This is a genomic window from Methylocaldum sp. (assembly GCF_035627495.1).
GTDB lineage: Bacteria > Pseudomonadota > Gammaproteobacteria > Methylococcales > Methylococcaceae > Methylocaldum.
The window spans coordinates 1-46,025 of sequence record NZ_DASPLO010000221.1 but is presented as its reverse complement, the minus strand read 5'-3'; the positions used below and the strand labels follow the sequence as shown (position 1 = coordinate 46,025).

Below are 46,025 nucleotides of genomic sequence, written 5' to 3'. Positions count from 1 at the left end.
TGCGCAGTTGGAGTTCAAACACATCGAGAGCGAATACATCCTGACAGCGAGCACACGCCAAGACGAGGTGTATGACGCCCCCCTCTTCACCCAACCACTCACCGCTGACGCCATCTTTAATCAAGGGATAGAGGAAAGCGTGAATCGAGCAGCCGCCTTCGTCGCAAACAATGAGTGTGAGATTGACTTGGCTGGACTTGCGCAAGAAATACGTAATGGAAAGCGCCCCACTGATATGGTGACGATAAGCAGGACAAAGTTGGAGGAAGCCTTCTCGGATGATGGTGTAAATCTGACTAAGTTGGTAGAGGTTGTCTCCCGCGAACTGGAGGGGAAGTGATGAGCATGCATCGTAAGCCATTGACGGACTTGGAACGTGAAGGGCTAATAGCGCATGGGTTTGAGCGGGACATAGGAAAGCCAAGCATGCTCGCGGATGTATTTAGGCACGGCGTGGCATGGGCGCTCGCAGCGACAGAGAAGGATGCGGAGCTGTTAAAAGGCCTTCGTCGCCTATGCGGTTACGTGCAGGACGGAAGTGCGGAAACGGTATCAATCTATCAAGACGACGCTACGCGAGACTGGGGCGTACGAGTCGGGACAGCCTTTACAGGGCGCGACCGCAACTATCACGGGATTTCCTTCGAGGAAGCTCTTGAGGCCGCCTTCAAAAAGGAGCTCCCTCCCGATGCCTAACATCCGCAACCGCAAGCGCTACCTCCCCATCGCGCAAGAACTCCGCAAGCGCCTTGAGGCCTACGGCATCAAGACAGAAATAAAAACCATCGCCGCGTGGGGGAGCATTTACATTACCTGCGAGGACTCGCGGATGGGCCAAATCCGCATAGGTGACCACGACGAGCGCGACCGCTACGGCTACCGCTGGCAGGTGCGCACGGACCTTGAGGAGATTGCCATTGACACCTCAAAAGGTCACCGGCGCTTCTTCTACCCACCCTCGGAACTTGCCGCCATGGCCAAGCGCATGAAACAATACCACATCCGCATTCTGGAGAATGCTCAAAGGGAAGAAATATATGATAAACTCCAAGCCCAAGGGTAAGCGGGGCTTCGCCTCGATGGACCCCGAGAAGCAGCGACAGATTGCCAGCAAAGGTGGGAAGTCGGCACACGCGCTTGGGCTTGCCCACCGCTTCACCAGCGAAGAGGCTCGCGCCGCCGGCAAGAAGGGCGGGATGAGTTCCGGCTCGCAGCACCGATGGACCCCGGAGGAAGCGCAAGCGGCCGGGCGCAAGGGCGCACTTACCCGTAAAAGAAAACTCAACCAACGAAAGGACTTAAAATGATAATCCAGAAGCCAGTATACATGCAGCGTTATCCTGACGGCCTGTGGCGAGAGCTACCAGAAGGGGAGTTTCAAGCCGACAACCCCAACCATTCGCTCTTCTATGAGATGCAGTTTGCCGCTGACGACACCTCCGACCAACTCAATTCCTTCATCGAGTCATGGTATGAGTTCTTCCGCCAAATCCCCCGCACCATCCACCACCTTAACTTGCGCTGGTGGACCGACAGCAATGGCCGCGACATCCGGCGCAACCCTTACTGCTTCAGCAATAAGCTGGCGCTAATTCACAGCGAAATATCCGAGGCGCTTGAAGGCGACCGCAAGAACCTCTATGATACGCACCTTCCACAGTTCCCCATGCGTGACGTCGAACTCGCTGACGCCCTTATCCGTATCCTCGACCTCGCCGAAGCTTACAACATCGACATCGCCAAGGCGACGATTGAAAAGCTTAAATACAACCGACGTCGTGAGGACCATACGGCTGAGCACCGGGCAACTGCCAACGGAAAGAAGTACTAACGTGGACAAGGGTGCAATTGCGTTTATAAAATTCATAGTAGTTATGATGCTGCTGATGTCTATTCTCGGGCCGATTTTCGTACTCGCTATGCGCTGGGTAACTTCCTTCCCTGTAACCGGAGGTTGTTAACATGCTCAGCCTCGGCACACAAATCAAGTCGCTTATGGGTTTGCTGGAACTCGATGACTTTACCTCATGGGAAACGGACTTTGTTTCCAGCGTAGCTCGGCAAACCCGCGAGGGGCAGGATACAACTCGGCTGACCGAAAAGCAAATTGAGGTTATCGAGCGGCTGCATAAAAAACATTTTGGAGGATAATATGAGCACACAACCTTTAACCTTGATGAACTGGAAGACCGACCCGGCCTTCGTGCAGTTTCTCCAGTTCGACTTCGACTTCAACTTCGCCTCCCCCGAGGCCAAGCGGCAGGTGATGACCCTGCTTCCCCTCGCCGTGGGCGACAACCGGATGCACGGAGCAATCGCCAATGCCGTGTTGAAAGAGGCACTTGACCTGTGGAACCGTCCGCGTGAACGGCACTTCTTCGTCCGCGAGAATATGCGCTGGCGGTACATCGGCATTGAGCGCTCCATGCATCTCATCCCTGTGAAAGCGCAGTATCGCGTTGGCCGACTCCGCCGCCGACTATCCCCTGGCTCATTCTGCCAACAGCCAAGCCACGAAGTTATTGCTTGACAAACTGGATACGGGCGCGTAATATTTTAATGGGACGATGATTAAATTAATGACCGTCCCAACTCTGAACCTCTACAACTTAAGGAGCTACACCATGAAAGCATCACACATACTCAGCCTCATGCAAAACGACTACACGACCGTTCAGGTTGCTTACTCCGAGGGCGGCAAACTTTACACCTTCAAGGCACTGAAAAGTGACAACCTCGCGAAGGATGATTTTGTTGTCATCCCAACCAGTTACAACGACTGGGGCTACACCCTCGGCAAGGTCATCTCCGTCGACGAGGAGGCTGACATCGACACCTCCGTCGCCTACACCTACAAGTGGATTGTTGGCAAGGTCGACCTCGTCCGCTACGCAGGTATCCTGGAAGTGGAAAAACGCTTTGAGCGCCACATTCTTAATATGCAAAAAGCCAACACGCGCCGGCAGCTGGTACAGTCCGTCCTCGAAAGCTTTCCTGAGGGTTCAAAGGAACGCGCCGATTTCGAGCTGCTGCTGAACTCCGGCCAAAGTCTTGAACAAATCGAAAGGATGTTAAACAATGGAACAAACCTCAACAACGACTCTAACGACGATGCCCCAGGCGCCGGTACTGGGGGTAGCGGAGCTTAACGACCTCCGCCGCCGCGTACTCGCCGGCGAGCAAGTCTCCACCGAGGAACTCGCCGCCGGGATTAAGGCTATTCGCCAAGGCCGCGCCAGTGCAATGGCGGCTAAGGCGAAGGCCCCCGCCAAACGCAAGAAGAAACTCAGCGAAGAAGAAGCAGAAGCTGAGCTCGACAATCTATTAGGAGGTATTGGCCTTGGACAATCCGAAAAGTAATCTTGAACTCGTTCTCGAGGGGGGCAAGGCCCCCTTCCCCGAGGTCATCGACAACACCTACCGCGAGGGCTTCACCCTCTGCCACCAAAAGCACTACTGGCAGGCCATCGTCCGCATAACCCCTGACGTGCCCAACATCCACCTTCATGCCGGGAAGAGTTTCGCCAAGGCTCTCGAAACTACCCGCCGGGAGTTTTATGAAAATGGAAAATCTTCCACCGAAGCAGTTGCCCTCGGCCATGCCGCCCTCATCCAAGCCTACGGCGACTTCGACGTTATCCACGGATACACTGACCACAACAAGTCCTGCGCCAATATGCTCCGAGCCTTCGAAGACTATTTCTTCGAGTATTCGCTTGACCATTCAAGCCTTGTACCGGTCACCACAGCAGACGGGAAGCGAGGTATCGAGTTTTCTTTTGCAATCCCCACTAACGTCTTGCATCCCACAACGGGCAATCCAATACTCTATGCGGGTCGATTCGATATGCTTGGGGAGGATGTGGACCTTCAGTGGGTCGTCGATGAGAAAACTTCCTCGCAGCTTGGCCAGTCTTGGAACAGTCAGTGGGACCTTAATTCCCAGTTTACGGGCTACTGTATGGCGGCAAGACAATACGGATACCCTGTGGCAGGTGCCATTATCCGTGGAGTTGGCCTTCTTAAGACGAAGATTTCTCATCAGCAAGCTGTCATCTATCGACCTGAATGGATGATTGAGCGCTGGTGGAACCAACTTCACCGCGACCTCAAAATGATGATTGCCCTTTGGGAAGCGGACGACGGCAAGGGCAGCGCCTACGACTTTGCCCTCGGCGGGGCCTGCACATCCTACGGCAACTGCACCTTCAAGAATATGTGCATGTCGAACACTCCCCATGACTGGGCGCGAGTTGGCTTCCGGGCGAACGAGTGGAGTCCGTTGGCCGGCTTCGACCACTAAGCCAATGTCGGGTCTTGTCAAAGTTGACGTGTTTTTCGGGGCCGAGTTTATCGGCTCCCTTACCCAATACCACTTCAACACCAACAGCGACCGGCCGGCAATACAGAACGGCAGCGTTCTCGGCCTCTGCCCGTTTTGCGGGGAAATCTGGCTTCGGGCCGTCCACGCCGAGGGCCTGCCGTACTGGCGGACCGTCGAGCTACCTTGTTTAACCCATGCCCACCTGTGGGGGGACCATGCATTCAGGTGGGGCACTTTTGAGCACCTTATCGGGGACATTACCGACGCCCCTCATGATGTGCTTTTACTCGAATTCCTCTGGTGGTGCAAGCGCCGGGGAAACAACCTTTTAGGAGATTAGAAAATGTTTTCAGCTAGAGACTTAGCAGACCCACAAATTTCAGCCGTACCAAGCGCTCGCGGCGAAGTCACCTCAAACATGACCGACATTCAAGAAACAATAAACGCACTGGAAAACCTTCTGGGAAATCTAGAAGACCGTCTTAAGCCAGTTACTGCGGAGTCCCCGCAAGCTGTCAGTGATGGCATAAAGCCGCCGTCTGGCGATACCCAACTCGGCTATGCTCTCAACGAAGTTCAGTTCCGCCTTGAAGGTATTCGCGTCCGTATGTTCACTCTGCTGAATTGCTGTCAGCTATAGAAAAGAGGCTTGACACCTGCATTTAATGGGGATATGATTTTTTTAATCATCACCCCATTACCAGCTACCACTAACCTCAGGAACCAGATACCATGCCAAATACCAAAACCCTTACCGCGTTTGTATATGCTCATAAATCCGCTTACTCCACCCCTGAAGAGTCGCACTTTATCATGCTCAGCGGCTACCCCATCGACGACCCAAGCTTCATTTTGCTCGAAACCCGCGACCTCGAGGTGAATGTACCCGAGGAATCCGAACTCATCCCGAAAACAGTTGCTGCCCTTGAGGCGAAAAAGCAAAAGATTCGGGCAGATGCTCATGTGGAAGTCGAAAAAATCGAAGACCGCATTCAGTCCCTTCTCTACCTAACCCACAAGGAATAAAACCTATGGACGCTTCAACCCAAGCGGCAGCCCCGACTCCGTCCGAAGACACCGCTATCTACATTCCCGGCCCCAAGACGCTTCTCGTCGGCGGCACCGGCACCGGCAAAACCCACAGCCTCCGGACGCTCGTCGCCCAAGGGCTCGAGGTCTTTGCCTTATTCACCGAACCCGGCATGGAGGTTGTTGCCGACATCCCGACCGACAAACTCAAGTGGCACTACATCCCCCCGGCCTCACCCGACTGGGCTGACATGCTGGACAGCGCCACGAAAATCAACTCGATGTCGCTGAAGATGATTTCTGGTATGGAGGACATTAATAAGCGTAAGTACCAGGGCTTTATGGATGTTGTTCGGGTACTCGGTAATTTCGTCGACGAGCGCACCGGCCAGTCCTTCGGTCCCGTCGACAAATTCGACGCCAAGCGTGTTCTCTGGATTGACTCGCTCTCCGGCCTCAACATCCTCGCCATGAACCTCGTTACCGGGAGCAAGCCGGTAAAGTCAATGGCGGACTGGGGTATGGCGATGGACAACCTCGAGCGGCTCCTCACCAAGCTCTGCGTCGACGTCCCCTGTCCAGTTGTCTTGGTCGCCCATGCTGAGCGCGAAACCGACGAGGTCACCGGCGGCACAACGCTGATGGCCAGCACCCTCGGTAAGAAGCTCGCCCCCCGCCTCCCCCGTTTCTTCTCCGACGTTATCAATGTCAAGCGGGATGGGGACAAGTTCACTTGGTCTACGATGACGCACAACATGGACCTTAAGGCTCGCAACATTCCCCTTGCCGACAACCTCGCCCCGACCTTCGAGCCCATCATCAAGGCTTGGAAGGCCCGGAATGAAGAAGCTCGTAAGGCTCGCAATGGAGGCTAACAATGCAACGCGAAATTGAAGCTACCGTAAGGTTAGTCTATACATGGATTAATCTCCGACGTCCTGACCTTTGGGTTCGTATACAAGATACAAATCTGGAGCAAGACCGGATTCTGCTTAACCAAGTTACAGGTTGCAATGTCCAGGCGGAAGACCCCATAATCTTCGGTATGCTTTCGCATTTACACCGACTTGAGGAGATTTTCGAAAATCGGGTTGATTAGTATTCCAGCGCAGGGTAGAGGCTGTGCTGTGAACCGGCAGGAAAGTCTGTCACGAGCTTTCGCTGTCCCCGCATCCGGTAAGCGGGATATAACTATAACTTTACTTTTGACGTACCTTAACCATTAACAAGGAACCATTTACCATGGCAAATGAAGATACCACTTTCAATGTTGACGCTTTTCAGAACGCTCAATTTAGTGATGCAAACTCCACTGAATACGTTCCCGTCCCTGTCGGCGAGTTCCCTGCCGTCATCGATAAGCAAGCAATTCGTCAAGCCAAGCAGTCCATCATCCTCGATGTAACCTGGAAGATTGACAGCGAAGAAGTGGCTCGCGAAACCGGCATCGAAAACCCAACCGTTCGTCAGTCCATCTTCCTCGATGTGAACGAAAACGGCAACCTGGAATTCGGCAAGGGCAAGAACGTTCAGCTCGGCCGACTGCGCGAAGCTCTGGGTCAAAATGTCGCCGGTCAACCCTGGACCTTCTCCCACCTCGTGGGTCAAGTCGCCAAGGTTCGCATCGCTCATCGCGCTGATACGACCAGCACTCCTGGCAATACTATCATGCGTGCTGAAGTTGCCGGCGTGACAAAGCTGTAATTTCGATCAGTTTTTAATCTGTATCAAGAAGGGGTTTCGGCCCCTTCTTTTTTCGGAGCATCATATGTTTCCATCAGTAGTAGAACACCCCACCTACGGGCGGCTGACGGTTAAGTCTGCTGGACACTTTCCCGACACAGCCATCGTAACTGACGAATCCGGCAAGGAATTCGAAATCGAAATAAAACACCTGATAAAGGGGACCACAAATGACACCACTCCTCGCAAGTGAAATCATAGTAAGAGAAAATCGCCAACGTCAAACCTTCGACATTGACAAAATCACCGAGCTGTCAGAAAGCATTCAGCGCAACGGCTTGATGCATCCGATTGTGGTGCGCCGTACTGACGAGGGCTTCGTGCTGGTCGCCGGGGAGCGTCGACTCAAAGCTATGCAAATGCTGATTGACCTCGACATCCCTGTCCGCTGCGGAGACACTCTCTACACCGGCGGAACCGTACCGAACCTCCAGCTTGGCGAACTCTCTCCCGAGCAAGCCGAAGAAGCCGAACTCGAAGAAAACATCCGGCGAGTAGATTTAACGTGGCAGGAGAAAGCCGCCGCCACCGCCCGTCTTCACTTGCTGCGCAGCAAGCAAGCTGACGCCGCCGGCCAGTTCCGCCAAACCCTTGCTATGACCGCCGCCGAGCTTATCGGCGACCTCCCCACCAGCAACGATGTCTCGATTGTTAAGGAAAACCTTATCATCGCGCAGCATCTCGATGACCCTGACGTCGTCAAGGCGCCGACCCAGAAAGAGGCATTAAAGGTTATCGAGAAAAAAGCCAAGGCTCAGCATCGTGCTGAGCTTGCAAAAAAGTTCGACCTGACCAAATCCCCGCACCGGCTTATCCACGCTAACAGCCTCGAGTACATGGCTGACTCCCTTGGCGATGAGGTTTTCGACTGCCTTCTCACCGACCCCCCGTACGGAGTTGACGCCTCGAATTTCGGCAGCAACTTCAGCACCCTCCACGAATACGAAGACGGATGGGAGTATTTCCTCGGCATTTCCCGCACCCTCTCTATTGAGGCCTTCCGGGTACTGAAACCCAACACCCACGCCTACGTCTTCTGCTCTTTCGAGGGCTTTTCCATCCTTGCGCGGGACTTCACTAAGGCCGGCTTTAAGGTGTGGCCACAACCGCTTATCTGGGCGAAGGGTAACGGCAACGCCCCTTGGGTTTCCCAGGGCCACAAGCGCACCTACGAGTGCATCATGTTTGCAAGCAAGGGCACTCGTGAAATGAACGTCGTCAAGGCAGACGTTCTTGTCCACTCCCCGGTGAGTGACCGCGAGCACGGCGCCGAAAAACCCGTACCCCTGCTCGTCGACCTGCTCCAGCGCAGCGTCGTTCCGGGCGATAAAATCCTCGACCCATTCGCGGGGTCAGGTAGTATTTTCCCAGCGGCCAGCGCAGTCTCCTGCGTCGCCGTGGGGATTGAACGCGAAGAAGCTTCCTTCAACCTTGCCCTTACAAAATTGGAGAATTAACATGGCAAAAGGACTTAACCAAGCTGTTGACACACTCGACTTTTCCCCTCCCCGCACCCCGGAGTTTCTCGCCGCACCTCCTCCGTCGGTTTTCGAGGAAGCTGACACCATCGTGAACGGCGACCGGGAGCAAACCTACGGCCACCCGGCAAAGAACCTCCACGCCACCGCACTTATGTGGAAGGCTCACATCGAGGCCAAGTACGGTATCGTTGTTCCCCTCGACGCCTTCGACGTTGCCTGGATGATGGCGAACCTGAAACAGTGCCGCCAGATGCATATGCATAAGCGCGACAACCTTGTCGACGCCATCGGGTACATCGGGCTGGAGCAAAAAATCCGGGATTACAACGCCAGAACAGGGAGCGAGAAACAATGCAACGCAAATCAACAAGCCTCCTCGAGGCCTGCCTCGGGACAGCTGTCGGATTCGGGGTCAGCCTCATCCTCCAAATAGTCATACTGCCGAGAATCGGCTGTCACGTATCGCTGGCAGTCGACATCCTCGTCGTGTGCATATTTACAATCGCCTCCGTTATCCGCTCCTACTGGATGCGGAGGTTTTTTAATTGGCTTCACGTTAAGGGAATTTTAACATGAGCGATAAAATAAACGTACTTGACCACGGCTTTGTCCGGTTGGTCAGTTGTATGCAGCCCGTCGACCCGTCGGCTGAGGAAAATGACATGTGGTTTGGGGACCTCGAAATCGTCCGCAACGCGAGGGTGAGTTATGATGCCGACTGGCGGGAGGGTGATGAAAAGAAGGACCAAAAGCTTATTGACTACCTCTACAAGAATCGACACACTTCCCCTTTCGAGGCGATGGTTTTTACGTTCGAGGTCAAGGCACCCCTCTTCGTTCTCCGTCAGTGGCATCGTCACCGCACCTGGAGCTACAACGAAGTTTCTGCGCGGTATACGGAACTTCCCGAGGAATTCTATCTCCCCGCACTTTCTAGCGTCACCACGCAGCACCAAAGCAACAAGCAAATGCGCACTGACGACCAGCACCCAACGGCGCATAAGTTCGTGGAAGAGTTGAAAGAACACAGCGAGCGGGCGTTTGAACTCTACCAATGGATGCTGGCCGATGGATACCCCCGCGAACTCTGCCGCACCGTCCTCCCCCTTAATACCTACTCTCGCATGTTCGCTACAGTTGACCTGCACAACCTCTTCCACTTCTGCCGGCTACGTTTGCACCCACACGCTCAATACGAAATTCGCGTGTACGCGCAGGCCATGCTTGACCTCGTCAATACCATCTGCCCTTATGCAGTTAAGGCATTCAAGGAGGGCTTAGAATGATTGAACCGCAGGGGCGTCGGCCAGCTCGCATAATGATTATCGGGGACAGCCCAGGCCCCGATGACCAACTAAAAGGTCGGATGTGGCAGGGCACAGCGGGGGCAGAACTTCGGCGGATGCTGGCGCAGTCCGGCATCAACATGAACGACTGTTACTTGACGAATGTTTTTAAGCGGAGGACTTATGTCGAGGACCACTTTGACTTCAAGAACAAGCGCCCTATTGGCGGGGAGGTAGAAAATGCTCGTAAGCTTTTAGAGCGTGAAATTGAGGAATGCGACCCTACCCTCATCATACCTATGGGGGGGCTTCCCCTGTGGATGTTCAACGGGGATAGTGCTATCTCTACTTGGCGCGGGAGTCTGCTCGAGTGGCGGGGCCGGAAGGTCCTCCCCACTTACCATCCCTCGCAAATCATGCGCATGTGGGAGTGGCGAGCCTTTGCCCTCACCGACCTGCGCCGGGCGCAAGACGAGTCGCTAACCCGCGACTTCAACTGGCGAATTTACAACTTCACCGTTAGACCGCAATTTGGTCAAGTAATAGAGCAACTAAACAACCTACTTGACACGGCGGAACAGGGTCCGCTTAAGCTCTCTGTCGACCTCGAAACCCGCTCGCAATTCATGGCCTGTATCGGCATCGCCTGGTCGCAGACTGACGCAATCTGCATTCCTTTAATGTGTGTTGAAAAACCGGAGGGGTATTGGGATGAACACGAAGAACTGGAAATTGTTACAATGGTGCGTAGCTTGCTTACTCATCGTAATGTCAGGGTGGTCGGTCAGAATTTTCTATACGATGCACAGTACTTTGCAAAAGAGCACGGCTACGTCCCCAACCTTACCGACGATACCATGTTTATGCAGCACGTACTCTTCCCCGGCCTTCCCAAAGGGCTTGATTTTCTCGCTTCCATGTACTGCCAGAAATATGTCTATTGGAAAGGCGAGGGAAAGGACTGGGACCCAAGCGTACCCGAAGAGAAACTGTGGATTTATAACTGCAAAGATGCCTGTTACACGTATGAAATCAGTGATGTGTTGCCAGCGAGTTTAGCCCAAAACAACCTCACCGAACGGTACAACTTCCAAATGCGGATTTGGTGGAGAGCCCTCCGCATGATGCTTCGCGGCGTTCGCATAGACCTCAAATACCGCGACCAACTGGCAGGAGAATTACTCCATGAAATCATGCAGCGAGAGCAACGCATACTTCAGTTATGCGGCCATCCCCTCAATCCCCGGTCGCCCAAGCAGATGTCGACGTTCTTTTACGAGGACTGCAAACTCCCGGCCCAGCGTTCTCGCAAAGGCACTCGCGGAATCACGACGGACGATGAGGCGCTCACAAAAATCGCAACCCTCGAGCCCATCGTCGCTCCGCTCTGCAAAACCATCCGGGAAATGCGAAGCCTCGGCGTCTTCCTCTCCACTTTCGTACGGGCGTCTCTTAGCCACGACAAGCGCATCCGCTGCTCCTTCAATCCTGCGGGGACTGAATCGTTCCGGCTTTCTTCCTCGAAGGATGCTTTCGATTCAGGCACAAATCTCCAGAACATTCCGTCCGGTGATGAGGAGGAGGAACATGATGCAAATGCCTTGGTTCTTCCGAACATACGCAAGCTCTTCGTCCCGGACCCAGACTACATTATCTTTGACGTCGACCTTTCAGGTGCTGACGCTCAGGTGGTCGCATGGGAAGCTAACGATGATAACCTTAAAGAAATCTTCCGTTCCGGCCAGAAAGTTCACGCTGTCAATGCGAAGGATATTTACGGAGCGGATGCCGGCCCGGATGGCAAGCGGGAGCCGTATTACAAACGTGCTAAGATGGGGTGCCACCTTACGAATTACGGAGGTAAACCACGGACACTTTCAGTCGCCCTTGCTCTTACCATGCATGAGGCGGAGTTGTTCCAGCGCCGTTGGTTTGACATCCATCCTGGGATAAAGGACTGGCACAACCGCATCGAGGCGCAACTGCAGAGCACTCGTGAGGTGCGAAATAAATTCGGCAACCGCCGCTTTTACTTCGACCGCGTGGAGGACCTGTTGCCCGAGGCCCTTGCTTGGGTCCCGCAATCTACCGTCGCCCTCGTCACCAACACCCAGTGGGATAACATCGACACGCAAATTCCTGAAATCCAATTGCTCATTCAGGTCCACGACTCCCTCGTAGGCCAGTGCAAAATTCAGGATTGGCCACGCGTCAAGCCGCTTCTAAAAGAAGCGCTTAAGGTGCTGGTCCCCTACGATGACCCGCTTATTATCCCATCCGGGTTAAAGACCTCAACCCAAAGTTGGGGGCATTGCGTCGCTGAGAAGTGGTAAAACTTGGGGCGGTGATTAAATCAATTACCGTCCCATGTTCGTCTGTGGTCAACCGCACATACACGCTACCGGGGCATGTGATATGGACAAAAACGCATTTAAAACGCATTATACACGCATAACTCAAATCCGGGCGGTCACAGTACCGACCCCAGATTAAATCCGTATAAACGCATTTCTAATTGAGCCTCTATGCTAAAGAAAAAAGAAATACCTCCCCGCCCTTGCGGTTATTGTGAAGTGGAGTTTATACCGGCCCGAGAGTGGCAACGATTCTGTTGCACTAAGTGTCGGAATAACTACCACGCGGAACTTCGAGAGAAAGAAATCCAAGCACTGCTCGATGAGCTAGCACAACTAAAAGGGCAGGGGACGAAGGTATGAGGAATCACGAGAACTGGCTTAAAGCTTTTATCGAATACGCCAGCTTTGGCGAAGCCCCGCTAAAGATGCTCTTTTGGACCGGCGTTTCGACAGTGTGTGGGGCGCTGCGTCGTCGGGTTTGGCTGGATATGAAATACTTCCAGTGGGTACCGAATATGTACATTGTCATGGTGGCACCTCCCGGTATTGTCTCCAAGTCGACAACTGCGAATGTGGGGATGAACCTCCTCCGCCGTGTCGATGGCATTGTCTTCGGGCCAGACGTTGTAACGTGGCAGGCGCTAGTCGAAAGCATGGCGAAGAGCACTGAACTTGTGCTCGACAAGACGACGGGAGAATACCTCCCGATGTCCTGCATCACCATCGCTTCTGACGAGTTCGGCAACTTTCTCAACCCCGACGACCGGGAGATGGTGGATGTGCTTGTGAGTCTGTGGGATGGTAAGCGTGGCTCCTTCACCAAGACGACAAAGATGTCAGGCAATGACCTCATCGAGAATCCGTGGATTAACCTTATTGCCTGTACCACCCCCGCGTGGATAAGCGGCAATTTTCCCGAGTACATGATTGGGGGCGGTTTTACCTCCCGCTGTGTTTTCGTCTTTGCCGACTCGAAGCGGCAGGAAATCGCCTACCCTGACGAGAATGTCCCGCCAAATTTCCTGGCAATGCAGGGTTCGCTTATAGAGGACCTAAAGCAAATCGCTGAGCTTTTGGGAGAAATGAAACTTACCGACGACGCCCGTGAGTGGGGCAGGGTGTGGTACACGAATCACTGGCAGAATCCCCCGACCGGACTCAACCTCGAGCAGTTCGGCGGGTACCTCGCCCGGAAGCAAACTCTCATTCACAAACTTGCAATGGTCGTTTCAGCCGCCCAACGCAACACCCTCGAAATCACTGCCGCAGACCTCGAGTTCAGCGCCGAGAGCATCAGCGCCCTCGAGCAAGACATGCCGAAGGTATTCCTCCGCATCGGTCAGGACAAAATTACAAAAGGCACTACCGACATTACAGCCTACGTCCAGGCTCACGGTCGGGTGTCCAAAAACACCCTCTTCAAACACTTCGTCCGCACACTTAGCTTCAACGATTTCGAGGCTTCGTTGCGCGGGGCTGTACAAGCGGGCTTCGTACATTACCAACAACAGGGGAACGAGCAGTATGTCGTTAAAGGGGGTCTAGGTGGCGTACAAACCTGAGAGTGCATTTCGGTTCGTGGTTAACTGTCAGAAGGTTTGCTGTCCGTACGAGTATCTCCGACAAACCCGCAGGGAGACCTCACAGAATCTTGCCGACTTTCTTGGCTTCTCTGTGAGGACTATCCGGTACTGGCGACTGCGCTACCGCGAGGGGGTGGTGAAGTGCGAACGCCTGCACGATTGCCCCCACCGCCCCGACGCGCAGCCTATTACTCTTCCTCGTCAGCGAAAGACTCGGAAACTCCCGCCGCAAGGTTCCTAGCGTTTTTCGGCACAATACCGAGTTCCCGCTTGCGTTGGGCATCGAGGTGAGCTCGGTAGCTCTTGTGCAGTTGCCATTTCTGCAGCCGCATTTTCACATCCACCACCGAGTCGTTAAACTCCTCAATCCGCGACTCGACATCCGCCAGCGCTTCGCGGTCGTCGGCATCGCGGGCTTGACTCCACGCCGCCTGCAGGTTTTCCCGCTGTTTCGTCCAGTACATCACGGCTTCGGTTCGGGCCCAGTTTTCTTCTCGGGTCTTGTTCAGCCCGCTTGGAGTAAACCCAGCTATCTTCGCAGCCCCTTCCGCAACTGAGGGTTCGTAGATAGTTTCCCCAATCCGGCCCTTGACTTCGCCGCTATCAATCCACTCCATTCCGGAGCTAACTGAACCGACGATGCCGGGGAACCGCTGGATGTTCTGTTCGATGCTCTTCCCTTGCCCGAGGTTAATAGCCATTTCGCCGAGGTTTTTAATCAAACTTCCCGTCACCCCTGTCGAGGTTAGAAGCGCCCGGCCGGCAAGTTCCTCTGGCGTTTCCGGATGCGAGTTCACGATGTCAGTTCCGGGCACCGGATTACCGATACCCAAGCTTCCACTAACATCCACTCCCATCACATCGCCGCCCATACCCTTACTCCACCACCGGGGGTCATTCACCCAATGCCAGCCTTCGGGCGCCGGGATTTGTTTTATCCCCTCGCGTAGGTGTTGCCGGGCACTCTTCCCTGTCATCGACATCAGCACGGCGTCGAGGATATCAAGAAGATTCCCGGAGAACGGAAGGGCCTCATAACCACCGAGCAGCAACAGCACCAGCAAAACTCGCTGTGTGTGATTAATCGCGCCTTTGTCTCTCGCCGCTCCGAGCATTTCCACCCGACGCTGCTTACCCAGGTTATACCCCCCGGTCGAGTGCCAAGCAAGATGCACTGCGAACGAGAAGAAGATGGTGAACAGCGGCAACAGACCGCCAAGGCTCCCGCCCCCTCGCATAAACTTCGGGCGATTGGCGAGTGTGTAGCTATTCTGCAGCAAGTCCGTTTGCTTCACCGCCTCCTGATACAAACTCTCCAGATTCACCCCGGCGTTGTTTTTCTTCGCCTCCGCCATTGCCGCATTCAGGGTTGCAAGGAAGGTGATTCGCCGGGCGTATTGCTCGGTCATCGTAAACGGCGCCATCCCTGCATCCGCTACCCACTGCAGACCTCGGTGCGTGTCGGCAGCCCAGCGGCTCCGGTTGGTCATCCGGCGAGTTACTCCAGCCGTTGCCGCTGCCCCTAAATGCGCTGCGTAGTTCTGCACTAAAAAACCCTCAGTAATCGCACGCTCGTACATTTTCGCAATTTCCGGAGCAATCTTACCCTTCCCACTCACCAACACCCCGAGCTGCTTATTCGCCTTGAGCATCGCCGCATCACCTGCCAGCTCCCCGTACTTCGAGGTCAAAGCTCCCCACGTACTAACCATGCCGGTGAGGTTCAGCAGCGCTGTCTTTATTCCGCCCCACAGGTACACGATTGCTACAAAGCTCCGGGCCGCATACATCTCGTTCGGGGGCGCCATCATGTAATCCTTGGTAATGGCCATGTACTTCTGAGCGCGCTTGATGTCCTGCAGCAGTCTGCGGCGGGGACCTGCGCGCATCGGAGTTTTGTCCACCTCTGCAAGCATTTGCCGCGCCGACTGTTCGGCCTTGTTGAAGGATGCAAGAGCTTCCGTCCGGGCAATCAGCGTCGAGTTGTGCCAGATAAAGTCAGCAAAGTTCCGCATCCGGTCTTTGCTTCCTCCCGAAATCTTCTCAATCGCCTTGCTGTATGGTGCCAGAAGCTTGTCCTCTTTCACAGGGTGCAACAGGTCATACAGCGTATCCCGTTGTTCCTGCGTCATATCCAGCGCTTCCGCCGCTACATCCACGTACTCGCGGGGGAGTGCAAGTAAAGCCCGTTTTTCGTCGGTCAAGTTAGCGATGGTCCGAACCCTCTGCCCAGGCTTCAGATTCTTTTCCAACAGCTCCCGGGCTTTCTCCCATTCCCTGTTGCTTTCGAACATCTGGCGATACACAACCTTGCGCTCCAGCCCGTTTTGCTCATACACCACTAGCCCCCACTCGCCATAATCTCCCCGAGGCAAAAATGGTGTCTCCCGAATCGAGGCGAAAGCCTTCTTCAACTCGTTCAGTTTGACAAGGAATTCCGACTGTTCCTGTACCGCCACACCCAGCCGACGGGCCAGAACAATCTGCGCAGCTTCCGTATGCTGCAACAGCGCATTCTTACTCCGCAGATAAATTTCCGCTGCCTTTTTCCCCTGCCGCGTGTTGATGTCAATGCCAGCCTCTTTCAGCTTATCCACCGTTTCCGCTGTCATAACGTGCTTCCAGCCAGTTTCATCTCGTTGCAAAGCTGTCCAATGCACCCCTCCATCGGCTTCTTTTTCAAGCGCCCGATTCAACTTCGCATCGGCCTCCTTCCCCAGCATCTGCCAGTCTTTTGCAATGCCTTCACCCAGGGCCTGCAGCCGGGACTTCGCAGCATTGTATTGACTTGACGCGTTGGCCATCTGCTCAAGGAAATAGAACTCGGGGTGTAGCCACGAAATTTGCTGGAGTTGCAACAGTGAATACTGTGCTCGGGCGAGCCAATTCAGCGCCCTCCCCGTTAACCCCATGTTTTCGTACTTTTCCAGCGTCCGGGAAAGCGTGTCAATTTCCAGACCTGTCGCCGTGGTGAGGTCAATGTCGGTTTGCATGTGAATGCGGGAGTCGTTGCTGTTAAAGGTAGCGTTCGCTGTTTTAACCTGCGCTGAGTCAAAGGCAACCCAACTCGTACCGCCCTCAACGTCATTCTCGTACTTAATCCCGTCATAGCCCAAGTGTTGCAGAATGCTCTTTAGGGTTGAGAAGTCTTCCCCATTCCGCTGAACAGCTTCAACCTGCACCGGCGAAAGAACACCGAGACCTTGCAAATGCAGGGCCAAATCTACTGGAGTTCTCCAGATATGAATAGCCCCGACTTCGGAGAGTTCCAGCGGATTGCGGATGTTCAGATACACTGGAATAATGTTCATCCCAGTATCTTGCGGCCGCATAGTATCTCCGCCTACGGCATTCCGTTGTCCCCGGAACTCATCAAGTGCAATCCGGGCGTGAACTTCTTCCGGGGCTGACCTATACAGTCGGGCATGTGCGGCGAGTAAATCACCAAAGTGCGCACCAATATCTCCGCTATTGAAAGTGTGGATATCAGCCTTCGTTCCGTGGAACATTACCAGCGGACGACCGCTCGCCGTGACCACTTTACTTGCATTCGCCGGGTCATTCTCCCAGTCACCAAACCAAGCCTTGAAAAACGGGCTCCGCTCGCGATGCTTCACCCAAGCCGCAATAGCTTCTTTCTGTTGAGCCTCCTCTGCCCCTGCTGTCCGGGCGCCGTTCTGCGGGTCGGTGTCAAGCTGCTTCCGGACCCGCATTTTAAGCATCTCCACCATGCGCAGGTGAGCCGTGTTCAGGTCGTTACCGCGAATCAACTTATACAGCTCTTGCTTTTGCTTCACGCTAAAGCTACCGAAGGTCACAGCCTTACGGAGTTTCTGCGCCATGTAATTGTCGCGAGTCATAGGCAAAGTGTCCTTCGCCTTATCCAGAGCCTCCTTTACTTCCCCACTTACCGAGGAGGCGAATTCCTGCGGCGCAACCAGCTGGCTCAATTTCCCGAGCGATTGTATCCAGGCCTCAAAGCTGGTCCCGGCCGAAATCCGCCAGGTTTGCCCATTGTCGAGCTTTAGCCCCTTTTTCAGCGCAATGAAAAGCTTCCGCAACGAGTTCTGCACCTTTTCCAGCGTCGAACCCATAAGCTGCTGCCGAACCTTTTCCTCCGCTTCAACATGCTTAATTCCGCCGCTGAAGTACTCCCCCTTGCCGAGGGCAGTATCCCTACCGAGTCCTTTCTCATGCGCATACCTGGCCATCTTTTCAGCCATGAACTCGTCGAAACTCAGATAGTCCTCAACCAGCGCATTCGTCAATTCATCAATTTGCTGCGAAATCGCCTGCCGCTCTTCCGGCACCCGTGTTACAGCCATCCGTGCCCGAAGCGTTGCGATGTCCTTATTCCCATTCGAGACAACGCGACGAACAAAGCTCTCCGCATTCATCCCCGAGTACCCACCCATTGCCTTGACCAGTTGCCGCTGCACTGCCATCGCCGGGGACATCCAGTGCTGTTGGAACCACTCCGCCGACTGCGTTTTCATTTGCGCCCGCAGTTGATTGTATTCCTTCGCCAGCTCAGCTTGCTCCGGATTCAACCCCGCGATAACCTCTTCGCTTATTCTTCCCTGCCGTTGTTCGAGGGTAAACGCTGATTGTACTTCCGGCGCCACGCCTTCAAGGAAGCGGTGCATCGTAAGTGCATGTCCAAACTCATGGTAGACATTATAGAAAGCTTTCGCTTTGGTATGCTTGTTAAAACTGCCGGCATTGAGTGTACCTTCTTCAGTTGCTGAAAAGTTCCGTACGAAAGCTGGGATAATGAGGTATTCCCCACTAGCCAGTTTCTGCGTCGTACCCACCGCTTGCCGGGTGCTCTGCGTTTCATTTGCCAGCACAATCGTTGCATCGGGCATGAAATCCTGACGGAGCTTTTCATACAGCTCGTGATAGCCTGCCAGTACATCGTCGCTGCGGTCCGCAGTAGGCTCTCCGATTACATACGTAGCCGGCTTTGTTTTGACTTTACCGAGGGGCTGGCCGACCTGCTCCGCTGGTCCATAGGCAATACGACGCTGACTTCTCGGAACCGCATCGTTTGGGTTCGGCTCATAATTCTCCGCATTCACCCGCACTTTCAGCGTGTTCCCAATTTGCGCGTCGGAGCTTAAAGCTTGGTCCACACCCACCGCACTGGTCCCATCGTTCGCCTCGCCGAAAGGCAAGACTTTCTGCACCTGTGCCGCTTGGACTTGCACCGCCAGCTCTTCGTCTGCCAGCGGGTCAGGCAACTGGATAAGGGCTTCGCGGTCGGGTGGGAGGTCCGGTAAATCTTGGGACGTTGATTGATTTAATGACCGTCCCGTTAAATCACCTTCAGCGTTCAGCTCATTCAGAATATTTTGCAGAACCTCTGAGCCTTCCTTATCGCCGGCAGTTGTGGCCGTGGCCAGTTCTGTCTCCAGCCCGTCGATGGGATTTTCCATCGGCAGCTCAGGTTCCGTTCGTTGGGGCAACAGAGCATCAATTCCCTTCGCCGTCGCGCCACCAAGCACTGCTGCAAATGGAGTCTGTATCGCCGTGTCGACGACGCTCGCTCCCATCTCTTCGAGGAATTGTCCCAGCGGTTTGTCGGGCGTGTCGATGGCTTGCTTAATTCCTTCCTGCACAATGGTCGTAGGAATTTCCGTCATCAGCTCCCGGCCGACATACTTCATCAGCATTTTGCCGAAGGCTTCTTGCCCGAGGTCTTTAATCAACCCACCAATCGGGGAAAGCTCAAACGCCGTACCAACACCTGCCTGCAGGCCTGACGAGACCAGCGCACGTTCGTGACCGGAACCTTCATCCCGGGATTCCCCGTATGCCGGTAGCATTTCCAGCGGTGCCGCAATTGACAACGCCGCAGCTGGACTCTTCGTCGCCACACCAGCAGCGATTGCCGGAGCCATTGTCGCTACGCTCGTTGCAACCCCCTGCGCATGCCGAAGCGGTTCACTCGGATTCGCCGGCAAAGCATCCTGCAGTTCGTTCTGCATCGCGCTTCGTTGCGCTGCCATCTGCGTATCATGCGACATAATCTCAGTGTTGCGCAGGCTTTCGGCCGCACCGTAGACTTGCGTGTATGCCTGTTGGAAGGGAATTCCAGAATCGACGAGTGCCCGAATCTGCAAGTTCTGCTCCCGGGTCAGCCCGGTGAAGCCTTCGGTATCAAGCGGTTTCGGCCGCGTTATCAAGTCTTCCGCATTCTGCCAGATATTCTTCCCGGCCCCCACTACAGCTGTTCCGAGGCTCTTCGCCCCTTCCACACTGAACAAATCAGTCTTTGCAGGCTCTGAAGCGCCAAAAAATTCCTCATCACTCAGCACCTTTGCGGGTGCCGGGGCTTTGAGGAATTCTTCGTCGGTTAGAGGTTGCTGCGAGGACTGGCCAAAAAACTCCGCGTCCGAAAGTGTCTTCACTGGGGTACCCATCCTTTACCTGTCCATTTAGCCTTTTGGCCGTTTTGATTTGTGTATACCTGTCCCTCAACCCGCTGACTTGGGTCTTGCGGAGCCAGCGGGATTCCCGTGCTTGCTGAAGCTCCGCCACCTGCTGCCAGCTTTTGCTTTGCAATTGCAAGCACAGTACCAGCGCTCTTCCCGACGGTCATCTGTTGCGTCTGATTCACCCAGTCGTCGAAGTGCTTATACTTAGATTGCTCTTTAGGGTCAAGCGAACTCCACTGCGTAATTAGTGAATCCGCCATACCCTCGAAACCGCTCAAATCTGCCGAGCCCCTAGTGCTACTGGTCGTGATGTACTTATGCGCACCGGCCAAAATGTCAGCGTTGATTTCAGCTTGCGTCTTAACATCCTTATTAGCCATCGCATACAGTCGAGCCTCTTCATCCGGCAGGGCTGCAATCCAAGCAGGGGTAGCTTCGCGGCCTTCTTTACTTGCTGTAACATTTTCCATACTAGCTGCTGCACTCGCATTACTCGCATTCGCCCGAGCATTCGTTGCCTTAAGCTCAGCCTTCGGCAAATCAAGAGTTGCCTGATACGAAGCATTAACTGCGTCGGGGTTAGCGGCTTTGTAGTCCTGAAAACGCTTAGCTTCATCAGCTTCAAACTGCGCTTTCAGCGCCTGCGCTTCCGCCGTTTTACCTTGCGTAACCAGGTTCTGATATTGCTGCCGCGCCGTACCCTTACGAATTTCCGCTTGCGATTCCCATTCCTTAAATTCCACCGTCCGCTGACCGGTTTGCTGGTCGGTCGAGCGGGTGAGTGACTCATCCCGGGCTACTGAAGCATTCGTCCGCTTTTCATCCATTTGCAGCGCACGTTCGTCAATTTCCCGCTTGCGGTCAAGCTCCGTCTTAAAGCCGTAGAAATCCATAGCGTCAAGACCGGTCCGCCCTACCGCCTGCATTGTGCTTTCCCCCTGCTCCCGACCCTGCAGCAAGTTCAGCCCCATACGCAGAATCGAGCTCTTCACGTTTGGGTCGTCAAGCACATGCTGCCAAGCCTTCTTCCGCCCCTCGACTTCCTGCGGGTTTTGGGGAGGCGCAGCCATCATCGCCCCGTTCGGGTTGTCAAGGATGTCAGCCATCCCTGGCTGTACTGGAAACGTAGCCATTATTGCCTCCCTTCGAGTAGCGCTGCCAGCGAAGGCAGGGTTGTAACGTTGGGCGTCTGGAACTGGGCAGCAGTGAAGCCTCGCCAGTTATTACCGCCGGCTGAGGGTGCGCCAGGATAGGTCTGCTTCTCCCGCTTCCCAAGCATACTTCCTACGCCCTCCAACATCTTCTTGTACTTCTCAGCCTTTTCCTTCTCGGGGTCAGCAGCGGGTTGTTCAGGCTGTGTTGCCGAAGCCGTTTGTGGAGGTACCCAACCACCGCCGCCAGGAGCTGAAGCTTCCCCGTCCAGAATCGCAGTGAAGTCCGGCCCTTGCGGCCCCTGCGGAGCGAACTGCGGAAGGCTCTGCTTTTGCATCTGCAGCGTTTCCTGTTGTGCTTGCTGAAAAGCTGCCGCCGGGTCGAGGGGGCTCATCGCCAGATTATCTAACAGCTGCATCCGAAGTGGCGAGTTCGGGTCTTGCAGTGCTGCCGTTAACATTGAAAAATCCATACTGTTCTCCTAGAATAATCCGCCAAGTACTGCGCCGCCGATTGCACCGATGCCAGTACCCATTGGACCAAACATGCTACCAAGCTGTGCGCCGGACATCGCGCCACCAAGTGCGCCTGCAGCACCACCGCTTTGAGTTCCGCTTCCCGAGGTGCTGGTTGTGCTTCCAGAACTCCCCGCCCCGTAGACGATATTCGCCCAGTTTTGCAACGGAATCCAGCCGCTGTTCAGGTCCCAGTTCCGACTGTCGCCCAGATAGTTTTCTTGAGCTTGCGCCATGTTCTGATTCTGCTGCCCAACAGCGCCGTAGGCAGTTCCGGGCATTGTCGTCGCCTGCATAGTTTGCGGGGTAAGCCCGTAAATCCGACTGAATGTATCCAGGCCTTTGCCGTAGGCATCTGATGTAACACGGCTTGCAGTATCCCCGATTGCCTGCGCATAACGCCCCGCCGCGATACCCTCAGCCACACCCTGCCGAGTCGAATTCCCCTGCCCACCATTGGCGATAGAGTTATTCCGAATTGAGCTCATCACGCCGCCGGCGTCAGTATAGCTTTCGGTAATCGGACGGACGCTGGCTGAAATCGCCGACTGCAGGTACGGATTGCTGTTGACATCGAGCACATCGCTCAGGCCAAACTTCGTCGCTTCGCCTAGTTGCGGCAAGTACTGACTCGCCATCGTATTAGCGGCAGTCCGCGTCAGATTCTGCCCCGTTAACTGGTCCTGATTCAGGGGGACAACCTGCGCACCTGGGTACGGAGATTCCCCGATTTTCTTTGCAGTTTGCTTATACAGTTGTTCCGCTGTATTCTGAATCTGCGAGCGGTTTGCGGCCTCTTCCGGGGAGTAATTCTGCACGGTTTGTGTGCTGCTGCCTCCCCCGCCACTACCTTTAAAGAGTCGACGATTCAGCTTGTTCAGCGGCGGCGTGAAAAATTCTGGTTCATGTAGAAAAATTCTCATGTTATTTCCCCAAAATTTGCGACATCAGGTTTTGACCGAGTGCGTCAAAATTCTGTTGAGGTTTAGGGGACGGGCCAGCAACTGGTGGGGCGCTTTGAGCGGGAGAAGCGCTTTGCCCCTGACCAAACTGCGGCCCGTCGAGAATATCAGCTAAGCCAAGCCCACCCTGCGGACCCTGCCAGCCGGGCTGAGGCATTTGGCTCATTTCTGGCGCCGGGCGGGAGTACACCGGCAACGCCTTTGATGCGAGGTCCGGTTGAGGAGCCTGCATCGGTTGCTGCATCTGGCCCATCGAATTTTGACCCCAAATGGGCGCCAGTGGGTTATTCCCCAACCCCGAGAGGTATCCATTTGGACCTAAAACTGGTTGATGTATTGGCATTGTAATTCCTTTCAGTGAAGGTTAAAGAGGCATTTGCGCATATACACAAAGGGCGCATCCTCAAAACCCATCCGTTCCATTAGCGCTTTTGCCCGGTGCGTGGTGAAGGTCTCCAGTTCGTCGCACCCGTTTGCCCTTGCCCAGTCCTCTACGGCTGGCATAAATTTCAAGGTAAGCAGCGGATTTTTCCCGGCAAAGCCGACCAGACGCAGTGTCTTTGCCTGTGGATATTGCACAAATTCGGTTAAAGCTACAATATGTATCTCCCCTTCAGTATGGATAACTAGGGCTGTCATGAGCCCTTCGGAGATAAGCTTAAATACATCTTGCGGCTGCAGCTTTCCGTCAGACACAGTAACCCACTTGAACACGAAGGGCTCGAGGTCTGGCCAAGCCGAGGCAATCGTATCGCCAGCGACTTGGAAGCATTCCGCACCCTCGTACAGTGTCTTAACCGAGCTTGTTCCAGCTTGCGTTGTAGTAGACATAAACACCCTTTCCGGAACCGGGGTTCCAATCAGTTCCATCCGCCCCGCGCACCATCCCCTCACGAGGTCTGGCCGGGGCGGTGTGGAGAAATTCAACGTGCCGGGAAATGCCCAGCTGCATAGCTGCCGCAATCAGATTTAGCTCTTCTTGCAGATACAGCTTAATATCTTTCGGGTCTTCCGGCGGCGTATTAGGCTGGTACATTAGAAGTTCCCCCCGAACTCGACATCGAGCTCGTACCCATACCAGCGCCATTCGATGGTCGTATTCGAGGCAAGTTCGATGGCCAACAACCTTCCGCTTAGCAATACATCAACCCGCTGGTTCGAGCCAATGGTAAAGTTTTGGTAAGGTCCCCACGTCACCGGACCGTTGATAACATTCTGCGTTCCCACGCGAATCCTTACCACCCCGCCAAGCGTACCTTCAATTCGAGGCCAAATACCGCGAATGAATTTGTAGCTGGTAAAGTCTGGCGGCATACCCTGTTTGAAGGGTATCCCGATACCAGTGCGCTGCAAGAAACTACTCTGCGTAGCCGTATCGTTTTCGGTCGACTGGTCAGCCTTGTAAAGTTTGCTTTCCCCGACGCTCGCCATCAGCATCCCGCGCTCAGAGCTCTTATACAGCAATTCACCCCAAGCAGTTGTATCGCTATCCCAGGGTTCGGGGTCATTCCAGTCTTCCTGAATCGTTGGGTCAACAATACCACTGGAAATCATACTCACTTCCGGGATGTCCTTATACCCGACAGCTCCAGAGCGGTAGTTCCAGATAATGGCAAAGTTGGGGAATTCCGCTCCGTCGACGGGAATGCAAATCCAGACTTCCTCGCGGTTCGGGTTCGTCACGACAAAGCTTTTATTTACCGCCGCTTGGTCAACGTTAGCACTCAGCCACCGACGCCACTTCTTGTTCAGCACACTCGTTGCACTTATCCCATCGTGTACGACAATGTCGCCTTGAGCCAGTACAAGATGCCGGCCAGTAAGAAACTCTGTCGCGCAGTTTGGACTCAGCACCCCGAAGGTTCCGAATCGCTTCGAGAACCTGAAAATGTCAATCCCGCCGATGAACTGCTGCGCCCATACCGAATCCTCTCGGTAGATGATGTTGTTGTCGCCAAGCGGCAGGCAATCAATCACAAACCCGGAGCCATCGCTGAAGGTGTATTCCCCGGCGTCAAGTGTCGGGTCGGTTTCATCCCACGAACTGGGAACTGCAAAGGGGTCGGCCGGGTGGGACCATTTCAGCATTTGCGGGAATCTATCGCCATCCTTCGTTACGTCCAGCGCGATAAGATAGCTCTTGAAAACCCGCATAACCCGGCAGGTCGTATCGGCTGGCCAATTAGACAGCTCGGCCAGTTTCGTGCCGGTGGTCGCAGGTAGCCACATTTGTGGAGCATCCACCCCGTTGTTCAGCACAGGCACTCCGCCAAGAATCCCCCCGGTCCAAGGGTCATTCACTGTCCCCGTATAGTTAACGTCGACTTCAGTTTCCTGCCGGGTGATGTTGATATGGTCAGTACCGTCAAAGACATACACCTTTTCGAGTCCGGCATAAATCCAGTTATACTTGTTATCGCTGGCGAGTGAGAACAACCCGTAAGGGGTAATGTCGGGGTCACCGAAAACCTGGAAATACCCGGTCGTCTTGGCCGCACAGTCGTCGAAAAACCGCACATTCAGCCCGTCGCTCCACGCATTCGGGGGGAGGGTATGCGGGGGGACATCCTTTACAATCCCCACTGCGCCTAAATCGCTGACATTAAAAATTGGCATAATTCACCTCAAGTGCAAATCGTAGGAGCGTGCAGAATAGGCCGCTCAGGTTCTGTTGCAGAGGGCAAGCCGGCCAGCCGAACCGCCGTGTACACGTAAAGCGCCCGGGCCTTTGGCATTCCGTCCTCAATGCAGAGCTGCTCCAGCAGCAAGTCCGCAAACTTCCTCCACTCTTTCGAGCTTAAGTACCCCATCCGCATAAGCTGGTACAGGGCGTCATGGATAAGACTCCCTCGCATGAAATCGGGAGTGTCGATAGTCGGACCGCTTGGACCATCCCAAGCGTAATCCTGCCGGATGTGCAGAAACCCTGAAGTTTCGAATGTGATAAACCGAGTTATGATAAGCTTTTCGGGAGCCTTATCTAAAAACAGCCCATAGTCTTCCACGAGCTGGTATTTATACCCCGCCCGGTACTTAATCACTTTTCGTTCTTAGAGCTTGCGCCTAAGCCCTCACCGTACTTCGGCAAGTTGTACTGCAGGGGGTAGTGGGTGTCCAGCGGCCAACGGTACCCCAACACGCGGGAGGGGTCAAATGGCGCGATGGTCACGGCATTGCTCTGATTGCCGCCGAGTACCATCAGCCGATTGCGGGTATCCACACCCACAACTAGCCCCACGTGCCCAGCACCGCCGCGCTCGAAAATTACCACGCAACCGTAGGCTGGCAGTGCGAGCTTCTTCCCCCAATCAAGCCAAGCCCGTGCGCGGTAGTACGCTTTCGGGGGGTTAAGCTCGGCCATTCGAATCACTGCCCCAAGGCCTACCCCGCACCAAGGGGTCTCATCGTCTCGCCACCAAGCACCCATAAGCACCAACGCCTTTTCAATGAAAGGCGCAGTTTTCTTTCCGGGAATCTCCTTCTGCCCGAGATAGTTAAGTGCGATTTCAACCCATAATGGCTTAACAATGGTTCTCATTTCATCCCCCCTCTAGGTGCATATAAATCTTCGCGGAGTTTCTCCACCTTTTGGTCAATCTTCTCCACACGGTCATCGACACGCTGAACACTTGCATTCAGCACCTCGATGTCTTTCTGTAAAAGCGGTACGGCAAGGTAGATACTCCCCAACCCTGCAATTACCGACATAATTCCTGTTTCAATAAGCCGCGTCGTGAGTGGCGTCGGCTCGCCCTTTATCGCAAGCGTTACAAATGGAACATAGTTCAGCATTTGTACGAATTTGTCTGGCAATTGCTCTAGCATGCTTTTCCCCTAAGCTGTCCGCTTCCAGATATAAATGGCAACGGAGGGTTGGTAGTTTTTATTGGTGCCAGCTTCGCCAGCATTTGCAATAGTGTGAGAATGGGTCCCTCCGGTGGGGGTGTTACCTCCGTTTGCATTTACAAACTTTTTGGAGTTGCCGGAACCCGCACTGCCCCCTAGCGGTGTCGAGCCGTCTCGCGGGTCCGTGTAGGCATGCTGGTGAGTTCCACCCGCTTCCATCGTATGCGTGTGCTCCACGACAACGGCATTCGCACTCCCGAAAGTTTCACCGGCCGTATCCATCAGCGTATTCGCAGGGTCAATGCCGACAAGTGCGCGACCTGTCCCGAAGGCTTCCCAGGTGCCATAGCCCAGGCTGGTCGCGGGGTTCGTACTGGACAGGCTCAGATACAACCCATCAACCTTAATCGACTCATTAACCGGGTCCTTCAGTTGAATAGAGATAAACCCTGCACCTGTGCAGTACACCACCACATAGGCCCCATCCTGCACAACCAACGAACTTGCTCCGTTAATCTGTTCAGGGCTGTCGGGGGTAATCGTTACATCCCCTCCATTTGCATATACCGAGAACATGTGGGAGCTGGTAAGTGTTGCGGCAGCACTTAGCGAAAGTTCAAGTTCTTCGGTGCAGTTGAAAAGAACTGTCGTATCGCCTTCAACTACGGTGTAGTCCGTTTCCTTATCCACTTTGCGGAGAATCGCCCCGCCCAGGTTCGGGAAGCAGGCCAAAAGAATAGCCTTCAACAGGCGGATATGATTATCCCCCTCCGCCTTCGGATTGCCCGACTGCGGATAGTCCGCATTCAGGTCTTTGATAAAACTAGCTGATTCAACCGGCATCTTAATCCCCTCCCATCGAATATTCGCGGTTCGTGTGACTTCTTGATTCGTGTACAAGTCGCAGCCGAGCCCAGGCTGCAACCTTCGCTTTTGTAAATTCTGCAGCAAGCGTTGGATTCTGCATGTGTATAGCTGCCACCGCTTCACCCACTTCCCCCATCACCAAGTCGGGAGCATACTTCAGCCAAGCATTCTCAATGTTCGTGGTAGGGAGAGGCTGCGCTGCATTGTACCGCATACGGATGTTGTAGTTTTCGTTGGGCGTCGGAAACAGGGTAAAATGCTCGCCGGAAAATGCGTAGGCTTGCGGTAGCCCGGTGCAATTGCCCAAGGCAACCTGCAGGTCATCCTCATCGCCTTTCGTAAGCAGCTTCCAGTTGCCTTCCGCGTCCTCCACCCACAGTCCATTCTCCTCAAGCTCCATCAGGAAGTCGTCAGGGGCAGGTATGCGGGGTTCCCCGATTTCTGCCATCTCCGTTGCATATTCCGTAACGAGGAACCAAGGGTAGAATTCCCCGTTCTGCTCTAGTCGCACTGATTGCGCCAGCTGCATTTCGGAGATAATTCTAGTTTCGAGGTCAGTTCGATTATTCAGTCGCTGCACCAGCAGCGCCACTACTTGGTCCCGTGTCATATATCCGCTCCTTGCTTTGTCCAACTTCCTGAAAGCCGCCGACCCCGGCGCCAGCCAACTTGCTTTGCTGCTGCTGCAGCCCGAGCCGAAGCTAAAGCTATGCCTTGCGCTGCTGCACCTGACTCCCCATGCCCATCCACTTGAGCTGAGCCGAAACTAAGTCCGGCACCGTTGATTATACCGATGGTGCTGCCGGCGCCTTGGGCAAATGCTCCCGTATCGGCAATGCCGACAGTGTTAACTCGCCCATAACCAAAACCTGCAACGGTTGCCGCGCCTTCTGCCTCCCCAACTGCCGGCTCGAATACAATCGCTGCCGCACTAGCCTGTCCACTACCAGAGCTTGTTCCGGTAGCTGCTGTATCGGCCCGACCAACAGCATCACCTTCTGCCTCCCCGCTTGATGTCCCGTCGGCAAAACGGCTTACCTGCACGTTGCTCACCGTAGCGAACATCTGCTGAACGGTTGCTGTACCTGAACTGGTGTAAACCTCCCAGTAAAACTCATCAGTGGGACCAAACCCAACGGTATCTACAGTGTTTTCAATCCAGCCATCCGCTGCCACACCCGTCACCGTCAGCGCTGTAACGCCGTTCTTTTTCAGGTTTGCAGTAACCGTATTGCCTCCGGTAGAGGCAACATATAGCCGAGGGTTTCTAATTTCGCCGGAGTATCCAATGGGCACCCCCCGCCCGGTGGCGGATGCTGACGAACTTGTAGCGACCCCACCCAAGTGCACATACTGCGGGGTTGTGCTAAAGTTAGTCGCTCCATATCCACCGAGGTCAACTTCGTTAGTGTCAGAGGTCATCAGCAGATGCATACGTGCTATTGTCATAGACGTTACATCTACACCACCGTCCACCTCAAGCCGTAAATCATCTCCATCACTTAATGGGATGTCAAGAGCTTTCGAAAAGTTACCTGTCACACCGGCCGCGAGAACATGACTATCCTGCGTTACCCCATTCACAACAACTCTTACTGTTGTGGGGGTTGTCCGAGTGTTAGCAGTTACTGCTGTGTGGATACCCTTAACATGGGTGAAGCCTCGAATACGGGCAGCAATACGCGCCGATATAGAACTAACTGAAGCCGCCCCAAAAGGGGGAACATAGCGGGTAGCCCCACTCCAGTTTACGTTACAAGTGTCGGTTCCGTAATAGCCACCGTAGCCTGACCCCAGTTCTATCAAATGCCCAAACCAAGCGATAGTAGGCATTGTCCCGGAGTCGGAGGTTGACAGCGAGTACAGGTCGTTTGCGGCGAAAGAGCTGCTTCCTGACCCTACGTAGGCACCAGTAACGCTTCCATCAAACACATCTACTTGCGCTGTCGCCACCCCGTTTTTCCGGGTAGTTACGGTAACGTTACCGGAGCCTGCTACAGTTCGCCCTACCCGAAGCTCACTGATATCCGCCGCAACCAGATGCTGCAGCTGATGCCTACCCTCGGCAGCCCCGGCAACCCCATTTCCCCCTGCAGGGAGTTGATAGTGAGTCGAGACATCTCCCGGGTTTACTATCTGATACGCGTTTACCATCAATGCCTTAGGCATGACAAGCTCCTAGCAGACCTAAACGATTAATCTTCGGTAATTACTGTTTCGGTCGTCAGGTACGGGGTAACACCGCTGCCGCAAACGATGTTTGGAGTAATTTCCCCGGAGTACAGTAAGACACCGGCGCCACTGGACGCTGTACCAACCCCGAAGTGTGTGGCAGTTCCAGAACCGCCCGTCCCAACCGGGAAGGCGATGTCTTCTGCAGGACTTACAACACTGTCGGTCACAGTCCAGCCATCGGTGTCGCGGCTAACTGCCACGCGAGCGTAACTCGTATAGCCGATTTCGTTGGTAGACTGGTTACCGTCATCGCCGGGGTCAGCCGTATGTAAGCTCACGTACAGGTTCGTCAGCGGGCTGGTTCCGGCATCGTCGGCAAGATTAGCAATCGCGTCGCCATTGAAAAGCAGTTTCAGAAGGGCATTCTCAAACGCTGCACTTTTACTCATTTGAATCTCCTTGGTGGGATATGTCGTAGGTTAAGACACCGATGTGTCCGATTTGCTTACTAACATCGTGGTCTATCCAGATGTCAATGCCAGCTTCTTGGCAGGATTGGCAAAAGTTCCAATCCTCGCCGGTGTAATCCTGCAGGCTTTCGTTCCAGGTGATGGGGAACCAAGGCTGAGCAATGCGGTCAAACACGCTCATCTTAATCAGCATCACCCCGGTCCCTACTCGCCAGACCTTCTCGATACCCGACTTCTCTCGCGAATCGACCAGCGTACCCGCGAACTCTGTTTCAGAAAACTGCCTCGCGGTAGGATTAGCCGGAATAACTTTCGTAACGCAATTCGCTGCAATAATGTCTTTATCATGACGTAGCAACTGATGCAGTAAGTAGGCGGGGAATGTCTGGTCCGAGTCTACAAACAGCAAGTGCGTTGCACCCTCCTTTTGCGCTAGTTTCACCAGCATCTCCCGGCTTTTCGGAAGAATGCTCCCTTTGGTATTGTGAATGCGCAGCATTTCGATGCGCCCTCCACCAATCAGCGGCCGTGTTGCAGCTGCCACCAGACCTACTACGCTTAGTGCAAAGTCAGCCTTCCAGTCAGGCCCACTCGGTATTCCTACTACAATTAAAGGGTTTTTCATAACGCCCTCCGAGAAATGGGACGGAAATTAAAATAATCACCGTCCCACAAATTACAGAATCACTTACCCAGGCTTACGGATAAGTTACGTTACCAATGTAGGCAAAGGTTTTCTCGTGGTTGACCTCGAGGCCAACTTCGGAAATCCACTGACCCTTCTTGGTATCTTCGTCGTTGCCTTGGATATTTTCTTGTGCCTTGGTATCCATCAGATGACGGTAACGCAGGCCCGCACCGTTAATCACAAACATGGAGTTCGTGAAACGTGGGTGGGTGTTCATCAAGGGGTGAGTCTTGATGTAGAAAATACCTTGCGGCGTGACGAATTGCTGCAGCTTCATACCGTAGGTGCTGATGACACCGCCATACTCCACGTTGACGTTGCTGTTACCAGCAATCATCTTGTTGAAGCTGTTCAGTGCACCGTTACCTGCGAAGATGATGCGCTCATCGCCGGCACCTTCGCCGCTGTAGTCGAACACTGGATACAGAGCATCCAGGAACGCATTGACGGTTGGGGTTGTAGCGAAAATCTTCACATTCGACTGGATGAACGAACGCAGACCACCAGTGGTGCGCATTGGCTTACCGTTGGCGCCAGTCGTCTCATTCCGAACACCCCACATGAAAGCAGTTTCCAGCGCGACCGAGTGGTCGAACATCTTACGCTTCTTGTCGTTCTTCAGCGGGTCGCCGGTGCGAGTTTTCGTCTGACTTGCGGTACGGGTCATTTCGTACACAGTCTTGAAAATCTGGCAGTAGTTGTACACCTTGGTCGGGTTGCGAGAGCTGGCCGTTGGTGCGCCGGTACCTTCAGCAAACCGATTGCCGATTTTCGTCAGATAAATGCTGGTGCCGGTGGCTGCAGCAGTAGTGCCTGCCTGACCACGACGGATGACGATAGCGGTGTCGGAAGTAACCGAAGAAACTTCCACAACTTCGTTGTCGTAGGTAGCGCTGTCGGCTTTTTCAACCAACAGCAAATCGCCTGGAACCAGTTGCAAACCACCGGCGGCCAAGCCCAGGGCTGTGGACGAAGCACTTGCACCAGTCGAGTCGGACTGCACACGAATCTGGTTCAGTTCTTCTTCCCACCAGATGAACTCAGGGTCATCGGTGCCTGCACTTTTCGCCTTGGACATCAGGGCGGTCAGCGGGGTCACACCGTTCGGGTCGCGCCAGAGAATGGCGTCCCGAAAGTTCTTTGGGCGTTCGTCGGTTGCCCAGTCACCGGTACCACGTAAACCTGCAATAGCTGGCATGTTACTACTCCTTTAAATCAGTCTTCATCGAGGAATGCCCACTCGTCAGGTGCAGGCGGTGCTGTGCCTGCGCCCGAACTTTGAGCCGGGACAAATGGATTCGCGGGAGCGGCTGGCGCTGGCGCGGCGGCTGCGGGAGCTTGTAAACCAAGCATCTGCACACAGTAATCGCCAATCGCCTTCATCGCCTCTTGCCGTGTTGCCTTTGGGTTGGCAGCACGATACATTGCTCCCACACGGAGCACAGCGTCACGGTGTTCTTTCAGTGCCGGGTATGCGGTAAACATATCCGACTCAGCTGCCTTTTCCCGCTCCGTCGCCTGAATGTGATGCCCAATCATGGCATGCACACGCTGGGGAAGGGTAGAGAAAACGGCATCGAGAACTTGCATCTGCACTCTCGCGGCCAGCACGGGCAGCACATTCTCCGGTTCGGTTTGCAGACGAGCTGCATCCTCGGGGAGAATCTGGTAAGCCTGTACCAGCTCATTAAAATAGGTAGTCCTCGCAGCTTCCAGTTCTTGCGCGACTTGCTCAGGTGTCTGTGCGGGTTGCACAGGCGCCTCAACAGCCGGGGGTTGAACCGGGGGTTGTGCTGGAGTACTTGCCGGCTCCACGGGCGGGGCGGCCGGTGCAGGTGTTACTGGCGGAGTAACGGGAGGTGTGACTGGCGCTTCAACTGCCGGTACACTCGGAGTATCCGGTGCGGCCGGGGTAAAGTCGTCAGACGAACCACCGTCATCGTTAGTAATACCTGCCCAATCAGTGTCAACATTAGTAGGGCCATTATCGGGACCTACAGTCGTGTCAGGAGCTCCGCCAGTGTCACCACCGTCGCCAGTGTTTTCATTGCGGTAAACTCGTCCGTACAACCAGTTTCTCTTAAACATTTAAATCTCCTTTGTCAGAATTAGACTCTTTCAGCCGGTCAAGGTCCACTTGAACTTGTTCCAGCATCGTAGTCGGAAGGGCGAGGACCAATTCACCAAATGCTGCCTCACCTTTTAAGTACTCCTGCTTAAACGCCTCATCGGCCCGTTCGAGCGGGGAGAAAATCAAATCCTTTCGATTCTCCACCTGCTCCTGAATGATTCCGCTAAGAATCTTCCAGCCTTCGTGGGCCAACAAGCTTGCCCACAACTCCTTCTGCTCCCGGAGGGAGCTTTTGTTTTCCTCTTCCATTTCTTCTCCTATTCGCCAAATTATAGAAATACCGAGCCTTCGTCAACCTCTGTTTCCGGCTCAGCCCGTTGCGCCCATGCCAGGAATTTGCCCCGGCTCGTTAAGGTTAGCTCCAGGTGTCATCGGAATGCTGTTGCCCGCTTGAGCGTTTTGTAGGGCCTGTTCATTCGGAATTACCTGGAGCTTAAATTGACTGACGTTCTTAATCCCGCCCAGCCCGGCAACGAAGCCGAAAATCTTCGAGATGTCGTAGGTTTGCATAACCTGCGGGAAGTTACGCATTTGTCCGAGTAGAGTTGCCCACAGATTCGCCTGTGCAAAGCGGTCAACCGGGAGAGTTCCGTCGACGGGGACAAAGTCGAAGAAGCCGGCGATACTGTCAGGTGTCACGTTCACGAAGTCAGGGGCCTGTTCTGCAAGGCTCCCCACCATCCGATACTTGCGGTCGAGCGAGTAGAACTGCTGAGAGTTCTGCAGCAATTTCTGCGACATCGGCATGAAGCCCATAGCGCTGTAGTACTCGGCCTTTGTCTTCAGCCGATTCACACCGAACGTAGAGCTGCTTCGGGTCTCTGTTGCCGTCTTCCGTCCGCCCTGATTCACCAGCCCCATGATGTTATCGTTAACACCAGTCGCACGTTGAATCATTTCCGCCACAACTCCCATATCGTTCAGGTGCGAGCGGGTAACATCGGCCACCGGGAGCTGAGCGATTACTGAGCGAACGTCGCGGCCGTAGGCGGTGGGCTTAAGCCGCAGCAGCTTTCCGGGGTTTGGATTCTCAAAGTCCTTCGCCACAACCATCGAGGGGTCGAATACGAACTGATTATTCAGGGCTGCCCGAACATTGTAAAAGTGCGTGTTGACCAACCAGCTCATCACATCATTGAGCGGCTTCATCATTTCGAGGCTCGACTTCGTGAACAGGTTATACCCGTCCACTTCATCCTCGATAATGTCAAAGCCAAACTTCCCGTGCCAGTTTGGCAGCGGCTGTGCCCCGATAACTACGCCAGATGAACTCTTCGTGAATATCCAGATTTCTTCGCGGTCGCCGGTACCAAGCTGCCACATCTTGGGGATAAGGCGAACGTAGATTTCATACCCCTTGACGACGTAGGTGTTACGCTGCTCGTTTTCGGAGTTCCAGGTTGTTTGCTCGATGTCGGCGTTGGGAAGATTCGACACCGCATCCGAACCCATGTCACGGGAGATGTCGGCGTGGTCACCTGCAGCATTGCTCTGCTCCTTTTCGCGAAGCGTTTTGAGGTTAAAATACTTCCCCTTCCGTTGGCCCTCGTGCAGTTCCGCCCACGTGAGTTCCACGTACCGGGCGCAGAATTCACCACGTTGGAACTGGCTGAGGGGTACCCGTGGGTCGGGGAAGAAATCTTGAGGCCGAACGTTGTAGAGCCGGTTCCCGACATAGCCGGGAATCTCTTTCTCTTTCCAAACTTCCTTCGGCTCGAGGCCGGGGATGGGGAGGCCCATGAAGGTGGGTTGTTCCATCGCCTTTTCCTTCACCCGGACCGTTTCCTCTTCCCAGTAATGCCCGACAACCCCGTACCCGAACTTGCCGGGGTCCAGCAGCCAGATGTACATTTGTACCATAGCCTGCTGCATTTGATACGCCATCAGCGCTTCAACACACTGTTCCTGTTGTTGCGATTCGCCGTGTCGGCCTGCGTATTGCAGCACCGGGTCGCGGCTTAGAAACACCGAGGTGATGTAGGTGTGGGTGGCGAGAATCTGCGCGTAGCTGTACGGCACCTCGATTGTGGTGTACTGAGGCATCCCACCTTCCCGCGCGGTCTTCCGGAGTTTATCCGCATCACTTTCAGGAATATACGCGCGAAATTGCTCTTCATTCCGAGCCATCTGTTCATGCGCCCCCGAGAACTTATCCTTCGAGAGCTTCAGCCGGTGGTAGAGCTTCTTATTCAGTGCTTCGTGTTCTTTGCTGCCGTAGCGCAGCAGTTTCTTCATTTCATCCATCACGGACATCCTCCAACACGTAAAGGTTTATATTCGGATTCATCATCTATCAACTCGTATTCCCCGTCAATCGTTACTGCCGCTCTCAGGTGCGGGGTCAATTCCGTGATGCCGATAGCAAGCGCATCTAAAATGTCGTCGTGCTGACTATCATCCAGCGGGTCATATTCGTCCATCTGGGTGACGAGCTTAGACATCGAGGGGTGAATGTGCAAATGTCCGAAGTTTACCAGCCCGGACAGAGTTTGCACAATGCGGTCAGATTTGCGCCGTTTGTCCTGAATCTTACTTACCGGCAGGTACAGCCGACGCTTCTTCATTTCCTCTTCTAGGTACCACGCAAGAATCCGTTGGTAGCTGATAGACTCGACTGCTGCCCGCATCGGGGAGAACTCCAGCATCATATTGAAAAAGTGCATCGCTACAATGTCTGGCATCATAGCCTGTTCCGCCTGATACGCCATCACATACACATCAGGCCCAATCATCCCAATCGCCATAACTACGCAATCGTCGGCCTTCGGGCTGTCCGAACTCGCCGGGTCGATGGAGATAATCTTCAGCATCCCATGCGGCAGAATCTCCCAGAATTTCAGCTTTTCGATTTCGAACGTTTTGCCCTGGGCTGCGACGAGCGAACATTCTTTTTCCCGCATCCAGATATGATACTGTCCGCGGTTAATTGCCGCTTGCTTCTCGCGCAATACGACTTCCGTTGGCCAGCGCGCTTCCCAGCGGCTTTTCCCGTCCGGGTGCGCTTTGTCGCTGTAGTCGAGTATCCCGTATCGCCGCCCGTTCCACTGCGGGTCCTTGAGGCACTTTTCGATTGCGTCCTGCTTGTTGAGCGGGGTTTGCAGGAACACGGCCTTGGCGAGCGGACAGTCCGTTTCCGGGGCGAGGGAGTTGAGCAACGCGCCGAAGATGAGCGCCTCGAGCTTCTTCCTTTGCTCTTCCGTCGCGCAATTTTCCTCGTTAAGAACGTCGTCAATGATGATAAGGTCAGGTCGATAATCGTCCGGGTTAAAGCCGCGAATTTGTCCTGTAATCCCCATCGCGAGCAGAGTAATCGGAGTGTCTTCAACATCATGAAAAATTTCGCAGTGCTCATCGGTCCACTTTTCCCCTTTCCTTAGCCCGTACGTCTGGGCATACTTCTTGTTGTACATAATCTGGCGACGGAGCCAGCGGACGCTCATCATCGCGTGCTGTTGACTCACCGAGACATACATGATGGTGCGGGAGACAGCATAACCCACCCGCTGGGCCGTGAAGACCCGGAGCAGCGATGTCTTCGCCCCGTCCCGGAAAACCTCGAAGGCATTGTATCGGGAGCTGCTGTAAAGCAGTTGCCCCATCTCCCGGTGGAATTCGGGGGAGTCCTGCCGGAAGGTTTTCGGGAACATGAGCTTGCCAAACATTTCAAGGCTCTGCGCCCCGAGAAGAACCGCCTCTTCCACGCTGATGTTGATGTTATCAGTTAGGGCGTCCATATGTGAACTCCGGTGCATTTGCCGGGAATCGTCAGGGCGTCGAGGGGGTGCGCGAGGAGCCGGGTAGGCTCAGGCCACGGCACCATCCCGTCAAACCACTTAACGATTTCGAGCATTTTGAATTCCCACAGGTTGGCGGGGAATATGTGTTGAAGAATCGGCAGATACAGTTTCCGTAGCTGCCACCAAGCGTCTGTCGTGTGCTGATACTTCACCTCGACAATGATTATCTTTCCGCCCTTAAGGTCGAACAGCAACCCGTCGGGCTGGCGCCAGTGCACCCCCAACTCGTCGCTGTAGTAGAGCCAAGGACTCGGCACGTACCTATCCCCGAAACTCATGAGTAGGTGCTCTTGTACTTTCTGCTCATAGCGGACGCCCTGCAGCCGCCTCCCTGTTACCCGGCGGTGGGTGGCGAAGGGAGGGGGGCCGTTGGCAATCCGCGCCCAGCGAACCCGGCCGACCGCCTTAAAGTTCGGGGGCGTGGCCGGTAGCATCCTTTGTCCCCACTGTCACAGCGTTGTCAGGGTTGTGAACGTCGAGCACCTGCGGAGTCACATCGACCGTCTGCCCGACACTGAACATTCCTTGCCGGGCGTTGGCCAGCGTCTCCCGGCTGACGGTGAACACGTTGACCTGCGTTTGGGGAGTTTGGCCGCCGGGGTTCTTCTGCGAGGCGGGAGCGTAGCCAGCCCGGTGCATGATTTTGTCGAAGGCGTCGAGGACAAACTTCGGGTCCTCGGTGCGCTGGAGGGTCGTAGTGAGCTTTTCCGTCACCACATCGGCAAGCGCATTGAGCTTCTCCGGCACACTTGAGGCGATGTGGGAGAACACCTGTTCTTGCCGTTCCTTCAATTTCGCCTGAAATAAATCGGTGTGAATTAAGGTACTGAGCCAAGCTTGCGAGTACCCGAAGTAATCGGCGCATTCCCGGAGGGCTTTCTCGGGGTTTGTAATCATCCAGTTAATCACCATGTCGTGAGTGTGCGACAGGCTCTTCACTTGGATGTGCTCTCCGGTGCCTTTGGCCGGAACGTCGTCCAGGCTGATGTCGGGTATTTCGTTAATGTCATTAAGGTTCATGACGGTCGCTCCTTTACGTGTTGCCTTGCAGTATAGGGGCGGGGGCGTGGGCTTGTCGAGGGGCGTTGCCGGGGGAGTGTGGTCGGGGGTTGGGGTGGTGATTAATTTAATCTCCGTCCCAAGAATTCCCCGTTTTTTCAAGCGCCGCTTGCGGCTGTTTCGTGGTCGCACAGCGTCGCGCATGGGGGGAGGGGGGTATACACGCGAGGGCGGGAGGTGTATAGTGTGTTCATGGGGATTCGTTACGGGCCTCCATGCAACAATCGTTCATTAACAATTTAAGGAGCAACAAATGGCTATTAAAATAGCGAAGAAGAGTAAGACTGCGGACGGCGTAACCTTCCAGTTTGCGGATGTCAACAACACGATAGTGCATTGCCCATTGAAGGAACTGAGTGAGGCAATGGTTTTGCAGTTGGCAATACACGGACTGGCGCAGAAGGTGGGCGATTCGTACAGCGGGGCAGAATCGGTGGCCGAGGGCCTTGCGGCGGCATCGAGTGTTTGGGAAAACCTGAAACGAGGTGATTTCAATGCACGGGCACAAGGTACCGGCGGTATGGTGGTTGAGGCCTTGGCAAGGTTGAAGAGCCTGACGATGGACGAAGCGCAGGAGTTGTGGAATGCAGCCTCGGATGAACAGCGCGAAACCCTGAAGAAGAATCCAAGGGTTAAGGCGATGATTGACATTATCAAGGGCGAACGGGCCAGCAAGTTCGTTGATGGCACCGGCGATGACCTTGATGGAATGTTAAGCGGGCTGTGGGATTCAAAGGAAGTGAAGGGTAATAAGAAGAAATAACAGCAGGTGAAGTGGGCCGGGGAGAAATCCCCGGCATTAACCGGAAGGAGGTTGTATGCGTGCAGCAAAGTTCTATTGGGGCTGGATTGTGGTAGTTGTAGGTATCCAGCTGGTCACTCTAATAATTCAGGTTAAGGTGTAAATTTGGGCCGGGGAGGAAACTTCCCGGCTTTTCTCCGGCGGTTGGCGGTGGGAGTGTGGCGCGTCGCGCAGGGGCAAAAAAAAACCGGGCCGAAGCCCGGTGGAGATTACGGGATGGAGGTCCCGATTTACAGCGCGATGTCGTCGATATCGCCTTCGGCTGCCAGTTTCTCGAGGCGGGCCTGGGCCTTTTCTGCACGGATGACAGCGATGGTGGCCTTGACGCGTTCGTTGCTGCGCATGGTCTTGAGCTGTTCGTCGGTTGCATCCTTGAGTGCGGCTTGAACTTCGGCCACAGGCAGGCCTTTGATGCGGGCCAGTGCATCGGCCAGCTCGGTGGTGCGTGGCTTGGAGTCGCCTTCGCCACGTGCGGCACGCCACTCGCCATTCTTCAACTGGTTGAGGGTGTCGGTGAACAGACCCTGGGCAACGTCAACATCACCCTTGCTTGCCGAATAAGCATCACCCAGTTTCTGGCTCATGCCGTGCAGGGCGAAGTGCAGTTGGATGTCGGGGGAGAAGTCTTCGAGGCGGACCAGCTGCGGCTCTTTGCCGGCGAATTCAAACTCAACACCCTTCGATTCAAAATCCAGAACCTTGCTTGCTACTTTAGCCATGTTTATTACTCCTTTTGTCGGTTGAAAGATTAAGCTTTTGCAATTCTTACATTTGCAAATTCATATTATATGGCTCCGGTGAGGTTGTCAAGCACAAAATGCAGGTAGGGCTGGAATGGCGGTCGGGGGGATAAATGGGCATATATGGGAAATTTATATCTCCCTAAGTGCGGTCCATAGTATAGTCCCCAACACCCGATTTTGGCTCAACCCCCACCCATTCCCACAATCGCACACTCCCACACTCACACTCACTCACTCAGTATTTAATTATTTTTTTTTTATAATAAGGGAGAGGAAGAACACGGGAGGGGATGGGAAAGAGATAGGGTGGGGCAATGGTCGAAAACGGGATTCGGGGGAGATACAATAAACGTTACTTAGGGAGATAGATGAATCCCATATATACCCCCATTTACCCCAAACATCTCCCCCAAAACCTCTTGACAACTCCCACCAAACCCCGCACAATTAACCATCCGTCAACCAACTGGAGACCCTCCATGCCACACCCGACCAACAGCGCTACATACGAACAAACCTTTAAACTCGTCGTTGAAGTCCTCGGCCGACGAGGACGTACTGAGGATATTGTGATTAAGCAACCCGACGAAAAGAAAGCGATTCGGTTTCGGCTTAGATATTACAGCTTTTTGAAGGTACTGAAACGTGAGGCAGAAGAGATGTTTATCAAGGGCCGTAAAACCGGGTCCCCAGAACTGTGCGCGAAAGCAGAGGAATTGCTTGAACAGTTAGTGCTGGTGCGTCGGTTTAAGGCAGTACTCGAAGGCAATACCGTTCTCTTTACTGACCGCGATGCGCAAGAAATTGACAACATTAATAACCTGATGAGTGAGTTGATGAAAGACACTGCACATCTTTCGGCTGACATTATGACCAACACACAGGCAGCAAATAGTTTTGAAGCTAAACTCGAGGCGCAGGTAAAGGAAAGCCGAGAACAGCGCCTCGCCAACACGCCACCCCGCAATCCGCTTGATGACGTTCTCGACGAAACCCGCGATGCACCTGTCGGCATTTCCGCAAACACGCTGCTGGAGCGCACCGCTACCCGGCTCATCCACGGGGCACAAGCACAATTTACACTCCCTTTCGACACCCCTGACAGCGCAGCCGCCTTCCACCTGCAATGGACCACCTATTGCCTCGGTCGGCCCGACATCACCCCGCACCGCACTGACATCGACGGCAAGAACATCACCTTCACCCGCAACATCTTGGATGAATTTACAGGCCAGCAACCGTAAATAATGATTGACAACTTGGACGGTCTTATTATATAATGGGACGATGATTAAAATAATCATCACCCCATCGACAACCTTAGAAAGGAAACACTAAATGCCTGAACTATACTCCCTCTTCCGTACCGAAAACGGACAGCTTATTCATATGCAAACCGGTCACCTGGAAGAACTTCAGGACCGCATGGATAACGAAGCTGAAGACTTAACCGGGGAAGATGCAATGTTAATTCTCCCCACCGTTGCCTTCGCGCAAAACCTGTAATCATACTGGGGGAAGTGCAACACGCATTTCCCCCTAAAGAGGGGACCCACACATGCCTACAAAAACCTCGCGACCGGCCCAACGCATCAGTGACGACGGGCTAAAAGCCTGGCTAACGCAAGTCCGGCAGAGCCTTTTAAATGCCTCAATCAGCCTTCCCCCGTACAACTCCCACGCCTTCCGCATTGACCGGCTGGACGAAGCCATCGCAAAGCTGCAGTGGCTAAAATCCCGCCTGCAAGCGGAACAAACCCTTGACCAGATGAAAGGCTAAACGCGATGCCAAACACCTCTACAAACTGGAACCTCGTCGACAAGAACTTCAACCGCATCTCGGTCGGGGATAAGCTCCCCGACTTCCGAGGCGACCTATGTACCGTTACCGGCCTCGGTCACCCACCACGCACACCTGAGAGTTCCGGTCGCATAGAACTCGACGGTAGCCTCTACTACCCCAGCATCGTTGACTGCATCTGGCTTACCGACGAGGCACTCTACGAAGCCCAGGTGACCGCCCTCGAACACGCAGGCATCCCGCGCAGCGACGCGCAAGGCATAGTCGACGCGACAAAGCTTCAACAAACCCGCAGTACCCCCAACCACAACTAAGGAGCAAGCGCAACATGGAAACCGCACTTATCATCGACAGCAACCGCATTTCAGTATTCCAACTTCCCGGCAACCAGTTGCCCGAGGTCATTATCCTCACAACCGCCGCAGGGGACAGCGTAACCTACTCCGCCCTCGGCCTCTTTGACACCGGCAGCGAAACCACGCAGCCAGACGGCAACCCCCCGTCCGACCCGGAAAACCCCGACGCGCCCCCCGCCGAGGAAAAGTCCGGGGGCGCTGGTGACCCCGCAACCGGGAACCAGGAAGAAACCAACGAAAAGCGCAGTCTGTTCTAACCCTGCCTCGAGCCAGTTCCCCACCCCTCGGGGAGCTGGTTCCGGGCAGGGAAGAACCCTGCACAACAAAGGAGACCCGACAACATGGATATAAAAGCTGAAATTCTAGCCGCCGCAGCCGAGGCCGAACTCGCGCCCCAGTGCTACATCACCGGCTGCGCACTCTACCTCTCCACTCGCACGTGCTGCGCATGGGGCGACCTCTTCATCTTTGGCGATATGTACATCTTCAACGCCAGCACCTACAAAGAAGAGGCCATCCTATCCTACCACTCCCCCGAGACCCACCGCGAACAGCGCTGCCTCATCGTCCACGGCAACGACTACTTTGAGCGCCGAGGCGTCTTCGTCATCAACAAGCGGGACGCCGAGCTTAACGCCATCGCGAAAATGTACAAGGGGATTGAAGAATGAGCAACGGAACCCCTGAACAAAAAGCCGCCGCAAAGCTCGCGCTGGCTGAACTCTTCGGCGACCTGCTAACCCCGCCACCCAAGGGCAAACCCGGGAGGCCCAAGAAAACCGCTTCCGGGGACGGCGAACCGAAGGTTTTCAAGCCTCGGGCCTTCCCCACCTCCCCACAAACCTCGCCCTTCTTCGAGGCGACTTCCCGCGAGTACTTCATCGTCGAGCAGCACTGCCTATCGTGCGGCAGCTTTACCCGCTACGCCGAAACCAAGATGCTCCGCTACAAGGCCGTCAAGCGGAAGGACGGGCTGGCAATAGAAATCCCTTGCTGCCTACCGGCCCCGCTCGACGTACCCAGCCTTGTCACATACCGGAGCGAGAGCACAGACTTCTGCGCGCACTGCGTAGAGATAACCTCCCGGCTCGACAGCAGCACCCTGTTCGAGCTTTCTAACCCCAACACTGCACTTCAACTAAAACTCTTTAATTAAGCGGAGGGAACCACCAAATGAGCACACCAAACCAAACTGACAAAGACCGCGTCGAGGCGCTACTCGAAGAAGCGCGACAACGCGCCGAAGCGCAAAAGGCGCGGGGCGAAACACCTGACCCCATCCACCCGGACGAGCTTTTGCGCGCTGCCGCCGACGGAGAGCTTAAGCCCCTCTACACCGTACACGTATTTCCAGTGCCCGGTGCCGAGGGCCTCCTCGCTCCCGTCCTACACGTCACCGCAGACGGACGGCAGTTCTCCCGCGTTGACATCGCGGAACACCTCACCTCCCTCGCCATAGCCCTCGTAACGGGCGAGGGAGCAATCCTCAACGGAAAGGGACACTAACATGAAAAACACCCTGCTCGCTTGCCTGTTTAAGCGCATCTTTGGGAAGAAAACGCCAGTGCTTACAAAGCCAGTCCTCCCGCCCGGCTACTACACCGTCAAGGCGTGGCACCCCGACGACTGTTACCACAGTTCCTCGCACTGCCGCCCCGGCACCATCGTGTACCTTACGAAAGCCCTTGACCTCAGGGAGGACGGGACGGCTGTCGGATACCTGTTCATGTTCGACGAGGTAACGTGTATCTGGCGCTGGACTTGCGTCTATCGCGCTTGGCTTCGCCCCCTGCGCGGGATGCGACTCAGCACCTTCACTGCCGCACATCCACAAGCGCCCACCTTCGAGGAGGTTCCACATGTCTAGAGGCCGCACCGCTAACACCGAGAAATCTATCCGCTGGCGGATTGAGGTCAAGGAGCGGATTGCCGCGCAGGTCGAACTGCTCCTGCTCGACCCACTTACCGGCGACATCGCTTACGGCGCCCGTTCCGCGCTCGTCAACCAGCTCCTCCGCGAGTGGCTCGACAAGCAGCGCCGGGCCAACCCCGTTATTGTGGAGGAAACCGAAGAGGACCGCCGCGAAGCTCGAGGCGACCGGGAACCCGAAATGCGCTTTCAGGCCGACCTCGACAAGAAGGACTTTGGCTAATGTGGATTCTCCTGTTCATCACGTTATCCGGGGAGTATGTCATCGACAGATTCCCCACGCAGGGGCAGTGCCTAGCCGAGGCCCGACTCTACAACCAAGGCAGTTTTCGGGATGAAATCTTTACATGTCGTAAGGCAAAATGAAAACTTCACGTACAGCGGCACATAACTCGTGCTGTTGTGCGGGGGGCTTTCCCCAGCGACTGGCGGCGCTTACCGCCTAACTTTACGGAGAAAAAAGAAATGACTAAGAAATGCGTTATCATAGCACTTATGGCACTGTTCACCCTACCAGTTTACGCGGGTAACGACCGCGACGACTGCCCCGGAAATAGCTGTCACGGCGGTCAAGGTGGTCAGGGCGGTGATGGGGGTGCAGGCGGCGACGCTAATTCCCTCGGCATCGGGATTGGTGTTGGCGGCTCAGCTAATGCCACCGGCGGCGACGCAACCGCTATTGGCCTGGGCGGCAAGGGCGGCGATGCCAGCGCCATCAGTGTAGGCGTGGGCGGTGAGGGTGGTAAAAGTTCCTCCGACGCCGATGCCAGCGCCAAGGCCGGGGCAAATGCCGGCTCTTCGAGTGGCGGTAATTCGCTCACCGTCAACGAGGGAGACTATGAGGCCCGTGCCATCCCGGTAGGCAGTTCTATCGCCGCCGGTGCTAACGGCACCTCGAAATGCCTGAAACATGCCAGCACCTCTGGTAACCTGTTCTTTGTCTCGTTCGCACGCGCTTCCCACGAGCCTGACTACATGTGCTGGGCACAAGAACTGGGCGCTCCCGAGGTTGCAATACAGATGGCCTGCAACGACTCCGGGTCGTTCCGTAAGGCTTACAACCAAATCGCCCGTCGGCACGGCAAGGAAGAGTGCCTGAGCGAGTAACCGACCTCTCGCAAAGGGGCCGTTGCTAAACATGGAGAGAATCGCGACTCTGTGAAGTGTCTAGCCTGTAGTGCCTTCGGGCGCTATGGAGTAGGTACTTTCCCCCAACCGTTAAGGAGCTTTAAATGAAAATACTCGCCACAATGCTTATCGCCGCCATCGCAATTCTGTTCTACCTGATGGTTAATCGGCCCGACCTGCAGCACGTCACCGACGCTTGCCTCAAGCAGTCTTATTTCGACATCTGCATGTTCAGGGAAGGCGCAACCCCCGAACTCTGTGAAGCCGCTGCAAAGTCAGCTTCCCTCCGCCCAAAGCACTCTGTAATGCCAACCTGCATTGAGGTGACCGAATGAACGAAGAAGACTTGCGCGCGGCCTTCGAGGCCAAACAGCTAATCCTCGGCGAAAGCCGGGAAGAACTCACCCGTACTCCCAGCGGCTACGAGCGTGAGGAAATTAATGCCGACTGGGTTTGGTTCAAGGAAGGAGTACGCTATGCAACAGAACGGAGATAAGCCGGAAGAAACTCGGGTAGTGCCAGTAGAGCCGACAAACGATGAATTTGCCAAGAAAGTTATGGAGCACATTCCTGTACGCGAAAATACAAGGCTATTCAATCCACCAACCCACGAGGTAGCCACCCCACAGCAGCAGGAGTTCGTGCAAACAGTACCCGACCACTGCGACCGTATCGTGTGGCGAGGGCACTATTACCACTTACCGCTTGCAGCACAGCCACAAGAGGAGCTCGTGGAAGTATGCGCCGAAGCGTATCAGGTGGTCGGCTCCCTGCTTTCTGATGTTGGGGCGCTTGATACTGACAAAGCCGAGAAGATACTGGACAATTTAGGTGAACAGCGCATGATTCATAAAGACGTACTCCCTTGGCCCTCGTTTGCGCAGCCGCAAGAGGAGCCGGAGGCCGAGCTTGGGAACGAAATGAGCCTCGACGATTTCAAAGAACTGCTTACCTCGTACGGAGGTGGCAGGTTTGTCGAGCTTCACTACCGTGGGCACTTAGCTTTTGGCATACTCGTCGCAGAGATGGCAGAGGGTGATAGTATGCGGCAGGTTGCTGCTGAGATTGTGTCGAAGTTAAACGCAGCCCCGCAGCAGCAAGACACTGAGTCCTTACAACCGCAATGGAACAACCTTCCATCTGAGATAAAAGACTGGCATAAGCGTATTGAATCGCGGTTGCAGGGTGAGCCGGTGTTGTATGCAAGAAAGAGTGAACTTGCGCAGTTGGAGTTCAAACACATCGAGAGCGAATACATCCTGACAGCGAGCACACGCCAAGACGAGGTGTATGACGCCCCCCTCTTCACCCAACCACTCACCGCTGACGCCATCTTTAATCAAGGGATAGAGGAAAGCGT

At 54.7% G+C, this 46,025-nt stretch carries 58 protein-coding genes; 36 read left to right on the top strand and 22 right to left on the bottom strand.

Annotated features, from left to right (window positions below; translation table 11 throughout):
- The 21 genes from VEB01_RS22500 to VEB01_RS22405 all read left to right on the top strand — a co-directional run.
- Nucleotides 1-340, top strand: a 340-nt coding sequence (locus VEB01_RS22500) for a hypothetical protein (RefSeq protein ID WP_324879466.1), incomplete at its 5' end; no start/stop codon positions are given.
- Nucleotides 340-696, top strand: a complete 357-nt coding sequence (locus VEB01_RS22495) for a hypothetical protein (protein WP_324879464.1) — start codon at nt 340-342, stop codon at nt 694-696. The genes VEB01_RS22500 and VEB01_RS22495, both read left to right, overlap by 1 nt.
- Complete coding sequence (locus VEB01_RS22490; protein WP_324879462.1) at nt 689-1,063, top strand: hypothetical protein; 375 nt, start codon at nt 689-691, stop codon at nt 1,061-1,063. Before VEB01_RS22495 ends, VEB01_RS22490 begins: the two co-directional genes overlap by 8 nt.
- The gene (locus VEB01_RS22485; RefSeq protein WP_324879460.1) at nt 1,038-1,307 is read left to right on the top strand and encodes a KGG domain-containing protein; all 270 of its coding nucleotides are present in this window, start codon (nt 1,038-1,040) and stop codon (nt 1,305-1,307) included. Before VEB01_RS22490 ends, VEB01_RS22485 begins: the two co-directional genes overlap by 26 nt.
- Nucleotides 1,308-1,327: 20 nt before the next feature.
- Nucleotides 1,328-1,831 (top strand): nucleoside triphosphate pyrophosphohydrolase family protein, encoded by a 504-nt coding sequence (locus VEB01_RS22480; RefSeq protein WP_324879458.1) that lies wholly within the window; start codon nt 1,328-1,330, stop codon nt 1,829-1,831.
- A gap of 131 nt (nt 1,832-1,962) precedes the next feature.
- Nucleotides 1,963-2,151 carry a hypothetical protein gene (locus VEB01_RS22475; RefSeq protein ID WP_324879456.1) on the top strand — a complete coding sequence of 63 codons (189 nt, stop codon included), beginning with the start codon at nt 1,963-1,965 and terminating at the stop codon, nt 2,149-2,151.
- A gap of 1 nt (nt 2,152) precedes the next feature.
- Entirely contained in the window at nt 2,153-2,530 is a 378-nt protein-coding gene (locus VEB01_RS22470) for a hypothetical protein (protein WP_324879454.1), read from the top strand.
- A gap of 94 nt (nt 2,531-2,624) precedes the next feature.
- Complete coding sequence (locus VEB01_RS22465) at nt 2,625-3,149, top strand: hypothetical protein (protein ID WP_324879452.1); 525 nt, start codon at nt 2,625-2,627, stop codon at nt 3,147-3,149.
- Entirely contained in the window at nt 3,112-3,360 is a 249-nt protein-coding gene (locus VEB01_RS22460) for a hypothetical protein (RefSeq protein ID WP_324879450.1), read from the top strand. The genes VEB01_RS22465 and VEB01_RS22460 overlap by 38 nt, the downstream gene beginning before the upstream one ends.
- On the top strand, nt 3,341-4,303 hold the full coding sequence (locus tag VEB01_RS22455; protein ID WP_324879448.1) for a PD-(D/E)XK nuclease family protein: 963 nt from the start codon (nt 3,341-3,343) through the stop codon (nt 4,301-4,303). The genes VEB01_RS22460 and VEB01_RS22455 overlap by 20 nt, the downstream gene beginning before the upstream one ends.
- 4 nt (nt 4,304-4,307) lie before the next feature.
- Nucleotides 4,308-4,664, top strand: coding sequence for a hypothetical protein (locus VEB01_RS22450; RefSeq protein WP_324879447.1), 357 nt, complete (start codon nt 4,308-4,310; stop codon nt 4,662-4,664).
- 3 nt (nt 4,665-4,667) lie between these two features.
- On the top strand, nt 4,668-4,964 hold the full coding sequence (locus tag VEB01_RS22445; RefSeq protein ID WP_324879445.1) for a hypothetical protein: 297 nt from the start codon (nt 4,668-4,670) through the stop codon (nt 4,962-4,964).
- A gap of 92 nt (nt 4,965-5,056) precedes the next feature.
- The gene (locus VEB01_RS22440) at nt 5,057-5,350 is read left to right on the top strand and encodes a hypothetical protein (protein ID WP_324879443.1); all 294 of its coding nucleotides are present in this window, start codon (nt 5,057-5,059) and stop codon (nt 5,348-5,350) included.
- Nucleotides 5,351-5,355: 5 nt separating this feature from the next.
- Nucleotides 5,356-6,228, top strand: a complete 873-nt coding sequence (locus VEB01_RS22435; RefSeq protein WP_324879441.1) for an AAA family ATPase — start codon at nt 5,356-5,358, stop codon at nt 6,226-6,228.
- Nucleotides 6,229-6,595: 367 nt separating this feature from the next.
- On the top strand, nt 6,596-7,057 hold the full coding sequence (locus VEB01_RS22430) for a hypothetical protein (protein WP_324879440.1): 462 nt from the start codon (nt 6,596-6,598) through the stop codon (nt 7,055-7,057).
- A 209-nt stretch (nt 7,058-7,266) separates the two neighbouring features.
- Nucleotides 7,267-8,553, top strand: coding sequence for a DNA methyltransferase (locus VEB01_RS22425; RefSeq protein WP_324879438.1), 1,287 nt, complete (start codon nt 7,267-7,269; stop codon nt 8,551-8,553).
- Nucleotide 8,554: 1 nt separating this feature from the next.
- A complete protein-coding gene (locus VEB01_RS22420) occupies nt 8,555-9,010 on the top strand; it encodes a DUF6378 domain-containing protein (RefSeq protein ID WP_324879436.1) in 456 nt (151 codons plus the stop codon).
- Nucleotides 8,929-9,153: a DUF7220 family protein gene (locus VEB01_RS23260; RefSeq protein WP_422656157.1), complete on the top strand. Its 225-nt coding sequence runs from the start codon at nt 8,929-8,931 to the stop codon at nt 9,151-9,153. Before VEB01_RS22420 ends, VEB01_RS23260 begins: the two co-directional genes overlap by 82 nt.
- A complete protein-coding gene (gene thyX, locus VEB01_RS22415; RefSeq protein WP_324879434.1) occupies nt 9,150-9,863 on the top strand; it encodes an FAD-dependent thymidylate synthase in 714 nt (237 codons plus the stop codon). The genes VEB01_RS23260 and thyX overlap by 4 nt, the downstream gene beginning before the upstream one ends.
- Complete coding sequence (locus VEB01_RS22410; RefSeq protein WP_324879432.1) at nt 9,860-12,196, top strand: DNA polymerase; 2,337 nt, start codon at nt 9,860-9,862, stop codon at nt 12,194-12,196. Before thyX ends, VEB01_RS22410 begins: the two co-directional genes overlap by 4 nt.
- 380 nt (nt 12,197-12,576) lie before the next feature.
- Nucleotides 12,577-13,782 (top strand): DUF3987 domain-containing protein, encoded by a 1,206-nt coding sequence (locus tag VEB01_RS22405; RefSeq protein WP_324879430.1) that lies wholly within the window; start codon nt 12,577-12,579, stop codon nt 13,780-13,782.
- 209 nt (nt 13,783-13,991) lie between these two features.
- Here VEB01_RS22405 and VEB01_RS22400 read toward each other — a convergent pair whose 3' ends face one another.
- The 21 genes from VEB01_RS22400 to VEB01_RS22300 form a co-directional block, all read right to left on the bottom strand.
- The gene (locus tag VEB01_RS22400) at nt 13,992-20,216 is read right to left on the bottom strand and encodes a PLxRFG domain-containing protein (protein ID WP_324879428.1); all 6,225 of its coding nucleotides are present in this window, start codon (nt 20,214-20,216) and stop codon (nt 13,992-13,994) included.
- Complete coding sequence (locus tag VEB01_RS22395) at nt 20,213-21,376, bottom strand: hypothetical protein (RefSeq protein ID WP_324879427.1); 1,164 nt, start codon at nt 21,374-21,376, stop codon at nt 20,213-20,215. The genes VEB01_RS22400 and VEB01_RS22395 overlap by 4 nt, the downstream gene beginning before the upstream one ends.
- Nucleotides 21,376-21,867 (bottom strand): hypothetical protein, encoded by a 492-nt coding sequence (locus VEB01_RS22390; protein WP_324879425.1) that lies wholly within the window; start codon nt 21,865-21,867, stop codon nt 21,376-21,378. The genes VEB01_RS22395 and VEB01_RS22390 overlap by 1 nt, the downstream gene beginning before the upstream one ends.
- A gap of 9 nt (nt 21,868-21,876) precedes the next feature.
- Nucleotides 21,877-22,833 (bottom strand): hypothetical protein, encoded by a 957-nt coding sequence (locus VEB01_RS22385; protein ID WP_324879423.1) that lies wholly within the window; start codon nt 22,831-22,833, stop codon nt 21,877-21,879.
- 393 nt (nt 22,834-23,226) lie between these two features.
- Nucleotides 23,227-23,703: a GNAT family N-acetyltransferase gene (locus VEB01_RS22380; RefSeq protein WP_324879421.1), complete on the bottom strand. Its 477-nt coding sequence runs from the start codon at nt 23,701-23,703 to the stop codon at nt 23,227-23,229.
- Nucleotides 23,666-23,908: a hypothetical protein gene (locus VEB01_RS22375; RefSeq protein WP_324879419.1), complete on the bottom strand. Its 243-nt coding sequence runs from the start codon at nt 23,906-23,908 to the stop codon at nt 23,666-23,668. Before VEB01_RS22375 ends, VEB01_RS22380 begins: the two co-directional genes overlap by 38 nt.
- Nucleotides 23,908-25,488 (bottom strand): hypothetical protein, encoded by a 1,581-nt coding sequence (locus VEB01_RS22370; RefSeq protein ID WP_324879417.1) that lies wholly within the window; start codon nt 25,486-25,488, stop codon nt 23,908-23,910. The genes VEB01_RS22375 and VEB01_RS22370 overlap by 1 nt, the downstream gene beginning before the upstream one ends.
- Before the next feature lie 421 nt (nt 25,489-25,909).
- Complete coding sequence (locus VEB01_RS22365; RefSeq protein ID WP_324879415.1) at nt 25,910-26,410, bottom strand: TIGR02594 family protein; 501 nt, start codon at nt 26,408-26,410, stop codon at nt 25,910-25,912.
- Nucleotides 26,407-26,697, bottom strand: a complete 291-nt coding sequence (locus tag VEB01_RS22360; protein WP_324879413.1) for a hypothetical protein — start codon at nt 26,695-26,697, stop codon at nt 26,407-26,409. The genes VEB01_RS22365 and VEB01_RS22360 overlap by 4 nt, the downstream gene beginning before the upstream one ends.
- Before the next feature lie 9 nt (nt 26,698-26,706).
- On the bottom strand, nt 26,707-27,561 hold the full coding sequence (locus VEB01_RS22355; protein ID WP_324879412.1) for a phage baseplate protein: 855 nt from the start codon (nt 27,559-27,561) through the stop codon (nt 26,707-26,709).
- 1 nt (nt 27,562) lies between these two features.
- Nucleotides 27,563-28,195, bottom strand: a complete 633-nt coding sequence (locus VEB01_RS22350) for a phage adaptor protein (protein ID WP_324879411.1) — start codon at nt 28,193-28,195, stop codon at nt 27,563-27,565.
- The gene (locus VEB01_RS22345; protein ID WP_324879409.1) at nt 28,192-29,169 is read right to left on the bottom strand and encodes a hypothetical protein; all 978 of its coding nucleotides are present in this window, start codon (nt 29,167-29,169) and stop codon (nt 28,192-28,194) included. Before VEB01_RS22345 ends, VEB01_RS22350 begins: the two co-directional genes overlap by 4 nt.
- A gap of 611 nt (nt 29,170-29,780) precedes the next feature.
- Entirely contained in the window at nt 29,781-30,209 is a 429-nt protein-coding gene (locus tag VEB01_RS22340; protein ID WP_324879407.1) for a phage tail fiber protein, read from the bottom strand.
- Nucleotides 30,202-30,855, bottom strand: coding sequence for a hypothetical protein (locus VEB01_RS22335; protein WP_324879405.1), 654 nt, complete (start codon nt 30,853-30,855; stop codon nt 30,202-30,204). The genes VEB01_RS22340 and VEB01_RS22335 overlap by 8 nt, the downstream gene beginning before the upstream one ends.
- A gap of 73 nt (nt 30,856-30,928) precedes the next feature.
- Nucleotides 30,929-32,116: an SU10 major capsid protein gene (locus VEB01_RS22330; protein ID WP_324879403.1), complete on the bottom strand. Its 1,188-nt coding sequence runs from the start codon at nt 32,114-32,116 to the stop codon at nt 30,929-30,931.
- A gap of 17 nt (nt 32,117-32,133) precedes the next feature.
- Nucleotides 32,134-32,673 carry a hypothetical protein gene (locus VEB01_RS22325; protein WP_324879401.1) on the bottom strand — a complete coding sequence of 180 codons (540 nt, stop codon included), beginning with the start codon at nt 32,671-32,673 and terminating at the stop codon, nt 32,134-32,136.
- A 325-nt stretch (nt 32,674-32,998) separates the two neighbouring features.
- Nucleotides 32,999-33,298, bottom strand: coding sequence for a hypothetical protein (locus VEB01_RS22320; RefSeq protein WP_324879399.1), 300 nt, complete (start codon nt 33,296-33,298; stop codon nt 32,999-33,001).
- A 60-nt stretch (nt 33,299-33,358) separates the two neighbouring features.
- Entirely contained in the window at nt 33,359-35,293 is a 1,935-nt protein-coding gene (locus tag VEB01_RS22315; RefSeq protein ID WP_324879397.1) for a portal protein, read from the bottom strand.
- On the bottom strand, nt 35,293-36,783 hold the full coding sequence (locus VEB01_RS22310; protein ID WP_324879395.1) for a hypothetical protein: 1,491 nt from the start codon (nt 36,781-36,783) through the stop codon (nt 35,293-35,295). Before VEB01_RS22310 ends, VEB01_RS22315 begins: the two co-directional genes overlap by 1 nt.
- On the bottom strand, nt 36,771-37,103 hold the full coding sequence (locus VEB01_RS22305; RefSeq protein ID WP_324879393.1) for a hypothetical protein: 333 nt from the start codon (nt 37,101-37,103) through the stop codon (nt 36,771-36,773). Before VEB01_RS22305 ends, VEB01_RS22310 begins: the two co-directional genes overlap by 13 nt.
- A gap of 148 nt (nt 37,104-37,251) precedes the next feature.
- Nucleotides 37,252-37,866: a hypothetical protein gene (locus VEB01_RS22300; protein WP_324879391.1), complete on the bottom strand. Its 615-nt coding sequence runs from the start codon at nt 37,864-37,866 to the stop codon at nt 37,252-37,254.
- A gap of 292 nt (nt 37,867-38,158) precedes the next feature.
- Between VEB01_RS22300 and VEB01_RS22295 the strand changes: the two genes are divergently transcribed.
- A complete protein-coding gene (locus tag VEB01_RS22295) occupies nt 38,159-38,668 on the top strand; it encodes a hypothetical protein (RefSeq protein WP_324879389.1) in 510 nt (169 codons plus the stop codon).
- 269 nt (nt 38,669-38,937) lie between these two features.
- Here VEB01_RS22295 and VEB01_RS22290 read toward each other — a convergent pair whose 3' ends face one another.
- Complete coding sequence (locus tag VEB01_RS22290; protein WP_324879387.1) at nt 38,938-39,426, bottom strand: hypothetical protein; 489 nt, start codon at nt 39,424-39,426, stop codon at nt 38,938-38,940.
- 503 nt (nt 39,427-39,929) lie between these two features.
- On the opposite strand from VEB01_RS22290, the gene VEB01_RS22285 reads away from it, so the two are divergent.
- The 14 genes from VEB01_RS22285 to VEB01_RS22220 form a co-directional block, all read left to right on the top strand.
- Nucleotides 39,930-40,694 (top strand): hypothetical protein, encoded by a 765-nt coding sequence (locus VEB01_RS22285; RefSeq protein WP_324879385.1) that lies wholly within the window; start codon nt 39,930-39,932, stop codon nt 40,692-40,694.
- 94 nt (nt 40,695-40,788) lie between these two features.
- Entirely contained in the window at nt 40,789-40,956 is a 168-nt protein-coding gene (locus tag VEB01_RS22280; RefSeq protein ID WP_324879383.1) for a hypothetical protein, read from the top strand.
- Nucleotides 40,957-41,008: 52 nt separating this feature from the next.
- Nucleotides 41,009-41,230, top strand: coding sequence for a hypothetical protein (locus tag VEB01_RS22275; protein ID WP_324879381.1), 222 nt, complete (start codon nt 41,009-41,011; stop codon nt 41,228-41,230).
- 5 nt (nt 41,231-41,235) lie between these two features.
- Complete coding sequence (locus VEB01_RS22270; protein ID WP_324879378.1) at nt 41,236-41,565, top strand: hypothetical protein; 330 nt, start codon at nt 41,236-41,238, stop codon at nt 41,563-41,565.
- A 14-nt stretch (nt 41,566-41,579) separates the two neighbouring features.
- Nucleotides 41,580-41,864 carry a hypothetical protein gene (locus VEB01_RS22265; protein ID WP_324879377.1) on the top strand — a complete coding sequence of 95 codons (285 nt, stop codon included), beginning with the start codon at nt 41,580-41,582 and terminating at the stop codon, nt 41,862-41,864.
- A gap of 84 nt (nt 41,865-41,948) precedes the next feature.
- Nucleotides 41,949-42,278: a hypothetical protein gene (locus VEB01_RS22260; protein WP_324879376.1), complete on the top strand. Its 330-nt coding sequence runs from the start codon at nt 41,949-41,951 to the stop codon at nt 42,276-42,278.
- A complete protein-coding gene (locus tag VEB01_RS22255; protein WP_324879374.1) occupies nt 42,275-42,763 on the top strand; it encodes a hypothetical protein in 489 nt (162 codons plus the stop codon). The genes VEB01_RS22260 and VEB01_RS22255 overlap by 4 nt, the downstream gene beginning before the upstream one ends.
- A 17-nt stretch (nt 42,764-42,780) precedes the next feature.
- Entirely contained in the window at nt 42,781-43,113 is a 333-nt protein-coding gene (locus VEB01_RS22250; RefSeq protein ID WP_324879372.1) for a hypothetical protein, read from the top strand.
- Nucleotides 43,114-43,171: 58 nt separating this feature from the next.
- Entirely contained in the window at nt 43,172-43,474 is a 303-nt protein-coding gene (locus VEB01_RS22245; protein ID WP_324879370.1) for a hypothetical protein, read from the top strand.
- Nucleotides 43,467-43,760 (top strand): hypothetical protein, encoded by a 294-nt coding sequence (locus tag VEB01_RS22240; protein ID WP_324879369.1) that lies wholly within the window; start codon nt 43,467-43,469, stop codon nt 43,758-43,760. The genes VEB01_RS22245 and VEB01_RS22240 overlap by 8 nt, the downstream gene beginning before the upstream one ends.
- A 242-nt stretch (nt 43,761-44,002) precedes the next feature.
- A complete protein-coding gene (locus VEB01_RS22235; RefSeq protein WP_324879368.1) occupies nt 44,003-44,644 on the top strand; it encodes a hypothetical protein in 642 nt (213 codons plus the stop codon).
- A 125-nt stretch (nt 44,645-44,769) separates the two neighbouring features.
- Entirely contained in the window at nt 44,770-45,000 is a 231-nt protein-coding gene (locus VEB01_RS22230) for a hypothetical protein (RefSeq protein ID WP_324879366.1), read from the top strand.
- Nucleotides 44,997-45,161, top strand: coding sequence for a hypothetical protein (locus VEB01_RS22225; RefSeq protein ID WP_324879365.1), 165 nt, complete (start codon nt 44,997-44,999; stop codon nt 45,159-45,161). Before VEB01_RS22230 ends, VEB01_RS22225 begins: the two co-directional genes overlap by 4 nt.
- On the top strand, nt 45,142-46,025 hold an 884-nt coding region (locus VEB01_RS22220; RefSeq protein WP_475442343.1), incomplete at its 3' end, for a hypothetical protein. The genes VEB01_RS22225 and VEB01_RS22220, both read left to right, overlap by 20 nt.

What these genes read in the sequence shown, in the direction of transcription:
- VEB01_RS22495 (WP_324879464.1), top strand. Translation starts at nt 340, where the DNA reads ATGAGCATGCATCGTAAGCCATTGACGGACTTGGAACGTGAAGGGCTA.
- VEB01_RS22490 (WP_324879462.1), top strand. Translation starts at nt 689, where the DNA reads ATGCCTAACATCCGCAACCGCAAGCGCTACCTCCCCATCGCGCAAGAA.
- VEB01_RS22485 (WP_324879460.1), top strand. Translation starts at nt 1,038, where the DNA reads ATGATAAACTCCAAGCCCAAGGGTAAGCGGGGCTTCGCCTCGATGGAC.
- VEB01_RS22480 (WP_324879458.1), top strand. Translation starts at nt 1,328, where the DNA reads ATGCAGCGTTATCCTGACGGCCTGTGGCGAGAGCTACCAGAAGGGGAG.
- VEB01_RS22475 (WP_324879456.1), top strand. Translation starts at nt 1,963, where the DNA reads ATGCTCAGCCTCGGCACACAAATCAAGTCGCTTATGGGTTTGCTGGAA.
- VEB01_RS22470 (WP_324879454.1), top strand. Translation starts at nt 2,153, where the DNA reads ATGAGCACACAACCTTTAACCTTGATGAACTGGAAGACCGACCCGGCC.
- VEB01_RS22465 (WP_324879452.1), top strand. Translation starts at nt 2,625, where the DNA reads ATGAAAGCATCACACATACTCAGCCTCATGCAAAACGACTACACGACC.
- VEB01_RS22460 (WP_324879450.1), top strand. Translation starts at nt 3,112, where the DNA reads ATGCCCCAGGCGCCGGTACTGGGGGTAGCGGAGCTTAACGACCTCCGC.
- VEB01_RS22450 (WP_324879447.1), top strand. Translation starts at nt 4,308, where the DNA reads ATGTCGGGTCTTGTCAAAGTTGACGTGTTTTTCGGGGCCGAGTTTATC.
- VEB01_RS22445 (WP_324879445.1), top strand. Translation starts at nt 4,668, where the DNA reads ATGTTTTCAGCTAGAGACTTAGCAGACCCACAAATTTCAGCCGTACCA.
- VEB01_RS22440 (WP_324879443.1), top strand. Translation starts at nt 5,057, where the DNA reads ATGCCAAATACCAAAACCCTTACCGCGTTTGTATATGCTCATAAATCC.
- VEB01_RS22435 (WP_324879441.1), top strand. Translation starts at nt 5,356, where the DNA reads ATGGACGCTTCAACCCAAGCGGCAGCCCCGACTCCGTCCGAAGACACC.
- VEB01_RS22430 (WP_324879440.1), top strand. Translation starts at nt 6,596, where the DNA reads ATGGCAAATGAAGATACCACTTTCAATGTTGACGCTTTTCAGAACGCT.
- VEB01_RS22425 (WP_324879438.1), top strand. Translation starts at nt 7,267, where the DNA reads ATGACACCACTCCTCGCAAGTGAAATCATAGTAAGAGAAAATCGCCAA.
- VEB01_RS22420 (WP_324879436.1), top strand. Translation starts at nt 8,555, where the DNA reads ATGGCAAAAGGACTTAACCAAGCTGTTGACACACTCGACTTTTCCCCT.
- VEB01_RS23260 (WP_422656157.1), top strand. Translation starts at nt 8,929, where the DNA reads ATGCAACGCAAATCAACAAGCCTCCTCGAGGCCTGCCTCGGGACAGCT.
- thyX (WP_324879434.1), top strand. Translation starts at nt 9,150, where the DNA reads ATGAGCGATAAAATAAACGTACTTGACCACGGCTTTGTCCGGTTGGTC.
- VEB01_RS22410 (WP_324879432.1), top strand. Translation starts at nt 9,860, where the DNA reads ATGATTGAACCGCAGGGGCGTCGGCCAGCTCGCATAATGATTATCGGG.
- VEB01_RS22405 (WP_324879430.1), top strand. Translation starts at nt 12,577, where the DNA reads ATGAGGAATCACGAGAACTGGCTTAAAGCTTTTATCGAATACGCCAGC.
- VEB01_RS22395 (WP_324879427.1), bottom strand. Translation starts at nt 21,376, where the DNA reads ATGGCTACGTTTCCAGTACAGCCAGGGATGGCTGACATCCTTGACAAC.
- VEB01_RS22390 (WP_324879425.1), bottom strand. Translation starts at nt 21,867, where the DNA reads ATGGATTTTTCAATGTTAACGGCAGCACTGCAAGACCCGAACTCGCCA.
- VEB01_RS22385 (WP_324879423.1), bottom strand. Translation starts at nt 22,833, where the DNA reads ATGAGAATTTTTCTACATGAACCAGAATTTTTCACGCCGCCGCTGAAC.
- VEB01_RS22380 (WP_324879421.1), bottom strand. Translation starts at nt 23,703, where the DNA reads ATGTCTACTACAACGCAAGCTGGAACAAGCTCGGTTAAGACACTGTAC.
- VEB01_RS22375 (WP_324879419.1), bottom strand. Translation starts at nt 23,908, where the DNA reads ATGTACCAGCCTAATACGCCGCCGGAAGACCCGAAAGATATTAAGCTG.
- VEB01_RS22370 (WP_324879417.1), bottom strand. Translation starts at nt 25,488, where the DNA reads ATGCCAATTTTTAATGTCAGCGATTTAGGCGCAGTGGGGATTGTAAAG.
- VEB01_RS22365 (WP_324879415.1), bottom strand. Translation starts at nt 26,410, where the DNA reads ATGAGAACCATTGTTAAGCCATTATGGGTTGAAATCGCACTTAACTAT.
- VEB01_RS22360 (WP_324879413.1), bottom strand. Translation starts at nt 26,697, where the DNA reads ATGCTAGAGCAATTGCCAGACAAATTCGTACAAATGCTGAACTATGTT.
- VEB01_RS22355 (WP_324879412.1), bottom strand. Translation starts at nt 27,561, where the DNA reads ATGCCGGTTGAATCAGCTAGTTTTATCAAAGACCTGAATGCGGACTAT.
- VEB01_RS22350 (WP_324879411.1), bottom strand. Translation starts at nt 28,195, where the DNA reads ATGACACGGGACCAAGTAGTGGCGCTGCTGGTGCAGCGACTGAATAAT.
- VEB01_RS22340 (WP_324879407.1), bottom strand. Translation starts at nt 30,209, where the DNA reads ATGAGTAAAAGTGCAGCGTTTGAGAATGCCCTTCTGAAACTGCTTTTC.
- VEB01_RS22335 (WP_324879405.1), bottom strand. Translation starts at nt 30,855, where the DNA reads ATGAAAAACCCTTTAATTGTAGTAGGAATACCGAGTGGGCCTGACTGG.
- VEB01_RS22330 (WP_324879403.1), bottom strand. Translation starts at nt 32,116, where the DNA reads ATGCCAGCTATTGCAGGTTTACGTGGTACCGGTGACTGGGCAACCGAC.
- VEB01_RS22320 (WP_324879399.1), bottom strand. Translation starts at nt 33,298, where the DNA reads ATGGAAGAGGAAAACAAAAGCTCCCTCCGGGAGCAGAAGGAGTTGTGG.
- VEB01_RS22315 (WP_324879397.1), bottom strand. Translation starts at nt 35,293, where the DNA reads ATGGATGAAATGAAGAAACTGCTGCGCTACGGCAGCAAAGAACACGAA.
- VEB01_RS22310 (WP_324879395.1), bottom strand. Translation starts at nt 36,783, where the DNA reads ATGGACGCCCTAACTGATAACATCAACATCAGCGTGGAAGAGGCGGTT.
- VEB01_RS22300 (WP_324879391.1), bottom strand. Translation starts at nt 37,866, where the DNA reads ATGAACCTTAATGACATTAACGAAATACCCGACATCAGCCTGGACGAC.
- VEB01_RS22295 (WP_324879389.1), top strand. Translation starts at nt 38,159, where the DNA reads ATGGCTATTAAAATAGCGAAGAAGAGTAAGACTGCGGACGGCGTAACC.
- VEB01_RS22290 (WP_324879387.1), bottom strand. Translation starts at nt 39,426, where the DNA reads ATGGCTAAAGTAGCAAGCAAGGTTCTGGATTTTGAATCGAAGGGTGTT.
- VEB01_RS22285 (WP_324879385.1), top strand. Translation starts at nt 39,930, where the DNA reads ATGCCACACCCGACCAACAGCGCTACATACGAACAAACCTTTAAACTC.
- VEB01_RS22280 (WP_324879383.1), top strand. Translation starts at nt 40,789, where the DNA reads ATGCCTGAACTATACTCCCTCTTCCGTACCGAAAACGGACAGCTTATT.
- VEB01_RS22275 (WP_324879381.1), top strand. Translation starts at nt 41,009, where the DNA reads ATGCCTACAAAAACCTCGCGACCGGCCCAACGCATCAGTGACGACGGG.
- VEB01_RS22270 (WP_324879378.1), top strand. Translation starts at nt 41,236, where the DNA reads ATGCCAAACACCTCTACAAACTGGAACCTCGTCGACAAGAACTTCAAC.
- VEB01_RS22265 (WP_324879377.1), top strand. Translation starts at nt 41,580, where the DNA reads ATGGAAACCGCACTTATCATCGACAGCAACCGCATTTCAGTATTCCAA.
- VEB01_RS22260 (WP_324879376.1), top strand. Translation starts at nt 41,949, where the DNA reads ATGGATATAAAAGCTGAAATTCTAGCCGCCGCAGCCGAGGCCGAACTC.
- VEB01_RS22255 (WP_324879374.1), top strand. Translation starts at nt 42,275, where the DNA reads ATGAGCAACGGAACCCCTGAACAAAAAGCCGCCGCAAAGCTCGCGCTG.
- VEB01_RS22250 (WP_324879372.1), top strand. Translation starts at nt 42,781, where the DNA reads ATGAGCACACCAAACCAAACTGACAAAGACCGCGTCGAGGCGCTACTC.
- VEB01_RS22240 (WP_324879369.1), top strand. Translation starts at nt 43,467, where the DNA reads ATGTCTAGAGGCCGCACCGCTAACACCGAGAAATCTATCCGCTGGCGG.
- VEB01_RS22235 (WP_324879368.1), top strand. Translation starts at nt 44,003, where the DNA reads ATGACTAAGAAATGCGTTATCATAGCACTTATGGCACTGTTCACCCTA.
- VEB01_RS22230 (WP_324879366.1), top strand. Translation starts at nt 44,770, where the DNA reads ATGAAAATACTCGCCACAATGCTTATCGCCGCCATCGCAATTCTGTTC.
- VEB01_RS22225 (WP_324879365.1), top strand. Translation starts at nt 44,997, where the DNA reads ATGAACGAAGAAGACTTGCGCGCGGCCTTCGAGGCCAAACAGCTAATC.